At 56.8% G+C, this 55,225-nt stretch carries 57 protein-coding genes and 2 pseudogenes (1 of these 59 cut by a window edge); 29 read left to right on the plus strand and 30 right to left on the minus strand.

Translation table 11 applies throughout. The features are described 5' to 3' along the window. Window positions 1-83 precede the first annotated feature (83 nt). The 11 genes and pseudogenes from AAE045_RS06210 to AAE045_RS06260 form a co-directional block, all read right to left on the minus strand. Window positions 84-863, minus strand: a complete 780-nt coding sequence (locus AAE045_RS06210) for an amino acid ABC transporter ATP-binding protein (RefSeq protein ID WP_455546956.1) — start codon at window positions 861-863, stop codon at window positions 84-86. Then, complete coding sequence (locus AAE045_RS06215; protein WP_455546957.1) at window positions 847-1,773, minus strand: amino acid ABC transporter permease; 927 nt, start codon at window positions 1,771-1,773, stop codon at window positions 847-849. Before AAE045_RS06215 ends, AAE045_RS06210 begins: the two co-directional genes overlap by 17 nt. Before the next feature lie 9 nt (window positions 1,774-1,782). Then, window positions 1,783-2,289, minus strand: coding sequence for a GNAT family N-acetyltransferase (locus AAE045_RS06220; RefSeq protein ID WP_455546958.1), 507 nt, complete (start codon window positions 2,287-2,289; stop codon window positions 1,783-1,785). Window positions 2,290-2,299: 10 nt separating this feature from the next. Then, window positions 2,300-4,569, minus strand: a pseudogene (locus AAE045_RS06225) (NtaA/DmoA family FMN-dependent monooxygenase). Window positions 4,570-4,612: 43 nt separating this feature from the next. Next, window positions 4,613-5,734 carry an amidohydrolase gene (locus tag AAE045_RS06230; RefSeq protein ID WP_455547174.1) on the minus strand — a complete coding sequence of 374 codons (1,122 nt, stop codon included), beginning with the start codon at window positions 5,732-5,734 and terminating at the stop codon, window positions 4,613-4,615. Window positions 5,735-5,759: 25 nt separating this feature from the next. Then, on the minus strand, window positions 5,760-6,791 hold the full coding sequence (locus tag AAE045_RS06235; RefSeq protein ID WP_455546959.1) for an MsnO8 family LLM class oxidoreductase: 1,032 nt from the start codon (window positions 6,789-6,791) through the stop codon (window positions 5,760-5,762). Window positions 6,792-6,934: 143 nt separating this feature from the next. Then, window positions 6,935-8,200: a type II toxin-antitoxin system HipA family toxin gene (locus tag AAE045_RS06240; protein WP_455546960.1), complete on the minus strand. Its 1,266-nt coding sequence runs from the start codon at window positions 8,198-8,200 to the stop codon at window positions 6,935-6,937. 7 nt (window positions 8,201-8,207) lie between these two features. Next, complete coding sequence (locus AAE045_RS06245; RefSeq protein ID WP_455546961.1) at window positions 8,208-8,534, minus strand: helix-turn-helix domain-containing protein; 327 nt, start codon at window positions 8,532-8,534, stop codon at window positions 8,208-8,210. Window positions 8,535-8,718: 184 nt separating this feature from the next. Further along, entirely contained in the window at window positions 8,719-10,389 is a 1,671-nt protein-coding gene (gene tsr, locus AAE045_RS06250) for a methyl-accepting chemotaxis protein (RefSeq protein ID WP_455546962.1), read from the minus strand. A gap of 87 nt (window positions 10,390-10,476) precedes the next feature. After that, a complete protein-coding gene (locus tag AAE045_RS06255) occupies window positions 10,477-10,992 on the minus strand; it encodes a PadR family transcriptional regulator (protein WP_455546963.1) in 516 nt (171 codons plus the stop codon). 10 nt (window positions 10,993-11,002) lie between these two features. Continuing rightward, a complete protein-coding gene (locus AAE045_RS06260; RefSeq protein ID WP_455546964.1) occupies window positions 11,003-11,767 on the minus strand; it encodes a siderophore-interacting protein in 765 nt (254 codons plus the stop codon). 272 nt (window positions 11,768-12,039) lie between these two features. On the opposite strand from AAE045_RS06260, the gene AAE045_RS06265 reads away from it, so the two are divergent. Continuing rightward, window positions 12,040-12,255 (plus strand): YdcH family protein, encoded by a 216-nt coding sequence (locus tag AAE045_RS06265; RefSeq protein ID WP_455428149.1) that lies wholly within the window; start codon window positions 12,040-12,042, stop codon window positions 12,253-12,255. Between the two features lie 271 nt (window positions 12,256-12,526). Then, window positions 12,527-12,685 (plus strand): hypothetical protein, encoded by a 159-nt coding sequence (locus AAE045_RS06270; RefSeq protein ID WP_455546965.1) that lies wholly within the window; start codon window positions 12,527-12,529, stop codon window positions 12,683-12,685. Between the two features lie 94 nt (window positions 12,686-12,779). Here the strand turns inward: AAE045_RS06270 and yqfB are convergent, their stop codons facing one another. Continuing rightward, complete coding sequence (yqfB, locus tag AAE045_RS06275) at window positions 12,780-13,091, minus strand: N(4)-acetylcytidine aminohydrolase (protein WP_455546966.1); 312 nt, start codon at window positions 13,089-13,091, stop codon at window positions 12,780-12,782. Between the two features lie 48 nt (window positions 13,092-13,139). Further along, window positions 13,140-14,342 carry an NAD(P)/FAD-dependent oxidoreductase gene (locus AAE045_RS06280; protein WP_455546967.1) on the minus strand — a complete coding sequence of 401 codons (1,203 nt, stop codon included), beginning with the start codon at window positions 14,340-14,342 and terminating at the stop codon, window positions 13,140-13,142. A gap of 177 nt (window positions 14,343-14,519) precedes the next feature. Here AAE045_RS06280 and AAE045_RS06285 point away from each other — a divergent pair, with 177 nt between their 5' ends. Beyond that, window positions 14,520-15,026 carry an RrF2 family transcriptional regulator gene (locus tag AAE045_RS06285; protein ID WP_455546968.1) on the plus strand — a complete coding sequence of 169 codons (507 nt, stop codon included), beginning with the start codon at window positions 14,520-14,522 and terminating at the stop codon, window positions 15,024-15,026. 223 nt (window positions 15,027-15,249) lie between these two features. On the opposite strand, the gene AAE045_RS06290 is transcribed toward AAE045_RS06285, so the two are convergent. Then, entirely contained in the window at window positions 15,250-15,909 is a 660-nt protein-coding gene (locus AAE045_RS06290) for a GntR family transcriptional regulator (protein WP_455546969.1), read from the minus strand. Between the two features lie 178 nt (window positions 15,910-16,087). Here AAE045_RS06290 and AAE045_RS06295 point away from each other — a divergent pair, with 178 nt between their 5' ends. The 5 genes from AAE045_RS06295 to AAE045_RS06315 are packed head-to-tail and all read left to right on the plus strand — an operon-like array spanning window position 16,088 to window position 21,692. Continuing rightward, window positions 16,088-17,581, plus strand: coding sequence for an ABC transporter substrate-binding protein (locus AAE045_RS06295; protein ID WP_455546970.1), 1,494 nt, complete (start codon window positions 16,088-16,090; stop codon window positions 17,579-17,581). Further along, on the plus strand, window positions 17,578-18,438 hold the full coding sequence (locus tag AAE045_RS06300; protein ID WP_455546971.1) for an ABC transporter permease: 861 nt from the start codon (window positions 17,578-17,580) through the stop codon (window positions 18,436-18,438). Before AAE045_RS06295 ends, AAE045_RS06300 begins: the two co-directional genes overlap by 4 nt. Window position 18,439: 1 nt before the next feature. Continuing rightward, entirely contained in the window at window positions 18,440-19,354 is a 915-nt protein-coding gene (locus AAE045_RS06305; RefSeq protein ID WP_455546972.1) for an ABC transporter permease, read from the plus strand. Next, the gene (locus tag AAE045_RS06310) at window positions 19,351-20,685 is read left to right on the plus strand and encodes a M20/M25/M40 family metallo-hydrolase (protein WP_455546973.1); all 1,335 of its coding nucleotides are present in this window, start codon (window positions 19,351-19,353) and stop codon (window positions 20,683-20,685) included. Before AAE045_RS06305 ends, AAE045_RS06310 begins: the two co-directional genes overlap by 4 nt. 20 nt (window positions 20,686-20,705) lie before the next feature. Further along, window positions 20,706-21,692 (plus strand): ornithine cyclodeaminase family protein, encoded by a 987-nt coding sequence (locus AAE045_RS06315; protein ID WP_455547175.1) that lies wholly within the window; start codon window positions 20,706-20,708, stop codon window positions 21,690-21,692. Here AAE045_RS06315 and AAE045_RS06320 read toward each other — a convergent pair. Then, window positions 21,666-23,303 (minus strand): dipeptide ABC transporter ATP-binding protein, encoded by a 1,638-nt coding sequence (locus AAE045_RS06320; protein ID WP_455546974.1) that lies wholly within the window; start codon window positions 23,301-23,303, stop codon window positions 21,666-21,668. The two genes, AAE045_RS06315 and AAE045_RS06320, sit on opposite strands and share 27 nt — an antisense overlap. Before the next feature lie 193 nt (window positions 23,304-23,496). On the opposite strand from AAE045_RS06320, the gene AAE045_RS06325 reads away from it, so the two are divergent. After that, a complete protein-coding gene (locus AAE045_RS06325) occupies window positions 23,497-24,426 on the plus strand; it encodes a nickel/cobalt transporter (protein WP_455547176.1) in 930 nt (309 codons plus the stop codon). 180 nt (window positions 24,427-24,606) lie between these two features. Here the strand turns inward: AAE045_RS06325 and AAE045_RS06330 are convergent, their stop codons facing one another. After that, the gene (locus AAE045_RS06330) at window positions 24,607-24,780 is read right to left on the minus strand and encodes a GhoT/OrtT family toxin (protein WP_202301840.1); all 174 of its coding nucleotides are present in this window, start codon (window positions 24,778-24,780) and stop codon (window positions 24,607-24,609) included. A 134-nt stretch (window positions 24,781-24,914) separates the two neighbouring features. Beyond that, window positions 24,915-26,339: an aminobutyraldehyde dehydrogenase gene (gene patD / locus AAE045_RS06335; protein ID WP_455546975.1), complete on the minus strand. Its 1,425-nt coding sequence runs from the start codon at window positions 26,337-26,339 to the stop codon at window positions 24,915-24,917. A 242-nt stretch (window positions 26,340-26,581) separates the two neighbouring features. On the opposite strand from patD, the gene AAE045_RS06340 reads away from it, so the two are divergent. Beyond that, window positions 26,582-26,968, plus strand: a complete 387-nt coding sequence (locus AAE045_RS06340; protein ID WP_455546976.1) for a VOC family protein — start codon at window positions 26,582-26,584, stop codon at window positions 26,966-26,968. On the opposite strand, the gene AAE045_RS06345 is transcribed toward AAE045_RS06340, so the two are convergent. From AAE045_RS06345 to AAE045_RS06360, 4 genes are all read right to left on the minus strand, one after another. Beyond that, window positions 26,958-27,323, minus strand: coding sequence for a type II toxin-antitoxin system RelE/ParE family toxin (locus tag AAE045_RS06345; protein ID WP_455546977.1), 366 nt, complete (start codon window positions 27,321-27,323; stop codon window positions 26,958-26,960). The two genes, AAE045_RS06340 and AAE045_RS06345, sit on opposite strands and share 11 nt — an antisense overlap. Continuing rightward, entirely contained in the window at window positions 27,283-27,528 is a 246-nt protein-coding gene (locus AAE045_RS06350; protein WP_271128104.1) for a TA system antitoxin ParD family protein, read from the minus strand. The genes AAE045_RS06345 and AAE045_RS06350 overlap by 41 nt, the downstream gene beginning before the upstream one ends. 125 nt (window positions 27,529-27,653) lie before the next feature. Then, entirely contained in the window at window positions 27,654-28,181 is a 528-nt protein-coding gene (locus AAE045_RS06355) for a GNAT family N-acetyltransferase (RefSeq protein WP_455546978.1), read from the minus strand. Further along, a complete protein-coding gene (locus AAE045_RS06360; RefSeq protein WP_455546979.1) occupies window positions 28,181-29,593 on the minus strand; it encodes an aminotransferase-like domain-containing protein in 1,413 nt (470 codons plus the stop codon). The genes AAE045_RS06355 and AAE045_RS06360 overlap by 1 nt, the downstream gene beginning before the upstream one ends. Window positions 29,594-29,742: 149 nt before the next feature. Between AAE045_RS06360 and AAE045_RS06365 the strand changes: the two genes are divergently transcribed. Genes AAE045_RS06365 through AAE045_RS06375 form a run of 3 tightly spaced genes read left to right on the plus strand, consistent with a single transcriptional unit; the run spans window position 29,743 to window position 32,275 of the window. After that, on the plus strand, window positions 29,743-31,143 hold the full coding sequence (locus tag AAE045_RS06365; RefSeq protein WP_455546980.1) for a cytochrome ubiquinol oxidase subunit I: 1,401 nt from the start codon (window positions 29,743-29,745) through the stop codon (window positions 31,141-31,143). Continuing rightward, on the plus strand, window positions 31,143-32,156 hold the full coding sequence (gene cydB, locus AAE045_RS06370) for a cytochrome d ubiquinol oxidase subunit II (RefSeq protein WP_455546981.1): 1,014 nt from the start codon (window positions 31,143-31,145) through the stop codon (window positions 32,154-32,156). The genes AAE045_RS06365 and cydB overlap by 1 nt, the downstream gene beginning before the upstream one ends. After that, complete coding sequence (locus AAE045_RS06375; RefSeq protein WP_455546982.1) at window positions 32,156-32,275, plus strand: DUF2474 domain-containing protein; 120 nt, start codon at window positions 32,156-32,158, stop codon at window positions 32,273-32,275. The genes cydB and AAE045_RS06375 overlap by 1 nt, the downstream gene beginning before the upstream one ends. Here the strand turns inward: AAE045_RS06375 and AAE045_RS06380 are convergent. Beyond that, window positions 32,270-33,694, minus strand: coding sequence for an MFS transporter (locus AAE045_RS06380; protein WP_455546983.1), 1,425 nt, complete (start codon window positions 33,692-33,694; stop codon window positions 32,270-32,272). The two genes, AAE045_RS06375 and AAE045_RS06380, sit on opposite strands and share 6 nt — an antisense overlap. 109 nt (window positions 33,695-33,803) lie before the next feature. Between AAE045_RS06380 and AAE045_RS06385 the strand changes: the two genes are divergently transcribed. The 3 genes from AAE045_RS06385 to AAE045_RS06395 all read left to right on the plus strand — a co-directional run bounded on the left by AAE045_RS06385 (window position 33,804) and on the right by AAE045_RS06395 (window position 35,541). Beyond that, a complete protein-coding gene (locus tag AAE045_RS06385) occupies window positions 33,804-34,673 on the plus strand; it encodes a helix-turn-helix transcriptional regulator (protein WP_455546984.1) in 870 nt (289 codons plus the stop codon). A gap of 107 nt (window positions 34,674-34,780) precedes the next feature. Continuing rightward, window positions 34,781-35,110, plus strand: coding sequence for an SMR family transporter (locus AAE045_RS06390; RefSeq protein ID WP_202301846.1), 330 nt, complete (start codon window positions 34,781-34,783; stop codon window positions 35,108-35,110). A gap of 185 nt (window positions 35,111-35,295) precedes the next feature. Beyond that, on the plus strand, window positions 35,296-35,541 hold the full coding sequence (locus AAE045_RS06395; RefSeq protein WP_455546985.1) for a DUF2554 family protein: 246 nt from the start codon (window positions 35,296-35,298) through the stop codon (window positions 35,539-35,541). A gap of 42 nt (window positions 35,542-35,583) precedes the next feature. Here AAE045_RS06395 and AAE045_RS06400 read toward each other — a convergent pair whose 3' ends face one another. Together AAE045_RS06400 and AAE045_RS06405 are read right to left on the minus strand one after the other, a co-directional pair. Continuing rightward, window positions 35,584-36,702 carry an S-(hydroxymethyl)glutathione dehydrogenase/class III alcohol dehydrogenase gene (locus AAE045_RS06400; protein WP_271128113.1) on the minus strand — a complete coding sequence of 373 codons (1,119 nt, stop codon included), beginning with the start codon at window positions 36,700-36,702 and terminating at the stop codon, window positions 35,584-35,586. Window positions 36,703-36,733: 31 nt separating this feature from the next. Next, window positions 36,734-37,009, minus strand: coding sequence for a metal/formaldehyde-sensitive transcriptional repressor (locus AAE045_RS06405; protein WP_455428126.1), 276 nt, complete (start codon window positions 37,007-37,009; stop codon window positions 36,734-36,736). A gap of 256 nt (window positions 37,010-37,265) precedes the next feature. On the opposite strand from AAE045_RS06405, the gene AAE045_RS06410 reads away from it, so the two are divergent. Next, window positions 37,266-38,225, plus strand: coding sequence for a glycosyltransferase family 2 protein (locus tag AAE045_RS06410; RefSeq protein WP_455546986.1), 960 nt, complete (start codon window positions 37,266-37,268; stop codon window positions 38,223-38,225). A 24-nt stretch (window positions 38,226-38,249) separates the two neighbouring features. Next, window positions 38,250-38,357: pseudogene (locus tag AAE045_RS06415) on the plus strand (AzlD domain-containing protein); the annotation flags it as partial. Between the two features lie 3 nt (window positions 38,358-38,360). Here the strand turns inward: AAE045_RS06415 and cybB are convergent. Beyond that, window positions 38,361-38,891, minus strand: a complete 531-nt coding sequence (gene cybB / locus AAE045_RS06420; RefSeq protein WP_455546987.1) for a cytochrome b561 — start codon at window positions 38,889-38,891, stop codon at window positions 38,361-38,363. Between the two features lie 191 nt (window positions 38,892-39,082). On the opposite strand from cybB, the gene gap reads away from it, so the two are divergent. The 5 genes from gap (at window position 39,083) to AAE045_RS06445 (ending at window position 44,873) form a co-directional block, all read left to right on the plus strand. Continuing rightward, a complete protein-coding gene (gene gap, locus AAE045_RS06425; protein WP_455546988.1) occupies window positions 39,083-40,084 on the plus strand; it encodes a type I glyceraldehyde-3-phosphate dehydrogenase in 1,002 nt (333 codons plus the stop codon). 112 nt (window positions 40,085-40,196) lie between these two features. Then, complete coding sequence (locus AAE045_RS06430) at window positions 40,197-42,572, plus strand: DMSO/selenate family reductase complex A subunit (protein ID WP_455546989.1); 2,376 nt, start codon at window positions 40,197-40,199, stop codon at window positions 42,570-42,572. Next, window positions 42,569-43,189 carry a DMSO/selenate family reductase complex B subunit gene (locus AAE045_RS06435; RefSeq protein ID WP_455546990.1) on the plus strand — a complete coding sequence of 207 codons (621 nt, stop codon included), beginning with the start codon at window positions 42,569-42,571 and terminating at the stop codon, window positions 43,187-43,189. The genes AAE045_RS06430 and AAE045_RS06435 overlap by 4 nt, the downstream gene beginning before the upstream one ends. Beyond that, window positions 43,186-44,028 carry a dimethyl sulfoxide reductase anchor subunit family protein gene (locus tag AAE045_RS06440; protein ID WP_455546991.1) on the plus strand — a complete coding sequence of 281 codons (843 nt, stop codon included), beginning with the start codon at window positions 43,186-43,188 and terminating at the stop codon, window positions 44,026-44,028. The genes AAE045_RS06435 and AAE045_RS06440 overlap by 4 nt, the downstream gene beginning before the upstream one ends. Further along, window positions 44,028-44,873, plus strand: coding sequence for a 4Fe-4S binding protein (locus AAE045_RS06445; protein WP_455546992.1), 846 nt, complete (start codon window positions 44,028-44,030; stop codon window positions 44,871-44,873). Before AAE045_RS06440 ends, AAE045_RS06445 begins: the two co-directional genes overlap by 1 nt. A 1-nt stretch (window position 44,874) precedes the next feature. On the opposite strand, the gene AAE045_RS06450 is transcribed toward AAE045_RS06445, so the two are convergent. The 5 genes from AAE045_RS06450 to AAE045_RS06470 are packed head-to-tail and all read right to left on the minus strand — an operon-like array spanning window position 44,875 to window position 49,986. Further along, window positions 44,875-45,933, minus strand: a complete 1,059-nt coding sequence (locus AAE045_RS06450) for an ABC transporter ATP-binding protein (RefSeq protein ID WP_455546993.1) — start codon at window positions 45,931-45,933, stop codon at window positions 44,875-44,877. Window positions 45,934-45,944: 11 nt separating this feature from the next. Then, a complete protein-coding gene (locus AAE045_RS06455) occupies window positions 45,945-46,808 on the minus strand; it encodes a carbohydrate ABC transporter permease (protein WP_455546994.1) in 864 nt (287 codons plus the stop codon). After that, window positions 46,786-47,691 (minus strand): carbohydrate ABC transporter permease, encoded by a 906-nt coding sequence (locus AAE045_RS06460; protein WP_455546995.1) that lies wholly within the window; start codon window positions 47,689-47,691, stop codon window positions 46,786-46,788. Before AAE045_RS06460 ends, AAE045_RS06455 begins: the two co-directional genes overlap by 23 nt. Before the next feature lie 9 nt (window positions 47,692-47,700). Continuing rightward, the gene (locus tag AAE045_RS06465) at window positions 47,701-49,032 is read right to left on the minus strand and encodes an ABC transporter substrate-binding protein (protein WP_455546996.1); all 1,332 of its coding nucleotides are present in this window, start codon (window positions 49,030-49,032) and stop codon (window positions 47,701-47,703) included. Between the two features lie 24 nt (window positions 49,033-49,056). Further along, complete coding sequence (locus tag AAE045_RS06470) at window positions 49,057-49,986, minus strand: TauD/TfdA dioxygenase family protein (RefSeq protein ID WP_455546997.1); 930 nt, start codon at window positions 49,984-49,986, stop codon at window positions 49,057-49,059. A gap of 326 nt (window positions 49,987-50,312) precedes the next feature. On the opposite strand from AAE045_RS06470, the gene AAE045_RS06475 reads away from it, so the two are divergent. The 6 genes from AAE045_RS06475 to AAE045_RS06500 all read left to right on the plus strand — a co-directional run. Continuing rightward, entirely contained in the window at window positions 50,313-51,059 is a 747-nt protein-coding gene (locus tag AAE045_RS06475; protein ID WP_202301872.1) for a GntR family transcriptional regulator, read from the plus strand. Between the two features lie 15 nt (window positions 51,060-51,074). After that, window positions 51,075-51,548, plus strand: a complete 474-nt coding sequence (locus tag AAE045_RS06480) for a PTS sugar transporter subunit IIA (protein ID WP_455546998.1) — start codon at window positions 51,075-51,077, stop codon at window positions 51,546-51,548. Then, window positions 51,545-51,832 (plus strand): PTS sugar transporter subunit IIB, encoded by a 288-nt coding sequence (locus tag AAE045_RS06485; RefSeq protein WP_455546999.1) that lies wholly within the window; start codon window positions 51,545-51,547, stop codon window positions 51,830-51,832. The genes AAE045_RS06480 and AAE045_RS06485 overlap by 4 nt, the downstream gene beginning before the upstream one ends. Window positions 51,833-51,911: 79 nt before the next feature. Then, entirely contained in the window at window positions 51,912-53,270 is a 1,359-nt protein-coding gene (locus tag AAE045_RS06490) for a PTS galactitol transporter subunit IIC (RefSeq protein WP_455547000.1), read from the plus strand. Then, window positions 53,263-54,747, plus strand: a complete 1,485-nt coding sequence (locus AAE045_RS06495; RefSeq protein WP_455547001.1) for an FGGY-family carbohydrate kinase — start codon at window positions 53,263-53,265, stop codon at window positions 54,745-54,747. The genes AAE045_RS06490 and AAE045_RS06495 overlap by 8 nt, the downstream gene beginning before the upstream one ends. A gap of 56 nt (window positions 54,748-54,803) precedes the next feature. Continuing rightward, window positions 54,804-55,225 carry the 5' portion of a class II aldolase gene (locus AAE045_RS06500; RefSeq protein ID WP_455547002.1) on the plus strand. It continues 439 nt past the right edge of the window, so only the first 422 of its 861 coding nucleotides appear in the window; the start codon lies at window positions 54,804-54,806; its stop codon lies beyond the right edge, outside the window.

The following is a 55,225-nucleotide window of genomic DNA, read 5'->3' on the forward strand; positions in this document are numbered from 1 at the left end:
GCGATGTCGGATGGCGCTGCCGCTTATCCGACCTACAAAACTTCCAACCATTTCCTTCGTAGGGCGGATAAGCGAATGCGTCCTTACAGCACTTTGGATAAAAACTGCTGCGTCCGGACGTGCTGCGGGCGATTGAGCACCTCGTCGCTGCTGCCCTGTTCGACGATTTTGCCGTCCACCATAAACACCACTTTGTCCGCTACCTCGCGGGCAAAACCTATCTCATGCGTCACCACCACCAGCGTGGTGCCGGAGCGGGCCAGCTTCTTGATGACGTCGAGCACTTCCCCCACCAGCTCAGGATCCAGCGCCGAGGTCGGCTCATCAAACAGCATCACCCGCGGGCGCAGCGCCAGGGCACGGGCGATGGCAATGCGCTGCTGCTGGCCGCCGGACAGATGGCGTGACCAGGCGTCCGCCTTATTGCGCAGGCCGACAACATCCAGCAGCTCGTAGGCCCATTCGATAGCCGCTTTGCGGCTCAGCTGCCCGTGGGCGATGGGGGCCTCAATCAGATTCTCCAGCACCGTGAGATGGGGAAAGAGATTGAAGTTCTGAAACACGTAGCCGACGTTAACCCGCTGGCGGAGGATCTCCTTCTCTTTCAGTTCATAGAGCTTGTCGCCCGCCAGCCGGTAGCCAATGTAGTCGCCGTCTATCTGGATGAACCCCTCATCCACGCGTTCGAGATGATTAATCGCCCGAAGCAAGGTGGATTTCCCCGATCCTGAAGGGCCGAGGATCACCGTCACCGAACCCGGCGGCAGCTCGAGGGAGATGTCGTCCAGCGCTTTATGACGGCCAAAATATTTGCTGACGCCGGTAATGGAAATGTGTCCCGGCTGATTAAGAGCCTGATACATGGGCGGCCTCCTGGGTCTGTAGCGTGGGCTGACGAACGACGGAGCGGGACGCGCTCTGCGGATTAATGGCGGAGCGACGCTCGCTGCGCGCAAGCCAGCGCTCAACAAGATGCTGAATAAGCGACAGGACGCTGGTGATCGCCAGATACCAGACCGCCCCCACCATCAGCAGCGGGATCACTTCCTGAGTACGGTTGTAGATCATCTGGATGGTGTAAAACAGTTCCGGCATCGCCAGCACGTAAACCATCGCGGTCCCCTTAGCGAGGCTGATGATTTCGTTGAAGCCCGAAGGTAAGATCGTGCGCAGCGCCTGGGGCAGGATAATGCGCACGGTGCGCCGCCAGGCGGGCAAGCCGAGCGCCGCAGCCGCTTCATACTGCCCGTGATCGACCCCCAGAAACCCGCCGCGAATAATTTCTGCGGTATAGGCACTCTGCACCAGCGTCAGGCCGACAACCGCCGTCGAGAACTGGCCTAGCACGTTTATCGTCTCAACGCTGCCCCAGCTGATACTGGTGAACGGGATCCCCAGAGTCAGCGTGTCGTACAGGTAGGAAAAGTTATAGAGGATGATCAGCACCACAATCAGAGGCAGCGAGCGGAACAGCCAGATATACCCCCAGGCCAGCGCGTTCAGCAGCCATGACGACGATAGCCGCGCCAGCGCCAGCATGCCGCCTATTATCACGCTCAGCACCGTGCCTATCAGCGTCAGCAGCAGCGTCTGCGCCAGCCCTTCCAGTATCACCGGATCGAAGAACCAGCGGGCAAAGACGCGCCACTCCCAGCGCGGATTAAACGCGACCGACTGAATAACAATCGCCAGCACAAACAGCGCGGCAACGGCCCCGACGATGCGTAACGGATAGCGCGCCGGAACAACTTTAATGGTAGAGGGTGTAGTCATATCGGATCCTCAGGCTGTTTTGCGGCTGTCCAGCGCCAGCGGTTTGCTAAAACGCAGCCGACCGTCGTACGGTTCGACGCTGTACTCTTCGGGATTGCGATGGATATCAAACTGCGGCTCGTAGCCTTGCCCAAGATAGAGCTTCACGGCTTCAGGCTGGCGGAACCCGGTGGTCAGATAAACGCGGCTGTAGCCTGCCAGCAGCGCCCTTCTTTCCAGCTCGCGCACGATGCGGCCTGCCAGCCCCTGCCTGCGTAAACCCGAATGCGTCCAGATGCGCTTCAGCTCGGCGGTATGCTCATCAAACGGCTTGTAGGCACCGGTGGCGATTATCTCCCCGTCGCGCTCCAGCACGATAAACAGCCCCTGCGGAGCGAGATACCACTCCGTCAGCTCCACTTCCGCATCGCGGGAAAAATAGTCGCCGTAGCGCGCCTCATACTCACCGAACAGCCCGCTAATAATGGGCTGCAGCTCCGGCGCCTCCGGCGAGACGTCACGAAATTGTTCTATCATCCTGTTCTCCTTAATCGCCAAGACCGGCGGGATTGATTTCAGACGCCGGGATTTGCTCGACGCTCTCCCCCCAGCGGCTCAGCACCCTGCTGTAATCGCCGTTTTTAATCACGCCGTTCAGCGCGGTTTGCACCGGCTCCACCAGGCCGCCGCCTTTCTTCAGCGTTACCGCGATATGGGCCGCCTTCGGCCAGCCGCCGTCCACGCTGCCCACCAGGCGGGTTTTACCCGTCAGCGCAGCTTTCCACGCGCCAATGACGTTCGGGCCAAAAAAGGCGTCCGCGCGCCCGGACTGCAGCGCCAGCGTCAGGGCGGCGTCATCTTTGGTATACACCGGCGTGAACGACTTCAGCCCCTTCTTCAGGTTCTCTTCGTTCCACGCCAGCAGGATAGATTCCTGATTGGTGCCCGAGCCGACGATAATGCGCAGCCCGGCAATATCTTCCGCTTTCTCAATGGCGCCGATCCGGCTGGAAGATTTGACGTAGAAGCCGAGGGAGTCTTTGCGATAGGTGGCAAAATCAAACTTCTCTTTGCGATCTTTAGTGACGGTAATGTTACTGATCGCCGCGTCGTACTTGCCGGAGGTGACCCCCAGCGGCCAGTCCTCCCAGGACGTGGGCACCACGTTCAGCTCAAGGCCCAGGCTGTCGGCGACCAGACGGGCAATATCCACCTCGCTGCCGAGCAGCGTTTTGTTATCGTCGGCAAATACGGTCAGCGGAGGCGAATTCAGTGCGGCCACCGCCACGGTGAACTTCCCCGGCACGGCAAAGCGATATCCCTTAGGCAGTTCGGCGATAGCCTGTGGATTCCTGGTGGTATTAACCGGCGTTTTGTTGGCCTCAAGGCTTACGCCCGCGCCGTTAATGGTGACTTCCTGTGCCTGTGCGGCATACGAGGACAGCGCCAGAGCGATAGCCAGGATCAGCGTAGATTTCTGCATAGCGGGTTCTCTTATTATTGTTGTTGGCTGTACTGGTTGGCGGGCACGGAAAGCCCCAGGGTTTCGCGCAGCGTCGTCCCCGGATACTCCTTGCGGAACAGCCCTCTGGCCTGAAGCACCGGCACAACCTCATCCACAAAGCGCGGGAAGGTGTCCGGCGTGCCGCCCTGGATAATGAAGCCGTCTGCGCCGTGGCTTTCAAACCAGTGCTGCAGGCCGTCGGCTACCTGCTGCGCCGTGCCGGAGAAGCGCGGGCGCGGTGTGGCTGACTCCAGCGCAACCTGCCGTAAGCTCAGCCTGCGTTCGTGGGCGTTACGTTTGATTTCATCCGTCGTGCTGCGGAAGCTGTTCTGCCCCAGTTCGCCAATATCCGGGAACGGCGCGTCCAGCTCGTACTGGCTGAAATTATGATGTTCGAAGTAGCGCCCAAGGTAGTTCAGCGCGTCCTCAACGGAGACGAGGGCGGCGGTCGTCTGATACTGGTTTTCCACGTCCTGCGCGTCGGAGCCGACAATCACGCTCACGCCCTGGAAGATATGCAGCTCTTCCGCCGTGCGGCCATGCGCCGCGAGCTGGCTTTTCACGTCGCGATAAAAATGTTGCGCCTCTTCCAGCGTTTCGTGGTGGGTGAATATGGCGTCCGCGTGGCGGGCTGCTAATTTCTTTCCGTCTTCGGATGCGCCAGCCTGAAATACGATGGGCCTGGCCTGCGGCGTGCGGCCAATATTCAGCGGGCCAGCCACCTTAAAGAAATCCCCGTGGTGATTAAGCGCATGTAATTTACCGGCATCAAAAAACCTGCCGCTCGCTTTATCACGAATAAAGGCATCTTCTTCCCAGGAATCCCACAGCCCTTTGACGACATCCAGGTATTCATCCGCTATGCGATAACGCAGGGCGTGCTCCGGATGTTTATCTCTAGAGAAGTTTTTAGCCGAGCCTTCCAGCGGGGACGTCACCACGTTCCAGCCCGCGCGGCCCTTGCTCAGATGGTCGAGGCTTGCGAACTGGCGTGCGACGGTGAAGGGCTCGCTGTAGGACGTAGAGAGCGTGCCGACCAACCCTAAATGCGTGGTAATGCTCGCCAGCGCGGATAACAGCGTCAGCGGTTCAAAACGATTAAGAAAATGTGGAATCGATTTTTCATTGATATATAACCCGTCCGCCACGAACAGAAAATCCAGCTTCCCCTCTTCGGCCCTGCGGGCGGTCTCTTTTACAAACTCAAAATTAATACTCGCATCGGCCACGGCGGCGGGATGGCGCCATGCGGACATATTGCCGGACGCGCCGTGTAGTATTGTGCCAAGCCGTAATTGTCTTTCAGCAGACATAACTCATCCTCATGGTCAGACATGATAAAGGTCGTGGGGGTAATTAGTTTTCGATCAGCGCCTGTTCAGCCAGCGAGGCGAAATAGCGCGCGGCTCCTTCTATCAGCGCTTCGTCAGGGTTAAATGCCGGGTGGTGCAGGCCAAATTCGCTGGCGCTGCCGATGCTGACAAACGCGCCGGGTATGGTTTTCAGGTAGACGGCGAAATCCTCCCCGCCCATATGTACGTCCGCCGTTTGCGTGCTGTAGCCGGTGTCCTGCGCCACGCGGGTGGCGAACGCGGCCCATTTTTCATCGTTTACTAACGTTGTCGGCCCGGCATACCACTCCACTTCGATCTGCGCGCCGAACGCGGTGGCGAACCCTTCCGCCAGCTCGCGGATACGCTTCTCCACCTGCCGCTGGATAGGGGGCTGATGCGTGCGCACCGTTCCTTCCAGCTCTACCGACTCCGGCAGCACGTTCCAGGTGTTACCCCCCTGAATCCGCGTCACGCTCACCACAACTGACTCCAGCGTGCTGATATTGCGGCTGGCGATGGATTGCAGGGCCGTGACCAGCTGGCCTGCCAGCAAAATGGCGTCGTTGCCTTCGTGCGGTCGGGCCGCATGTGCGCCTTTGCCCCTCACGCGGATCACAAAGCGATCGACGTTGGCATAAAACGCTCCGCCTCGGGTGGCAAACGTGCCCACCGGCAGGCCGGGTTCGTTATGCATACCAAAAATAGCGCTGACGCCCTCCAGCGCACCGGCTTTGATCACTGCTTTTGCGCCGGTAAAGTTCTCCTCTGCTGGCTGAAAGATGATCCTCACCCTGCCCGGCAGCTGTTTTTCGTGCTCTTTGAGCAGCAGCGCGGCGCCCAGCATTACGCTGCTGTGTACGTCATGCCCGCAGGCGTGCATGACGCCCGGGTTACCGGAGCTGAAATCTACGCCGCTGGATTCTTCGATGGGCAGCGCGTCAATATCCGCCCGCAGCGCGATAACCTTTTCGCCTTTTCCTACCTCCGCCACAACTCCCGTACTTAGCGGATACTGCGGAAGCCGCAGCCCCGCGCCTGCCAGCCAATGACGCAGGCGGGCCGTCGTTTCGACCTCCTGGCCCGAAAGCTCCGGGTGCTGGTGCAGCTCGCGCCGCCAGTTAATAAGCTGCTGTCTGAAGGTCAATGTCACGTCTGTCACCTGTTTCCCCTTATCCGGCTTCATGTACGGCAACAGGTTCTGCATCTGCCGGATACGGCATACCTGCCGCCAGCAGGCGCAGCGAAAGCGTGCGGGCATGCGCTTCGGCAACCGGCGTGTCGATAATAAATTCATCGATAGCGTATTGTTTTTGCAGGGCGGCCAGCCCGGCATGGACCGTTTCAGCGGTGCCCTTCAGCAGCGAGGGTTCACGTCTTACCAGGTTTTTGATCGGGCTTCCGGCCTGGCGTGCAAAAGATTGCGCCTGACCCTCGCTGCCGACCGAGACGCGCTGCCCGTTTTCAAGCTCCACGCCCCAGATTTCCACCTGGCCTGCCAGCTCATCGGCCTCCTGCGCCGTACCGGCGACGATGACCTGCACCGCGACCAGCGTCTCGCGCTGGCTGTGCCTGCGCCAGGTAGTGAGAACCTCATCCAGCAGCGTCCTGTCGCCGTTAAGGTGCGCAGCAAAGACAAAATCCCAGTCCAGCTGGGCGGCCAGCAAGGCGCTTTCACGGCTTGCACCCAACAGAAAGCGGTTTGCTCCCCGCTGCGGAACAGGCGTGGCACGCAGCGCGTTTTCATCGTCATCGGCAGCGGCGGGCAAAGAGAGCCAGTTATCGAGCTGGGCCAGCTGGTCGGCAAAGGTGCCTTTCTCATCCTGATGCAGGCCGGTCTGCAAGGCGCGGGTGGAGAGCGGCAGCCCACCCGGCGCTTTCCCGATGCCAAGGTCGACCCGGCCAGGGGCAATGGAGGCCAGCAGGTTGAAATTTTCTGCGACTTTGTAAGGGCTGTAGTGTTGCAGCATCACCCCGCCGGAGCCGACGCGAATATGGCGCGTCTGCCCGAGGATCCAGGCAATCACCAGCTCCGGCGAAGGGCTGGCCAGCCGGGACGTATTGTGATGCTCGGCGATCCAGAAACGGTGATAACCCCAGTTTTCCGCATGCTGTGCGAGGCTGAGCGTACGCCTTAGCGCCTCCTCAGATGTTTCATTGACGGCAACCGGGCTTTTATCCAGCAGGCTGATTCGATAGGACATATCACGCACTCGATTTACTTAACATGCGTTCATTAATAGAGCGTCGCGCGGCCGCTGAGAAACAATTTATTTACATTTGGATAGTTGGAAAACGGGAAAGGATAACCGGAAAATAAGTGAGGGAATGGGCATTCCCCCGACGTTTACTTTTGCAGAGCGTTCAGATTCTGGTTAATGCGTCCTTCAAAGAACAGGATTTCTTTACGAGGTATGATATCTGCGAACGCATCGGCCACGCGGACAAAAGCTACGGCGATATCTGCCACTTCGTCAATAATGCTCTTCATTGTGTTAGCAGGTATCCCGGCGCTTTCACCTGCTTTTACCATCATCGATCTGGTGATGTTCCTGCCATAGCCCATCACTGCGGTCTGATGCTCGCCGCCCGGACCGTCCTGGAAGGTAAGATCGTAGGCAGGAGAGACTTCCCATTCGTCTTCTGCATTCAGGATGAATGAAAAATTCTTGGCGTGGTCGTCCCTGTTGTTCATCAAAACGTTAAACACCATCCGACGGGCCTGTATCTCTTTTTCAGCTGCGCTCCTTGTTATCAGGCTTGTCGCTTTTAATACCTGGCTGTAGTCGAGGCTGGGCAGACGAAAATCGGCATGCAGCGCCCCGGCCATACTCATTACCGGGATGCGCAGCTCACCCTGCCGGTCGAAACGGTGTACGCCAAAAGCGGCCAGACCATCCGACAGGGGAAAATACTGGCTTTCTGGAAAGGCTATACCTGCTTGTCGCGCCATACGGGCATAGACTTCCTCCATGGCACAGACCCAACTCTCTTCCAGGGCTGAGGGAAATTTTACAAGCCATGCCTCGCTACCGGAAAATGGCGTCGTGCCCATTTCTCCCGAGCCCGGATTGTAATTCACCACAGCCTTGGGTCTGGCCCCGTGCGGGGAACCTCCCAGTCTAACCAGCTCCCGTAAAGCTTCAGAATCCTGTCCGGTAACCTCTTCGCGCACCTGTTGAGCCAGATCCAGCAGGTTATGAATATTGTATTCATCCTGCTGGTTGTCCGGCAGCGACATCAACGGGCGGTAGGTCAGAGCACCCATGGTGTTCTCGCCCAGCAGGGCCAGTCGGTCGAGTACGCTGACCCTTGCCGGTTCCAGCTGGTTACGGCGAAGCAGGCGATCGGTCAGCAAACGTCCCCAGCCGTCCGGCAGTGAATCGGCTACAAATCCAGGCAGCCTGTCCTGGTGCCTTTCGAAGTCGGCATACGTTTCAGTGCTGAGGGGCACCTGTAAGGGAGAAAGCTCAATGCCCCGCTCCAGCGCCTCGGCGGTATACTCAAACAGCCAGTGGCCGCGAACCGTGCCCTCTACCAGGCGGCCAACAATCCACTCTTCCCCCCAGCCACGGTAAACAATCTCAAGACTACGCAGCGGTTGATAGATCATCTGATGGTTACTCCTTAACCTGTTTTTTACTACGGGAGCTGGGCCTGGCACGCAGACGAGAGGGCTGCTGTAATTTCTCTATCTGGGCGATAGTCAGCGGCTGCGGCACAAATAGCGTCTGCAACTCCTTCTCCAGCCGCAGGGCAAACACGACTTTCATAAAGTTTTCCAGCGACCCCAGCCCCTGGTTTTCCAGTTTTTTAAGAGCGGAGACTGAAATTCCGGCATTTTCGGCCAATTTTTTTTGCAGTAGATTTCGCCGAAGACGATGCTCGCGTAGCCGATTGCCGAGCTCGGCAAGTAACTCATTTTCGGTATACAGGATTAGCGCCACCGGTGAACCTTATAGATCAATAGACAGGGATTGGTATTGTTTAGAGTATAGCACGCTGGTGGGTAAGTTAAAAAATAAGAGCTTTATTTAAAGCCCTTAACGCCATTATTTGAAGTTAAGAGACTCAAATAAAGCTCTTAATTTAAAACCCCTCTCCTTGCGGAGAAGGGTTGCGGGGAGCAAATCAGAAGGTTTCCCAGTTCTCATCGGTGGCTGCCGTTTTCACCAGTTTGCGGGGTGCAGCGGAAGCGGCCGGAAGCTTAGGGGTTTTTAGTTCGGCGCCTTCGCCTGCCGCATTGTGGGTGATGCGGAACACGGAAACGGCCTGGGTCAGACGGCTGGCCTGCTCTTCCAGCGCGGCGGCAGCGGCGGCGGACTCTTCCACCAGCGCGGCGTTCTGCTGGGTCACGCGGTCCATTTCGGATACCGCAAGGCCGACCTGGTCGATACCCCGGCTTTGCTCGTCGGAGGCGGAGGCGATTTCGCCCATGATATCGGTCACGCGGGTGACGGCATTCACGATTTCATCCATCGTTTCACCGGCACTTTCTACCAGCGTGGAACCGGTATCCACCTTGCTGACGGAATCCTCAATCAGGCCCTTAATCTCTTTCGCGGCCTGAGCGCTGCGCTGGGCAAGATTACGCACTTCCCCTGCTACCACGGCGAAACCACGCCCCTGCTCGCCTGCGCGGGCAGCTTCAACCGCCGCGTTCAGGGCCAGGATATTGGTCTGGAAGGCAATGCCGTCGATCACGCTGGTAATATCGGCGATCTTCTTGGAGCTGCCGGCGATATCATTCATGGTGCGCACCACGTTATCAACCACTTTTCCGCCGCGCTGGGCCGTTTCCGAGGCGCTCAGAGCAAGCTGGCTCGCCTGGCGTGCGTTTTCGGCGTTCTGCTTAACGGTGGCCGTCAGCTCTTCCATGCTGGCCGCCGTCTCTTCAAGAGAAGCAGCCTGCTCTTCGGTACGGGAAGAGAGATCGTTATTACCAATGGAGATTTCGCTCGCGCCGCTGTAAATGGCGTTGGCGCCGTTACGCACGTCGCTCACCGTGCTGACCAGCTCGGCCTGCATGTTCCGCAGGCTGTCCGCCAGCTGGCCCATCTCGTTGGTGCCTTCCACTTCAATTCTGCGTACCAGATCGCCACCGGCGATATGGCGGATGCTGACGATCAGGCTGGTCAGCGGTGCGATCAGCGTCTTCTGGATGCCCAGCCAGACGATCACAATCACCACCAGCACGGCGAGCAGAATGGCAATCAGCAGCCAGATGGCCAGATTATAGGAGCTGCTGTTGTCCTCTACGGCCAGCTGGTAGAGACGATCGTTCTGTTCGAGATAGCTGACGTACTGCTGCTCGAAGCCGTCCTGATATTTCTGCGTTGGCTGGTCGAAGAACTCGTTTATCTTCCCCGCTCCAAGCAGCTGAATCAGCTCCGCCAGCGCACCGTGGTAGATATCGTAGTTGCGCTTGATTTCAGCGATAGCCTGTTCGCTTTGACGAGGATCGCGCGGCAGGGCTGCATAAGCCGCCCACTGCTCTTCGGCACGCTTCAGGGAGGTGCTGGCGATTTGCATCAGCTCAGGGACGGTAGAGCCGCTGCCGGTGTTGGTGGTATCCATCATGTAGCGGATCCCGGCGCGGTTGAGGGTGTTACGGGTTTGCAGCAGAGCAACCCAGCTGCCGTTCAGCGTGGACTGCTGCTGACGAATGGTTTGCAGGACGGTGAAGTTTTCCTTGTCGTTTTTCAGGGCGTTAAAGAACAGCCCGCCGGAGGTTAATTGCAGAATCCCGAACAATGCCAGCACAATCAGCAGGCTGGTGACAACTTTTATACGATTTAACATGCTTTCCCGATCTCATTCCAAAAGATGCATTGGGTTTCGGCATATTGAAGCAAAACTTTATGCTTAATCGTCTGCTGACTGGTATGACTAGCTGCGTTCGATGTCTTTTGCCGCCCGATCCAGGGTGTCGATAATCTGATAAACCGTCTCCTGGGAGAGGTCGCCCTTGCCGAGACGGGTATTCAGCGCCATTTTAAAGTTGTGGATTGCCCGCTGCATTTCAGGAATGCGGCGGTTATCCCCCAGCACGCCCAGCGACGCCAGGCGCTGAATGACCTGCTCAACTTCCTGCTGTTGCTGTCCGAGAAACGTGCTCCCTTCCTGGGTCAGCGACCAGACTTTCTTGCCTCCTGACTCTGCCGTGGCGCAGATCGCGCCCATCTCTTCAAGCAGCGTCAGGTTTGGATAGATAATGCCCGGGCTGGGGACATATTCCCCTTTCGCCATCGCCTCAATAGTTTTGATTAGCTCATAGCCGTGCGCGCTATTACCGGCAAGGCAGTGCAGGATCAGCAGGCGAATATCCTGAGCATCAAAGAGCTTTTCACGGCGGTGCCGCGCCTTTCCTTCCGGGCCGCCGTGGCCGTCGTTGTGGATCCGCATTTGCTCTCCCTTATTTACTGTGCCAGTAGGCAACGGCGCGAACGTAATCGCCGTCAAGATTGCGGGAGGTTACCAGCTCGTCGCTCATACGCTTCACGTCGGCGCCTTCACCGGTTATCCAGATGAAGTAATCTTCCGCCGGGATAGCCAGCGTTTTTAGTCGTTCAGCAAGGGAAGCCTCGTTAAGCCATTCCACAGCGGCATGGCTGAATTCGTTCAGATACGGCTGGGTGTCGCCGTGATGGCTGTTCACCAGAACCTGAACGGTCACGTTATCGGGCAGCGACTGCAGGCGGCGGCGCACGGCTGGCAGCCCGCTTTCGTCGCAGACGTAGAGCTGATAAGCATAGTCCGTTGGGATCACCAGCGATCCGCGCGGCCCGCCAATCATCAGCGTGTCGCCTGCTTTGGCCTCCGCTGCCCAGCCGCTGGCCACACCGCCGTCATGAATATAGAAGTCGATGGTCAGCTCACCGGCGGCGGCGTCAAAAGCCAGCGGCGTATAGTCGCGGGAAAGCGGGCGCGGTCCGTCTCCCCAGACGATGCCCTCTTCGGTAATTGCAGGCATCTGCAGCTCACCGTTTTCAGCCGGGAAAAAGACCTTGATATGGTCATCGAAACCGTGGGAGGCAAAACCGCTCAGCTGCTCGCTGGTGAACACAATTCGCCAGAAGCAGCCCGCCACGGCCTGCTTGCTTTTCACCACCAGCTTACGAAACTTAAGCTCATTCTTGACGCGTTTTGGTAATTTTTGTTTGTTCTGTTGAGAAGTCATAGCCTGCTCCGTTGGTTCATTAAGATATATCATAGCTATGTTTTAACACGTCAGGACAGATCCTGTCTTTGACAATATGCGGCACTAATTCCGGCGACGTTACAGGGCGATGCAAGCCAGGCCCGCAATGCGCTACCCCGATCGCAAATTGACAAACCCATACGATTCTACGCTTCCCTTTGGCTCCGTCTCGCCTCTACACTGGCGCTGGCAGCTAAGACTTATGCCCGGTAATACTCCATCCACCGACAAACGTCCCAGGGAGGTCAGATATGTTTCCAGAATATCGCGAGCTTATCACCGAGTTAAAATCCGCCAATCCACGCTTCCTCAGCCTGTTCGACAAACACAATAAGCTAGATGATGAAATCCTGCGCAGGGAGGGCCCGCAGGGTAACGGCTACTGCGAGAAGGTCATGCAGTTGAAAAAAGAGAAGCTGCGGCTCAAAGACGAGCTCTATCAGATGCTAAAACAAGCCAGCCGGTAGTTTCTCCTCGGGAAGGGGCTGCCCCCCTTCCTTATCCATTTTCAGACAAAACTGTTTTTATTGATGTTTATTAGTCGCTTGGAGGAAATAACGAGGGTGATTTCCTTATTTAGGAATTTGAAGATATAGAAATGATGCGAACTGATGGTTACTATACGTACGCCAGATTAGTGCCGGTCCCATGAATATATTCTCTTTGGGCACGGCTTTTATCTTTAAATTTCTTATTCCGCTATCTCTTATTGAATAAGATGATGTGCATGTAAGCAGAGTGTTAATGGTGCTGAAGTTTTTTCTTAAACTCGTTTTATTAGCGGCCTTTATTATTTCGCCGTTTTTTGCTCCCCATGCCTCCATGGCGCATATGAGCGAGCAGCAGTCCCAGAGCGGCCAGCTGGCGCAGGCTAGCCATTTCCAGCAGGCAAGGTAACCGCCGGAAGATGGGGCAGCCCGCAATACAGGCTGCCCATTCCTGAGCACGCTGCCAGCTATTAACCGGCGGTGCGTTTCCGGGACTTCGTATTTTATTGTATCAGCGTGAAAGAAATAACGTACAGCTCGTTCAGCCCAGGATATATTTCGCCAATCACCTGCTTTAACTGCGGCAGCGTCATATTTTCCTGGCGGGCATGTTCATCGGTCAGCTCATCCAGTTTTACCGGCAGCACGCTTTTTACCTCAATTGTGCAAAAGTAAACGTTATCCTCGTAGCGCCCTACCCGAAGCCGCTGTCCCGACTGAAAGTGGGATTCAGCCTCATCGCGCAGGGTGATGGTCTTTCGTCCGGCGACAATGTCGGCTTCGAAACGCGCAAAGAAGGTAATATCGTTGTTCATGACGGGCATCCTGAAGAATCTGAAGCAAGACGCCCATCATACCTTTGCTCAGACAAACGCTGCCAGCGGATCTGCGGTTTCAAACGCAATCTTGCGATCCGCCTTCGGCGGGTATATAAGCTCGCTGGTGATCGAAAGCTTAAGCTTCTTCGCTTCCGCACGCGTCAGCTTCACTTCCTGCTCCCACCCTTCGGTATAGACCGCACCCCAGCCGCCCAGATCCAGACAGGTCACGTAGTTTACCTGGCGATAGGTCAGCGGTTCGACGCCCAGCAGAGAAGCCGCGGCGTTATGCCCGACAAAGCGGCCCAGCATGATCGCATGCTGGCAGGTCATCAGCGCCACGTTGCCCTTATCGTCCGTTGCCGCACGGGCAACGTCCCCGGTGGCGAAAATTGCGTCATAGCCCGGAACCTGGAGGAATTCGTTAACGTGCAGGCGGCCCTGAGCGTCACGTTCCGCGGAGATTTGCTGCGTCAGCTCGTTAGCCTGTACGCCCACCGTCCAGATGACCGTATTTGACTCAATGACTTCGCCGTCCGCCAGCACAATACCCTGCCCGTTCACTTCCGCAATCTCCGCGCCCAGACGCCACTCAACGCCCAGCTCGTCGCTGGCTTCACGAATCACTTCGCGCAGCTCTTCGCTCCAGCGGCCGCCAATCACATTTCCACGCTCAATGACAATCACGCGCGGCGTACTGCCTTCACCCAGAATCTGGCGCAGACGGTGCGGCAGCTCGGTGGCAACCTCAATCCCAGTAAAGCCGCCGCCGCAGACGATGACGGTATTACGCGCCCCGGTCTCAGGCTGCTCGCCGAGCTGGCTGATATGTTGTTCAAGACGCAGCGCGCTCTCAAGCTGATCGAGATCGAAGGCGTGCTTTGCAGCCCCTTTTACTAAATCGCGGCGAAGGTGGCTGCCGGTTGCCAGCACCAGGCGATCGTAATGTTCAGGCGTGCTTTCGTTTTTAGCGTTGCGGTACCAGACGCATTGACCTTCGGCATCGATGCGCTGAGCCTCACCCTGCACAAACTTCACGCCGGTGGCCTCAAACAGCGGCAGCAGCGGAGAAACCAGGGTTTCCACCTTCTCTTCATAGAAGCGTGGGCGAACGCGCAGCTCCGGCTGGGGAGCAAGCACCACAATTTCGATATCGCTGCGCTCGTGCATCGCCGCTAAACGAGCGGCGCTGAGCGCGGCCCACATGCCTGCGAAACCGGCGCCGAGAATAAGGATCTTTTGTTTCATTGGATCTTCCTTTACGAAATGAAGCCGACTCCGGCTGGTGACTACGACTATACTTGTCGCAGTTGACTCCGACAAGTTCTTTCGTAGTTAATTTTTATCTCGCTTCAGACATGCCTTTTCATTGCATGCGGGAGAAGATATGCCTACATTACTCGGATTGATCACGGTGGGGGTTTTATGGCTTTTTACAGCGCGGGCGTGGAATACGGCATTCACAGCCTGGTGTGTATGGTGGACAGCAAAGGGAACGGCGTGGAGATGAGCGTGCGTGAAATCGCTGAGCTTCAGGGCGTGCCCTACGACTATCTCGCCAAAATCTTCACCAAACTTTCAAAGGCCGGGCTGGTCGTCAGCAGCGAAGGCAAAGGCGGCGGTTTTACCCTGGCTCGTCTGCCGGAGCAGATAAGCGTGCTGGACATCGTGGGGGCGATAGACGGCCCTAAAGCGATCTTCGACTGCAAAGAAATCCGCCAGCGCATGGCGGTCTTTGATGAGTCCCCGCCCGCCTGGGCCTGTGAGGGTATCTGCGGTATCCGCGCTGTGATGAACACCGCCCAGCAGCGGATGGAAGAAGCCCTGTCGCAGCACACGATTCTGGATCTGGCCCGCCGCGTCTACCGCAAAGCGCCGGATGAGTTTGTGGTAGAGGTGCAGGAGTGGATCCGGGATAAGCGCAGCCAGTGACCTTTTAGTTAAGTAGCGCTTAAATGGATTTAATAATTAATAGTAGCTTAATCAGATAAAGGATAAATAATCTGCTGCTTATTTACCCTGCCACATCGATATGTCATATCTGGCTATATTCATGTACAAAATGGCCTTCTCTGCGCACCAATAATATTCTTCCGGGCGGAATAAAGGCCACTTTTTTGCTACGGATTTCGTCGTTGATGACGGTTGCTCATCGTCAGCGGAAATATTGATTCATCAAAATCGTTGCGCCGTCATCAATAGATTTCAGAATCGCTTTTACGCAGCGATTGACATCTTTTCCCGCCAGTCCTTCCAGTAAATCATCATAATTATGGTGCCCCTGCGCCGTCTCTTCCGACTGCGGGTACAAATAGTTAAAACATGGGCCAATGCGCACCCAGAGCTGCTCGATGAGAACCGACAGCGTCGGCATCTGCGCATACTCGTAGAGCTGAAAACGGAACGTGCGGTTGGCCTGTAACGCCTGTTCTACGCTGGACGAAAGTTTTGCCGTCCGGAAATGATCGTAGAGCTGGTGCAGCCTCTCAAGCTTATCTGCATCCATTAAGCGCACGGCTTCCGTCACCGCCATAACTTCCAGGCTCTTACGGATGGTGGTAATTTCCTGATAGCGGCTCAACGAGATCTCCGGCACAAGAAACGCCTGCGCCGGGGTAGCGTCCAGCGCACCGGAAGAGACCAGACGTAATAATGCTTCCCTGACGGGAGTAATACTGGTGCCCAGCTGCTCAGCAATATCTTTGGTCACAAGCCGGGCGCCGGGCTTCAGTGCCCCGACAATAAGCGCACTTTTTAACCGGGCTTCTACCTGCAGAGTTAAACTCATTCTTTGCGCTTTTTCCAAATCGAACATGTTTATTTCCTATAGCAAAAAAACTATTTTGTATTTGTTTTTGCGAAACTGGTTTGTCATAAAGGGCAACTCTAAGATACAGGATGATTTTGCCCTTATCATTTTAATAATCAGCACGATTTTTATGTTAACTTTCCATCAGTTTATAAACGCCAATAACGTACAGGATTGACTATAAATGAATCGATCGGGCCTGAAATTTACCACGCTGGCTGTCCTTTTAGCTTTATCCTCTTCGGTTAGTTATGCAAGTGAACTCACTATTGCCCAGCCTGCCTCCGCCACGGCTATGGATCCGGGCTTTCTGAAAGAGGCGGCCACGCTGGTCGATAACATCTTCGATACGTTGATCCTGCGCGACAGCGCGATGCAGCTCCAGCCGGGCCTTGCCACCTCCTGGAAAGCGCTCGATGACACCACCTGGCAGTTCGACCTCCGCAAGGGCGTAAACTTCACCAACGGCGAGCCGGTTAACGCGGCGGCGGTGAAGTTCTCCATCGACCGTATTCTCGATCCGGCGAACCACGCGCCGACCATATCTTATATCCGAACCATTAAATCTGTTGAAGTATCTGGCGACTATCAGGTACGTATCCACACGGATGGCCCGGACCCGCTTTTGCCCACCCGCATGAGTCGCTACCCGACATACATCGTCCCGCCTGTCTATCTAAGTAAAGTCGGTGCTGCGGAATTTGCACGAAAACCTGTCGGCAGCGGCGCATATACATTAAAAGAATTTATACCAGATGAGCGGGTTGTGATGCAGGCCAACCCGGATTACTGGCGCGGCAAACCGGCAATCGACACCGTCACCTGGCGCCCCATTCCCGAAGCCACGGCCCGTATTACCGCCCTGCTGACCGGTGAAGTCCAGCTGGTTGACAGCGTGCCGGCCGACCTGGTTACCGCGCTGAAAAACAAGCCCGGCATCCACCTGGAGCAGGTCAAAGGCGGCGGCCTGACGATTTATCTGGGCCTGAAAAATGATGAAAAACCGCTGAATGACGTGCGCGTACGGCAGGCGCTCTCTTTAGCGCTGAACCGTCAGGCCTATACCAGCCAGCTGCTGCACGGATTTGGTACGCCAACCGGTACCATGGCGGGGGCAAAAGATTTCGGCTATCTGAACGTTCCGGCCCCGGCGCAGGACGTCGCCAAAGCCAAAGCGCTGCTGAAGGAAGCCGGTTACCCGGACGGATTTACTCTTAAATTCCAGGCTCCCCGCCGCTATATCGCCAGCGCCGAAGTGGGCCAGGCGATCGTACAGGATCTGGCGGCAATCGGCGTGAAGGCCCAGCTCGAAGTGCCTGAATGGTCGGTTTACACCCAGCAGGTGGCATCAGGCAAGCAGGCAGATATGTACATGCTGGCGTGGGGATCAACACAGACGCTGGACGCCGACGCCGCGCTGTATCCTATTCTCCATTCCGGTGAACCGTACTCTACGGTCAGCTCACCCGAGCTGGATAAGCTTCTTAACGCCAGCCGCAGCACCGTAGACAGCAAAAAGCGCGAACAGCTGCTGCAGCAAATCCAGCAGGAAGTAGCGAAAGAGCAGCCGCTGATCCCGCTGTACCGTGAGGATTCGCTTTACGCAAACGGCGACAGCGTGACGTTTAAAGGCCGTGCCGACGCGCGTATTCCGCTGTTTGACCTGAGAGTGAAATGATCTTCCCGACTAAATCGCTGACCCGCCGTCCCCGGAAGCGCTTTTCCGGCGACGGTATCGTTGGAGGGGCACTGCTGGCGATAGTCATACTCGCCGCGCTGATTTCCCCCTGGCTGCCCCTTCCCGACCCGTTAACCAACAGCCTGGCGGAGATGTTCCAGCCGCCGGGTACTGCTACGGCTGGCGCGACTCACTGGCTGGGGACCGACCAGCTGGGGCGGGATCTGCTTTCCCGCATTCTCTCCGGCACAAGGCTGTCGCTGATGGTTGTCCTGCTGGCAGCGGCGATTGCCGCCGTCATCGGGACGCTGCTGGGGATGGTCGCCGGCTACGTTGGCGGCTGGGTGGATGCCACCATCATGCGCCTGATGGATATTCAGCTCGCCGTGCCGTTTATTCTGCTGATTCTGCTGGTGATGGCGCTGTTTGGCACCACGCTTGAAAACATCATAATTATCATGGGCGTCACAAGCTGGGCGATTTACGCCCGCGTCGCGCGCGCCAAAACGCTGGAAATTCGTGAGCTGGAATATATCGAGGCCGTTCGCGGCATGGGGTTTTCCACCCCGCGGATTCTGCTGCGCCACGTCCTTCCCAACCTGGCCACGCCGCTTATCGTCCTGCTGACGCTCGATATCCCCCGGCTGATTGTTCTGGAAGCCTCAATTGGCTTTCTGGGCATGGGCATTCAGCCGCCAACGCCAACCCTCGGCAACCTGATCGGCGAGGGCCGCTCGTACATGCTGCTGGCCCAGTGGCTGGTGCTTTACCCCGGGCTGGTGATCGCCGCGCTGGTTATCGGCTGCAACCTGCTTGGCGACAGCCTGCTGCGCAAAACCCACACGAGGCTCGACTGATATGCTGCGCTATATTCTCTCGCGCCTCGGGCAGTCCGTGCTGGTCATGTTCGGCGTCTCTTTGCTGATTTTTTATAGCCTGCACCTCACCGGCGACCCGGCTGCGGTCATGATGCCGCCCGGCTCGAGCCAGGCAGAGATTGACCACTTCCGCCAGGCGATGGGCTTCGACAGGCCGCTGCTGTGGCAGTATGGCCACTACCTGAATGCGGTTCTGCACGGCGACCTTGGCCAGTCACTGCGTTACGACCAGCCGGTTACGGAGCTCATCGCCCAGCGCGTACCGGCTACCCTGCTGCTGGCCGTGACTGCGCTGGCATGGAGCACGATTGTTGGCCTGTTGCTCGGGCTGGTCAGCGCCATCTGGCGCAACAGCTTCTGGGATCTGCTGGCGCGTTTGCTTGCCTTCAGCGGCCAGGCGATACCGGTGTTCTGGCTCGGTCTGCTGATGATTTTACTCTTCAGCCTGCAGCTGCGCTGGCTGCCTTCCAGCGGCTACGGCAGCGCCAGCCAGCTGATCATGCCTGCCGTCAGCCTCGGCGCTTATTATATGAGCGCAATTGCCCGCCTGGTCCGCGCAAGCCTGATTGATGTGCTACACCTGGATTATATCCGCACCGCACAGGCCAGGGGGCTGAGCCAGTGGCGCATCCTGATCCGCCACGGACTGCGCAACGCGCTGATACCGGTAGTAACCGTACAGGGCATGTATTTCGCCTCGCTGCTGGGCGGCGCGCTGGTCACCGAAATTATTTTTGCCTGGCCGGGCATCGGACGTCTGGCGGTGCAGGCCATTCAGAATCGCGACTTCCCGCTGGTGCAGGCGATCGTCCTGCTGGCAGCGCTGGTTTTTGTAATGGTTAACTTACTGATTGATTTGCTGTATGTCGTGCTGAACCCGAGGATCAGGTTATGACTCAACTTGACGCTACGCTTGCCCTGCTCCGGCAGCTCACGCCTTTTGAGAGCGTGGCGGGCAATCTGCCCCAACAACAAACCCTGGCTGAGTGGCTGGAAGAGTGGCTGGTCCACGAAGTGGATGCGCGGGTGATTTACCCGGTGCAGCTGCAGCTGGGGGAAGATGCCCCGCCGCTGGTTCATGTCCGCATTGATATCGGCGCGCCCGAAACCGTCGTGCTGTACAACATGTATGATGTCATGCCCGCCACCTCTGAAGGCTGGGACGCCGATCCCTTCGTCGGTGATATTGCACACTGGCCGGATAAGGGCGATGTGTTTATCGCCCGTGGCGCAGAGAATAACAAAGGCCCGCTGGCCGGCATGCTCATGGTCGTCCGGGATCTTTACCATTCAGGCCATCTGCATACCAACATAGAAATCCTGCTTGAGGGCGAAGAAGAGACCGGCAGCGGCCATCTGCGTCGCTATCTTGCCCGTACGCCGTGCCCTGTCGACCCTGCTGCGGCGGTGCTGTTCCCTTCCCTTTGTGAATACGGCGGCGGCGCCCCGCGTCTTTACCTGGGCTTTACCGGCATGAGCGCGGGAAGGCTGAGCGTCAAAGGCGGAAGCTGGGGCGGGCCAACGGCGGCGATTCATGCCAGCAATGCGGCGTGGATCGCAAACCCCGTCTGGCGGCTGGTGCAGGCTCTTGGCACTATTGCCCCCGCTCAGGCCAACGGCGTGCTGCAAACCCAGTCGCTGGATGAAGAGGCAGGCCAGCTGCTGGACGAGCTGGCCCAGACGTTTAACCTGCAGGATGAGCTGCGCTTCAGGCGCAGCGAAAAGCTGGTGGTGGCGGGCGATACGTACAGCAGCCTCGCCTGGCTTCTTGGCAGCGCCGTGCTGAACATCTCTGACATCAGCAGCAGCCCGCAGGGGGGACGCGGGGTGATCCCCTGGCAGGCCAGCGCTGAATTTGCGCTGCGTACCCCGCCCGGCATTGACGCCGGGGCCCTGCTTAACCGTATTCGTCATCAGCTGCAAAATCCGGCGCTGGAAGGCGTTGAGCTGTTGCTGGACGACAGCTATCCCGGACACCGCTTCAGCCTGCACGACGCCGGGGTGCTGGAGCTGATGACCAGCTACCACCAGCAGCAGGCCCGACCGCAAATCTGGCCCTGGGCACCCGGCTGCGCCCCCGCCTACGCCTTTGCCCCCGTCGCCCCCGCCTTCCTGATTGGCGGGCTTGGCGAAGGCGGCAACGCCCACGGCATCAACGAATTCGTGACGCTGCGAGGATTAGCGCGGTATCAGCAGTCAATTCGCGACTGGCTTCTGGCTTTTTAAAGGGAAATATCATGTCCGCACTGCGCTACTTAACGTGTTCCCAGGTTGCCGCACTGGGGGGGAACGATCCGCTCAGCGCATTTGATGACGTTATCGAGACCGTAAAGCTGCTGCACAGCGGCGAGGCCAGCATGCCCGCTGAAACGCATGTGGATCTCACCTCGCCGCAGGGAAAGGTTTATTCCCTGCCTGCAACAGTCGGGGGGCGCTTTAACGCGGCCGGAGTGAAGTGGACGGCCCACAGGCCGCTGGCAAGGGACGGCTATCCGATGGCGATGGCCATGACGCTGTTAAACCGGGCGGACAGCGGCCTGCCCGTAGCGATAATGCAAAGCGGATCCCTGACGGCTACCCGCACAGCGGCAGTCTCCGCTCTGGCGTTACGCTATGCCAGCCCGCAGCCGCCGCGGCGTATTTTATTGCTGGGAGCAGGCGTGCAGGCAGCAGCTCATCTGAAGATGCTTACGGCCCAGTTCCCGGAGCTTGAAAAAGTTTACTGCTGGAACCGCACGCCCTCACATCTTGAGGCCATGCTCGAGCGGGCCGAAACGCTGCCCTGGCAAACAGAGAAGCTAACCAGCATCGAACATGCCCTCGCCCAGCCCTGGGATGCACTTATCACCTGCACCAGCGCCAGCCAGCCGTTCATCGGCCAGCAGTTTATCCAGCCGGGGCGAATGGTGATGCAGATTGGCTACCATGAAGTGAGCTTTGAGGCGATTGCCCGCGCAGACAAAGTGGTGGTGGACGGCTGGGGAGATTATTGCAACACCAGCGCCAAAAGCCTGTTCCAGATGTACCGGGCGGGTGAGTTCGTGAAGGATCGCGTGGCGGCAGATTTAGCTGACCTGGTGGTAGGCAACTGGCGCGCCAGCCCGACGGACAGCGTCTATTTTTCTTCGTTTGGGCTGAACGTGTTTGATATCGCCCTTGCCGCCCGCGTGGCGCAGGAGGCAGAGCGACAGGACGTCGGTACTGCGTTACCGCTGGAGTTCGCTCTTTCGTAGCAGCAGCGCCTGTCTGATATCGGGCGCCGCAGCCAGAAGCTGGCGGGTATACTCGTGGTCCGGACTTTCCAGAAGCCGTGCCGTGTCACCCGTCTCGACTACCTTACCCCGGTACAGCACCACCACGCGGTCACAGACCTGGCGCACGGCGCCCAGATCGTGGCTGATAAACAGCACGGTTAAACCGAGCTTGTGACGCAGGGCTGCAAGCAGCGCCAGAATTTGCCCGCGCACGGAGAGATCCAGCGCCGAAACCGCTTCGTCTGCCACCAGTAAATCCGGCTCCAGCGCTAACGCCCGGGCGATAGCGATACGCTGACGCTGGCCGCCGGAAAACGCCGCGGGCATGCGTGTCGCGAAGGCTGCATCAAGGCCAACCAGCTCAAGCAGCTCCGCTACACGCGCCGGAATTTGCGAAGCAGGCCGCAGTTTATGCACCCGCAGCGGTTCGGCGATCTGCTCGCCGACGGTCATTTTCGGATCGAGACTGGCGTAGGGATCCTGAAAGATAATTTGCGCCCTGCGCCGCATTTGCTGCAGCTCGCGCGAACTCGCACGCGATAAATTTAGCCCGTCGAACATCACCGTGCCGCTGTCCACTGCAAGCATACCGGTCGCCGTGCGGCCCAGCGTGGTTTTACCGGAACCCGACTCCCCAATAAGGCCGACGATTTCCCCCCGGCCAATGTCCAGCGTGGTTGAATGAAGCACCGCAGCCCGCTTTGGGGCAGCAAACGGCAGCGGTGAAGTGACAGGGTAACTTTTAGTGACCTGCGCCAGGTGAACCAGCGGCGTGCTGGCACGGCTGCTCCTGTCGAGCGGCATAATTACGGCTTCAGAGGCGGCGATTAGCCTGCGGGTATAATCCGCCTGCGGGCTGCCCAGCAAAACCGGCACCTCTCCCTGCTCAATAATGTTGCCCTGGTGCATGACGTACGCACGGTCTGCGTAGCGCGCCACCACGCTAAGGTCGTGGGTGATAAATAACACGCCCATTCCCATATCGCGCTGAAGCTCCTGCAGAAGCGCCAGAATCTGCGCCTGAATTGTTACGTCCAGCGCGGTCGTTGGCTCGTCGGCGATCAGCAGCGAGGGCTGGCAGCAGATGGCGCTGGCAATCATTACCCTCTGGCGCATCCCGCCGGACAGCTGGTGGATATACTGCTTTGCACGCGCGGCAGGATCGACAATGCCCACCCGGTCCAGCAAAACCACCGCCTCACGGTGGGCCTGCTTCCAGCCCATATTCCGGTGGCGAACCAGCACTTCGGCAATTTGCTCGCCCACCTTCAGCACCGGATTCATGCTGCTCATCGGCTCCTGAAAAATCATCCCGATTTGCCTGCCGCGCAGGCCTTTTACAAAGGGTTTTCCAGGGGTTGCCACAACATCGTCGTTAAAACAAACCTCTCCGCCCGTTTGCCGGACACCCTCAGGCAGCAGGCCCATTACCGCGAGCGAACTCAGGGTTTTACCCGACCCTGACTCACCGACCAGCGCAACGATTTCGCCCTTTTCAACGGCAAACGAAATGCCCTTTACCAGCGGAGAGTCATCGGACGTTGAAATCGCCAGTGAATTAACGGTTAGCAGAGATGGCTGGCCAGACATAAGCTTCCTGAGGCAGAGAAAACAAGGAGTTCCGAGACTATAAGATCGCGCCGTGGGGAACAAGATGAAATGCTGTTACCTTATTCATTTGTTTTATCGATAGATCGCTACTTATACTTTGCCTGTTTATCACCAGAATGAATCCGCCATGACAGCCAAAGCCCTGAACCGCACACTGAGTCTCTCCGGTGGGATGATCCTGCTGGTGCTGGCCGCGCTTGCCATCATCACCGCCTACCAACACTGGAGCGCCTTTATTCAGTGGTGCCTGAGCGTGCAGATCACCCTGCATCGCTACCTTGTGCTCTATCTGTTGCAGATTAATAACGCCCAGTACAGCGGCGGCATCTGGCTGCTGACCGGCAGCTTTATCTATGGCGTGCTGCATGCCATAGGGCCGGGACATGGAAAATTTATCGTCACCACCTACCTGAGCACCAACAATGAAACGCCTTTCGTCAGCCGTGCGGTGCCGTTTTTAGGCAGCCTGATGCAGGGCCTCACCGCCATTGCCTTTGTTTTTATCCTGTCGGTGTTGCTCAATCTTTCAGGCGGGGATTTAAGCCAGAGCCGCTGGTACGTTGAGAAGCTAAGCGCACTGCTGATCGGTGCGTTCGGGATGTTTATTATCTGGCGTGCGGTTCGCGGCTATCGGCCAGCGAAAATGCAGATAAAAAGCCTGGTGCCTGCCGGTCAGTCAGGCCATCAGCATGATGACCAGTGCGGCTGCGGGCACAACCATGGCGTGGGCTACTGCGGACGGGACGGCAGCTGGATGACGCATCTGGGGGTGATCGTGGCCATCGGCGCAAGACCGTGCAGCGGCGCAATCATGATCCTGCTTTTCTCAAACGCGCTGGGATTTATCACCTGGGGAATAATGGCGGTGATGACGATGGCGCTGGGGACAGCGCTGTCCATCATGACGCTCTCGGTAGCGGTAACTTGGGCGCGTGACGGCATCGGTAAACTCTACCTGACCCGCTCACCGCGGCATCTTCGCATGCTGACGCTGGCCCTGAAGGTCGTCGGCGGGATTTTACTTATTCTCTTCGCCTGCGTGCTGTTTCTGACGGTGATACCGGTGAGCGCTAACGGGGATTATATCGCTGCGGGCTGCTGAATAAAAAAGGCCGGTCATCAAGACCGGCCTTTAGCGTTTCAACTGAAGTTACTTTGTATGAGTCCGTTTCAAACTATTAGTTACCTCCGTTCCGCCGTTACTGACCCCAACATACTCCTTCCCGTAACCCAGAAACAAAACCTGACTCACACTTTTGGCCTGGCGTATTTTTGAGGTTTATCAGAACAGCGAGAACATCAGCGCAACCGGAAAACTCATCGGCCAGGTCGCCCCAACCAGCACGGAACTTAACAATTTGATTCTTTTAGATTCGTGAGACAAAAACCAGGTAATCACCGCAGAGATGCCCGACATTACAGCGTAAAAAACCAACATATGTTGATAAAGCGTCATTCTAATTTTTAATAATTGATAAAGAAATTTGGCAAATTATGCTCTTTTTGTATGACGCAGATCAAGTTTTTGAGATCGCCGGATGACGCTCCGCCTGGTTAAGGCGGAAATACGCAGCAGCATCCCCCCGCTATCTAATGCTTTATCATCACGTGCCGGACAACCGTGTAATCCTCCAGCCCGAACAGCGACATATCCTTGCCGTAGCCCGACAGCTTCTGCCCGCCGTGCGGCATTTCGCTGACCAGCATAAAGTGCGTGTTAACCCAGGTGCAGCCGTACTGTAACCGGGCGCTCATCCGGTGCGCGCGGCCTACATCCTGCGTCCAGACGGACGATGCCAGCCCGTAGTCGGAGTCGTTCGCCCAGCCCAGCACTTCCGCTTCATCGCTGAACGACGTCACGCTCACCACCGGGCCAAAGACCTCTTTCTGCACGATGTCATCTTCCTGCTTCGCCCCGGCGAGCAGCGTTGGCTGGAAGTAGTATCCCGGGCCATCGACCTTCGAGCCACCGGTGACCACCTTCACATGCGGCAAAGCTTTCGCGGCCTCGACGGCTTTGCTCACCCTTTCAAGGTGCGCCTGTGAGCTGAGCGGCCCCAGCTCGGTGGATTCGTCATCCGGTGAGCCATACTTCAGACTGGCAACCGCCTCCCCAAGCTTTTCGACCAGCCTGTCGTAAATGCCCTTTTGCGCGTAAATGCGGCATGCGGCGGTGCAGTCCTGCCCTGCATTGTAGTAGCCAAAGGTACGGACACCTTCCACCACGGCATCCAGATCCGCGTCGTCAAAGACAATCACCGGCGCTTTGCCGCCCAGTTCCATGTGGGTGCGCTTAATTGAAGGCGCAGTATGGCTGATGATGTGCTCCCCCGTCGCGATAGAGCCTGTCAGCGATACCATCCTGACTTTATTGTGGCCGGTCAGCGCGTCTCCCACCGTTTGCCCACGCCCAAAAAGCACGTTCAGCACGCCAGCCGGGAACACCTCTTTTGCCAGCTCTGCAAGTTTAAACGCGGTCAGAGGCGTGATTTCCGAAGGCTTGATGACGACGCAGTTCCCCGCCGCCAGCGCCGGGGCCAGCTTCCAGGCCGCCATCATCAGGGGATAGTTCCACGGCGCAATCGACGCCACCACGCCCACCGGGTCGCGGCGGATCATGGAGGTGTGCCCGCTGAGGTACTCCCCGGCGGCCAGGCCATTCAGGCAGCGGCTCGCACCGGCGAAGAAGCGGAAAACATCCACCACGGCAGGAATCTCATCATTCAGTACGCAGTGGTAAGGCTTACCGCAGTTCTGCGATTCAAGGCGGGCGAAAGCCTCAGCGTTTTGTTCAATAACATCCGCCAGCTTCAGCAGATGCTCCGCTCGTTCTTTAGGGGTTGTCTGGCCCCACGACGTAAACGCCGCGTCTGCCGCCGTCACCGCCTCATTAACCTGCTCAACCGTCGCTTCGGCTATCTCCAGCAGCACTTTTCCGGTGGCTGGATTATAAACCGGCAGCTTCTCGCCCAGCCCATCCACTAACTGACCGCCTATCAACAGCTGGCTTTGCATAGTGATACCCCTGAAGTTATTCCCCATCCAAAAACAATAGCCTGAGCCAATATATCCTGTATGTACCAGGTGAAAAATTTCGTCAGCCTGTGATAGAGCGCGCAGTAAACCCGCACGCAGGATCGCAGGCGCGGGTTAACATAAACCGGTGTTTTTAAAGTGTAGACAGCGGGTCACCGCTGCGCTTCCGGGCAGCCCGCTTATTGCTAATTATCAAAATTTCATATGGATGGAGGTGGTGAATGCAGGTTGCGCATATTGCACTGTGGACCAACGATCTTGACCGGGCGGCGGCCTTCTGGCGCGAGCATTTCAGTGCTTCCGTCGGTGAGGCATACCACTCGAAGCGACGCGAGGGCTTTATTTCACATTTTGTGACGCTGGAAAGCGGCCCGGCGCTGGAGCTGATGACGCTGCCGGGACTTGTGGATAAGCCGCCCCGCGAGGATAACCGCACCGGCTGGGCGCACATTGCGGTGAGTCTGGGAACCGTCGAGGCAGTAGATAAGATGGTCAGCGCGCTGGAGCCTGACGGCGCAGTGGTTCACGCCGCCCGCTGGACCGGGGATGGCTTCTACGAAGCGGTTATTGCCGACCCGGACGGTAATCTGATTGAGATTACCTCCTGACTGCTGGCGGATGACGCAGGCTTATCCGCCCTACAGGCGACCTAACCGTAGGGCGGACAAGTTTTAGCATCTGGTAGAAGTTTTCATGTGCGCCGAGGCTTAACAAGTAAAGCTCCAGGCGCGCATCAACCCAGCTGTATCCCAGCAGCGCGAGCTGGTTGTTCAGATGAAATTTATGGACGCGCAGGTAGGCAAGATCGCCTTTTTTGCGCTCACCTATGTCCGGGTGAGCGATGACTTTCTCAATTTCATCTTCAACCTGCGTCAGCAGCGGGGAAGGCAACTTTGCCAGCGCCTTGCCGAAGCGGGCCGTTTCATAGACTGTCAGGGGTTTGCTTTTTCGTTCTGCGGACATATTTCTGCACTCTGCCATTTTCCATTTCGCTTTGTGCCAGCATCGTCTCTTTAATAAAGCTGAACGGAAGATCCGGGTTATCCTCAACGATTTGCCCAATCTTCGCCCAGTATTCGATCTGCTTCGGCACGCTTCGGCTGCAGGCGTCGGCGTGAATTTTGACATCCGCTACAAACTGGTCATCTAACCGTATGCTAATAGCCATGTTCATGCTCCATCACCTCCTTGTGACCTTCAGTTATAAAGAGTAAAGCGCAATAAATCGCTACGCGCGACAAAATGTCGCACAAGTGCGAGGCGTCTTCCAGAATTAAATTTCGCCGCTGTGATTCAGCTCTTTTTTATCCGATAAACCACGTGCCGCCGCAGCGGATGGCCTGCTTCAAGCGCCGGATGATCGAACTCCTCGCCGCGCACCATGCCGATTTTTTCCATCACGCGCTGTGAAGGGGTATTAACCAGAGCCGTGAAGGAGACTATTTCTGACATCCCGTACTGTTCAAAGCCAATCTCGAGGGCTTTGCGTGCGGCTTCAGGCGCATAGCCTTTACCCCAGAACGGGCTATCCAGCCGCCAGCCGATTTCGATACAGGGGGAAAATGGCAGCGGATAAGACGGCACGTTAAGCCCGACAAAGCCCATAAACGCCCCGCTGCTCTTTTCCTCTATGGCCCAGAGGCCCCAGCCGTTGATTGCCATCTTTTGTTCGATAATATCGACCATGCCGCTGCTCTCAGCTGGCGTCAGCGTTTTAGGGAAATAGCGCATCACGTCAGCGCTGGCGTTCAGGCTGGCAAAGGGCTGCCTGTCGCTTTCTCGCCACGGGCGCAGTATTAGCCGATCGGTGCGGTAGTTCATCAGGTCTCCTTCATTTCATTGATTAAACGTGACAACGTCACAACCGCCTGCTGCTCTCTTTCACCCCACAGCCAGGAGGCATTAAGCCGGAAATAGTTGGCCCAGGCGTTCCCCGTGGTAAACATCTTCCCTGGCGCGATGCTGATTTTGTGGGCGATGGCCCGCTCGCTGAGCACGCTGGCGTCCATTCCCTCCGGAAGCTCCAGCCATAAAAAATAGCCGCTTTCGCTGTGGTGAATTTTCACCTCCGCAGGCATAACCGCGTGCAGCGCCTGCCAGGCATGCTGTTTGCGTTCGGCCAGCACCCGCCGCAGGCGGCGCAGGTGCGTGTCGTAGCGTTTGGTCGCCAGATAGTCCACCAGCGCCAGCTGCATCGGGGTGCTGGTGGATAACGTGCTCATTAGCTGTAACTGCTGGATGCGCCTTGCATGTTTTCCTGCCGCCACCCAGCCAATGCGAAAACCGGCCACCAGGCATTTCGAAAAGGAGGAGCAGTGCAGCGTAATGCCCCGCTCGTCGTAGGCGCGGGCCGGAAGCGGCCTCTCCCGTCCGAAGTACAGTTCGCTGTAAACATCATCTTCTATAAGCGTGACGTTATGCTCCTGCAGCAGCGACACCAGCTGCCGCTTTTTCTCCGGCGTCAGCGTCACGCCAAGCGGGTTCTGGCTGTTGGTCATCAGCCAGCAGGCCTTAACCGGATAGTCGTTCAGCGCCTGTTTCAGCGCCGCCATATCGATGCCGTGCTGCGGATCGGTTGCCACTGAAACCGCCTTTAGCCGTAAACGCTCCAGCGCCTGAAGCGCGCCGTAGAAGCAGGGGTTTTCGACTATCACCCAGTCCCCCGGCCCGGTGACTGCCTGGAGGCTTAAATTCAGCGCCTCCAGCGCCCCCGCGGTGATAACAATTTCGTCAGGCGATACCTGCATCCCCTGCTGGGCGTAACGTCTGGCGATGGCGTGGCGCAGCGCCTCGTTGCCCGGCGGGAGATTTTCTATCACGCTCATTGCCGCAACTGTACGCCCCACCGTCGCCAGGGAACGGTTTAGCTGCTGAAGTGGAAACAGGCGGGGATCGGGAAAAGCGGAGCCAAACGGCACCACCGAGGCGTCGCAGCTGGCCTGGAGAACGTCGAAAATATAGGTGTTGATGTCTACCGTTTCGTCGCTCATCACCTTCGCGGGCGCGGGCGTCGTCCGGGCAACCTGGCGCGGCGCAACGTAATAGCCGGACTGGGGACGGGCCACAATCACGCCCTGGCTTTCCAGCACCTGATAAGCGTGGCCGACGGTCATAAAGCTCATGCCGCTGTTGGTCACCTGCTCGCGCAGGGACGGCAGCCTGTCCCCCGGCAGCCAGACGCCAAGCTCAATCTGGTCTTTAATCTGCTGCGCCAGCTGCTGATATTTCTTCATCTCGATTCCGCTCTCCGCATCTATATCAGTCCGTTAAAAATACGCCATTTTCAAAAACTGTTATAGCTAAATAAGCGCTTTCTGTTTCTGCCATGGCCTGCAGCAACGCACTACCATAGCCTCGTCGTTATTGTGCTGTGAGGTTGTACATGTTCGGTTTAGATGCGTTTCACCTGGCGAGGATCCAGTTTGCTTTTACGGTCTCCTTCCACATTATATTCCCGGCCATCACTATCGGGCTTGCCAGCTACCTGGCGGTGCTTGAAGGGCTATGGCTGAAATCCAGAAATCCTGTTTACCGCTCGCTTTATCATTTCTGGTCGAAGATCTTTGCCGTTAACTTCGGCATGGGGGTGGTCTCCGGGCTGGTGATGGCCTACCAGTTCGGCACTAACTGGAGCGGTTTTTCCCAGTTTGCCGGGAGCATTACCGGCCCGCTGCTGACCTACGAAGTGCTGACCGCCTTCTTCCTGGAGGCCGGTTTTCTTGGCGTGATGCTTTTCGGCTGGCAGCGCGTCGGCCCGGACCTGCATTTCTTCGCCACCTGTATGGTCGCGCTGGGCACAATTATTTCAACGTTCTGGATCCTCGCTTCTAACAGCTGGATGCAGACGCCGCAGGGGTTTGAGATCCACAACGGGCAGGTTGTCCCGGTGGACTGGTTCGCCGTGGTGTTCAATCCTTCCTTCCCTTACCGCCTGCTGCATATGTCCGTCGCAGCGTTTCTTAGCAGCGCGTTTTTTGTTGGCGCTTCTGCGGCCTGGCACCTGCTGCGCGGCAACAAAACGCCGGCCATTAAAACGATGTTTTCTATGGCGCTGTGGATGGCGGTCATCGTCGCTCCGCTTCAGGCGCTGATTGGCGATATGCACGGTCTGAATACGCTGAAGCACCAGCCCGCCAAAATTGCCGCCATTGAAGGCCACTGGGAAAACATTCCCGGCGAGCCAACGCCGCTGCTGCTGTTCGGCTGGCCGGATATGGAACAGGAGCGCACGCGCTACGGGCTGGAAATCCCCGCGCTTGGCAGCCTGATCCTCACGCACAGCCTGGACAAACAGGTCCCCGCCCTGAAAGATTTTCCGAAGGAGGACAGGCCAAACTCGACGATGGTGTTCTGGTCGTTCCGCATCATGGCCGGGCTCGGCATGCTGATGATCCTCCTCGGCGCCATCAGCCTTTGGCTGCGCTACAAAGATCGGCTTTATGAAAGTCGCCCCTTCCTGCATTTCGCGTTATGGATGGGGCCGTCCGGGCTGATAGCTATTCTTGCGGGCTGGGTGACTACCGAAGTGGGACGCCAGCCGTGGGTGGTTTATGGCCTGCTGCGCACCAAAGACGCGGTATCCGCGCACGGTAATCTGCAAATGAGCATCAGCCTGCTGACGTTCTTCGTGGTCTATACGTCGGTATTCGGCGTGGGCTACAGCTACATGGTGCGGCTAATCAAAAAAGGCCCACAGCCCTTTGATGAGCATCCGCCCGCCGCCCGTGGCACCCCTGCCCGCCCGCTCTCTGCGGTGAATGAATCTCTGGAGGAGACACGCTGATGGGTATCGATCTTTCCGTTATCTGGTTTGTGATTATCGTCTTTGCCACGCTGATGTATATCGTCATGGACGGTTTCGATCTGGGCATCGGCATCCTGTTTCCCTTTATCCGCAGCGCTGACGACCGGGACGTGATGGTCAACAGCGTCGCCCCGGTCTGGGACGGCAATGAAACCTGGCTGGTGCTGGGCGGCGCGGCGCTGTTCGGTGCGTTTCCGCTGGCCTACGCGGTGATTGTCGACGCGTTGACCATCCCGCTGACGCTGATGCTGATCGGCTTAATCTTCCGCGGCGTGGCGTTTGAGTTTCGCTTCAAAGCGACGCCGGAACATCGTCCATTCTGGGATAAAGCCTTTCTTGGGGGATCGATCCTGGCGACGTTCTGCCAGGGTGTCGTGGTAGGCGCGGTAATCACGGGCTTCCCCGTGGTGGGCCGGACGTTTGCGGGGACGCAGCTCGACTGGCTGACGCCGTTCAACCTGTTCTGCGGCGCGGGCCTGGTGGTGGCCTATGCCCTGCTCGGCGCAAGCTGGCTGGTGATGAAAAGCGAGGATCCGCTGCAGTTCAAAATGCGCGCGATAGTGAAGCCGCTGCTGCTGGCGCTGCTGAGTATTATCGCTATCGTCAGCGTCTGGACGCCGTTGCTGCATGAGCAGATTGCCTCCCGCTGGTTCAGCCTGCCGAACCTGTTCTGGCTGCTGCCCGTGCCGGTACTGGTTCTGCTTTGCAGCCTGTGGCTGTGGCGCAGCGCCAGCAGCAGTACCAGCCTGCACAGCACGCCGTTTGTCCTTACGCTTGCGCTGGTATTTCTGGGCTTCAGCGGGCTTGGGATCAGCATCTGGCCGTGGATTATCCCGCCGTCCATCACGCTGTGGCAGGCCGCCGCCCCGCCGCAAAGCCAGGGGTTCATGCTGGTTGGCGCGCTGTTTATCATCCCGATCATTCTGGTTTACACCTTCTGGAGCTACTACGTATTCCGGGGCAAAGTGCAGCACGGCGAGGGGTATCACTGATGAACAAGATAAGACAGCTGTTGTGGATGGTGGCGCTCTGGGCAGGCAGCGTGCTGGCGCTCGCCGCCGTGGGCATGGTGTTCCGGCTGCTGATGAACGCAGCCGGATTTAAATCATGACTGGCAGACTATCGGGCTATGGAGCTGCTGCCTGCGCAGCAGCGTAATCACCGCCAGCAGCAGCATGATCGCAACTTCCACCCCCGTGAATCCCATCATCGCCGTGAGATAATTTCCGTGGCTGAGGTCGCGAAACTGCAGGAACAGCGCGCCGAAGATTGCCGGACCAAGCCCAAGGGTGGACTGCTGGAGCGTGCTTAAAATCGCGCTTCCGGCCCCCGCATCGTTCGGGGCGATATCTCTCATCCCCAGCCGGTAAAAGCTGTTGACGATCAGCGCCTGGCCATAGCCAATCAGCGCCGTGGCGGGCGCAACGGCCAGCGCGCCAGCCCGCTGCCCGAAATAGTTTAACGTGGCGATAAGCAGCAGCAGCCCGACAACCTGTATGGCTATCCCGCTCAGCAGAATGGTGCCCATGGCGTGACGGGCGATAAGCCTCGGGGCGAAACAGGCAGAGATGAAATAGGCGACGCCGAGCGCGATAAAGCTGTTGCCGGACTGCCAGGGGGCCATACCCAGCCCGGCCTGCAGCGTCAGCGCCATGCAGAACATAAAGCCCGACCAGCAGGTGTAGAACAGCACCGCAATCAGAAAGCCGAAGCGGATGCTGGTCAGCTTCAGCAGGCGCGGAGGCAGCAGCGGCTGCAGCCCTTTCTGCTGCTGGGCCAGCGCGCCCGCCCGCATCCAGAATCCCAGCGGGATAATCGCCAGCAGCGCAGCCTGCATCGGCCACGGCCAGTGCAGCTCAGGCCCCAGCGCCATCGGAAACAGCAGGCAGCAGAGAATCAGCGCCAGACAAATCGTTCCCTGCCAGTCAATACGCGAGGTGCGCTCGCTGCGGGTTTCCGGCAGGAAACGCTTGCCAATCATCAGTACCAGCAGGCAAATCGGCACGTTGATAAAGAACGCATTGCGCCAGCCCAGCCCGGCGATATCCGCCGACACCAGCCAGCCGCCGCCCATCTGCCCGATAATAAAGGCTATACCGCCGATGCCGCCGTACAGGCTGATGGCTCTGGCATGGGCCGTGCCTTTCAGCGTGACGTGCAGGATGGCCAGAATTTGCGGCACAATCAGCGCCGCGCCCATGCCCTGTAAGGTGCGGGCTGCCAGCAGTTCTTCAACGCTGCGGGCAACGCCGCAAAACAAAGAGGCGATGCCAAACAGGGCCACGCCCCACATCAGCACGCGCCTGCGCCCCAGGTTATCCCCCAGCTTGCTGCCCACCGCCAGGCAGACCGCAAAGGCGACGCCGTACAGCGCGACGATAAGCTCCAGCTGCGTGTGGCTGGTTCCCAGCGAACGGGTGATTGAGTCGAGGGCGACGTTGGTGATCGAAGTATCGATCAGCGGCAGCATCTGGCTGGTCAGCAGCAGGATTAATCCGGCCCGCCCGAGAGAAACAGGGGTGATATTCATCAGGAACTCCATTGCATGGTTCAGGTTACCGGGCTAGCATTCACCAATCCGTAACCGGGTACCAGTTCCTGTTTATACTGGTACTGGCACTACCCTGCAGGAGTTTGCTATGGCCGCCGTAACCGACGTTGAACCGCGCCTCACCACGCTTGAGGACAACCGAAAAATGCTTGCCGCCTTTCTGCGGACCCGCCGGGAAAGTCTTGACCCCCAGCGCCTTGGCCTGCCGCGCAGCGGACGCCGCCGCACGCCCGGGCTGCGGCGGGAAGAGGTCGCCCTGCTGGCGGACGTTGGCGTCACCTGGTATACCTGGCTTGAACAGGGGCGCGAGGTTAATCCCTCCGTCAGCGTCATGACCGCCATCGCCAGCGCGCTACAGTGCAGCCCGGTAGAAACACGCCACCTGTTCATCCTCGCCGGGCTGTCACCTTCTGAAATCCCCGCATCGGCAATCTGTGAAAATCTCAGCCCCGCCTCACGGCGCCTGCTGGACGCGCTGATGCCCAACCCGGCCTGCATGCAGACCCCAAATTTCGATATCCTCGGCTACAACCGCAACTTTTGCCTGCTGATGGGTGTGGATCTGGACAGCGTCCCAGCGGAAGAGCGCAACTGCATTTACCAGTATCTGACCAATGAAACCTGGCGCAGCCGGCTTGGCGATAAAGAATCGCTGATGCCGTTGTTCGTGGGCTACTTTCGAGCGGGCATGACGGAAAACAGGGGCAATCCGCGCTGGGAAGCGTTGCTGGAGCAATTTACCCGCGTCTCCGCAGAGTTTAAGACCCTGTGGCAACAGCGTTATGAAGTGAAAGGAATTGAAAACCATCTCAAAGAGTTTATCCACCCGCAGATTGGCACCGTTCAGATGCAGCAGGCCAACTGGTTTTCTACCCCACGAGACGGCGCACGCCTGCTGGTTTACCTGCCGGTGGATGATGCCGGAGAGCGGGCCCTTGCGGGACTTTCGCAATATTAGGATGCCGGGAAGAAACCGCTTTATCGCGCGGCAGTGCTTGCCCGATAAACCAATTCTCGCTACATTCCCCGGCTCCATGCTGGTCCTGACTGAAACGGATAACTGAAATGACCTATACCTGGCTGATTATTGCCATTGTGGCGGAAGTGATTGCCACCACCTCCCTGAAGCTCTCTGAAGGTTTCAGCCGCCTGTGGCCTAGCGTCGCAACCGTGCTGTTTTACGCCGTGGCTTTTTATTGCCTGTCGCTGACCATGCGCACCATCCCCACGGGCGTGATTTACGCCATCTGGTCCGGCGCGGGTATTGTGTTGATTGGTGCAGTCGGCTGGATTTTCTTAGGCCAAAAGCTGGACTGGCCCGCAGTCGCCGGTATGGCGCTGATTATTATTGGCGTGCTGGTGATAAATCTATTTTCGAAATCTGTCGCGCACTGATTGTCTGCGGTGGATGACGCTAGCGCTTATCCACCCTACAAATACTTAACCTTTCATCAACAAAATCCAATCTCCCTCCTCTTTTACACTGCTGACAATTCTTTAACGCTCTTTTGAATATTCAAATAGTCACTTACCGGAATTATCTATACAGTGTGGCCGTCACGTTAATGAGGTTTGGGAAAATGGTTAATAAACTGCGCGCAAGGCTGGGAATGATTTTGCTGCTGATGAGCGCCGCACTCTTCTCCGGCCAGACGATGGCGGAGTCGCACGGGCATCTGTTTCTGGTGGTAAAAAGTGCAGATATGCTGCTGCGCCATCAGGCCGACAGCGATGAGCTCCGCCAGAGCGCGGAAGAAGCCGCAGCCGATTTTCGTGAGCGTTACCACCACGTCCAGATAAAGAAAGCGCCAACGACCATTGGCTAAAAAAACGGGCGGAGTAGCACCTATGCCATCCGCCGCATGAGTTTACTTCTCGCCGAAATGAATCACGGTACGAATCGATTTCCCTTCGTGCATCAGGTCAAACGCTTCGTTAATCTGCTCCAGCGGCAGGCGGTGGGTAATAAACGGATCGAGATTGATCTTCCCAGCCATCGCGTCTTCTACCATGCCCGGTAACTGCGTACGCCCTTTTACGCCGCCGAATGCGGAGCCACGCCACACGCGGCCGGTCACCAGCTGGAACGGACGAGTTTTGATCTCCTGGCCCGCACCGGCCACGCCGATAATCACGCTTTCGCCCCAGCCTTTGTGGCAGCATTCCAGCGCGGAACGCATCACGTTCACGTTGCCGATGCACTCGAAGCTGAAGTCCACGCCGCCGTCGGTCATCTCAACGATGACGTCCTGAATCGGCTTATCGTAATCTTTTGGGTTGATGCAGTCGGTCGCGCCCATCTCCGTGGCGAGCTTAAACTTCTCCGGATTGGTATCGACGGCCAGGATACGCCCGGCTTTCGCCTGTACGGCCCCCTGAATAACTGCCAGGCCAATACCGCCTAAGCCAAATACCGCTACGGTGTCGCCTTCTTTAACTTTTGCGGTGTTATGAACCGCCCCGATGCCGGTCGTCACGCCGCAGCCCAGCAGGCAGACTTTATCCAGCGGAGCCTGTTCGTTTACTTTCGCCAGTGAGATTTCAGCCACAACGGTGTATTCACTGAAGGTGCTGGTGCCCATATAGTGGTAGATCGGTTCGCCGTTGTATGAGAAACGCGTGGTGCCGTCCGGCATCAGGCCTTTCCCCTGTGTGGCGCGAACGGCCTGGCACAGGTTGGTTTTACCGGATTTACAGAACTTACACTCGCCGCACTCAGCGGTGTAAAGCGGGATAACATGGTCGCCCGGCTTCAGGCTGGTAACGCCCTCGCCCACTTCCACCACGATACCGCCGCCTTCATGGCCCAGTACCGCCGGGAATACGCCTTCCGGATCGTCGCCGGATAAGGTAAAGGCATCGGTATGGCACACGCCGGTATGGGTAATTTTGACCAGCACTTCGCCTTTTTTCGGCGGTGCAACGTCAATTTCTACGATTTCCAGAGGCTTGCCCGGACCGAATGCTACTGCTGCACGTGATTTCATTGTCTTCTTCCGTCGTCAGGTGGGAATGTATTTATTTTAGATAAGAGCGGATCAGATTACCGACTTCCGCCATGCGCACGGCGCGCTGCTCCTCGGACGTTTCGCCCGCGACCAGCTCATCCTTCAGGTGAATTTCCATCATCTCGCCCATCAGGCCGTTAGCGGCACCGCGAACGGCGGCGATCTGCTGCAGAATAGCGATGCAGGGATCGCCGTTTTCCAGCGCGCGCTCAATCGCCTCCGTCTGACCGCGAATGCGGCGCACGCGGGTCAGAATGCGTTTTTTGTCTTCCGGTGAATGGGGCATAGCGGCCTCCTGATACTATAGGGGGGTATGGTACATGCTGTGAGGAATTTATGTAAACATTAAATTTTGTAAGCTGATAATGAATTGAACTGGAGTCTTTACAACCCCTCTCGGTCAAAGAATGTCTTCTAAGCACTAAATAACCCCAGCACAGATTTTTCCTCAAACTATTTTGTTTTATATGATCTCTCAGTTAGCATAATGTAAAGCGCAGCAGACCTTGAGAACATTTGTGGCAACGGAGCAAGATTCAATAATGAGTAAGATAAAGTTAAGCGTTATCGTCCCCTGTTATAATTCGGGCGAGTACATTGCCGAATGCCTTGAATCTGTTCTGCCTCATTTATCAAACACAACAGAACTTATCATAGTAAACGATGGTTCTACGGACGATAGCAAAAACATCATCGAAAATACGATTGATAATTATAAATGCAATAATATTACAGTAATAAATCAGGAGAATACGGGTCTGTCCGGCGCAAGAAACAAAGGAATCAAGGCTGCAACAGGTGAGTATCTCGCATTTTTAGATTCCGATGACTTCATGCACCCTGACTTCTGGAGTGAAATAGTTCCTGTAATTCAGGATTCGACTATTGATATTGTTGAATTCAATGCAGATCAGTTTGAGGGAAGTAGAAACAATGTTATTGAGCATATTGACAGCGCCGTTTTTGATGGCAGAGTCGACATTTCCTCAATCGAAAAATTAACCCCAGCCTTTAAAAAATGCAAGTGGTATCCATGGGCAAGGGTTTATAAAACATCACTTTTTCGTGATTTCAACATCGAATTCCCCGTTGGGCGCCTTTATGAGGACATGAGTACTATCCCGTCCATTTATTTACATGCCAAAGTTATTTATGGCATGGAAAAGTCGCTAATCTGGTATCGATACCACAAAAAAAGCATCACACAAACTTTCAGACAAAAAGATTTAGCTGATTTAGTCTATGCTGCTCAATCAATTGCCCGTTTAGCGGAGGGCAAGGATGAGATTAAAAAAGTGCTATTCCCAACGTCGCAAAGGATTTTCAATTTTATTAAATATACATTAGTTAAAAATAAAGGCGCAAAACTCCCCTTTCCTGAGCAGATGGCTTTGCGCAAGTCGCTGCTCGTTTTTATCGAGTTTTTTAGTGTGTCGCGTAAGGCACAAATAATTATATTGCCTTTATATCTAAATTTAATAGTTCGGTTTAGAAAAAAATAACGCCCTTTTTGCCAGGCATGGCACGGGCTGGCGGCTGCCGTATTTTTAGCCTGGCGCAAAGTGCCGCTGATTATCGTCATTCTGGTGTCTGCCAATATCGCCGCTTCCCTGCGCTACTTCGGCCCGCCATAGAAATTACTTCCGCTTACCCGGCAGCATGCGCACCAGCGTGTTGTCCTTCCAGACGTAGTGATGAAACAGCGCCGCGAAGGCATGAATACCAATCACGAAATAGCCCGTATTGGCAATCAGCTCATGGATTTCCTTCATGGTGAACTGGCGATCTTCATCCAGTTCCGGCGCGTGCGGCATGGGAATACCCAGCACCGACCAGTCGCTGCCTTTATAGTAGACGGTGAGGAAGCCCATGATCGGCAGCACGATAAACATCAGGTAGATGATGGTGTGTACCAGGTGGGAAACGCCGATGATGGCAGGATGGGGTTTTGGCGTGATGGCCGGCGCGCGGTATTTGAGTCTGACCAGCAGGCGTAAAACCATCAGCACCAGCACGCTTAGTCCACAGGTTACGTGGGTGGCGTTGATCGCCGGACGATAGCTGCGCGGGAAGAAGCCTTTCAGCTCCATGGCGCAGTAGGCCGTAACGATCAAAAGAAAAACCAGCCAGTGGAGGGTTATCTGTAACGAGGTGTATTTGCTGCGCATTAAAAAGCCCTGACCCGAATCGCTAATGGCACCACGATAGCGGCTACATCTTAAAAAATCATTAACATCTGACGAAATTAGCCAACAAACCACGCCCGTCGGCCCGGTTTGCGGCCCCCCTCATTATGAGCTATCACTAGTGATGATTACGGTTTTTGCTACTTCCAACTGTAAATAATGAGGATCCAGTCATGAAAAAAATTGGTATTAATGGCTTTGGCCGCATTGGACGCCTGGTGCTGCGCCGTGTTCTGGAAACGAAAAGCGACGTGGAAATCGTTGCTATTAACGACCTCACCTCCCCGAAAGTGCTGGCCTACCTGCTGAAGCACGACTCCAGTTACCGCAACTTTGACGGCAGCGTGGAACATACCGACGATTCGCTGGTGGTCAACGGTAAGAAAATTAAGGTTTACGCCGAGAAAGACGCGAAAAATATCCCCTGGGGTAACGATGGCGTGGAGATCGTCATTGAATGCACCGGGTTCTACACCTCCGAAGAGAAAGCCAGCGCGCACCTGGATGCGGGAGCTAAAAAAGTGCTGATCTCCGCCCCGGCTGGCGACATGAAAACCATCGTCTTTAACGTCAACTGCAACACTATTACGCCGGAAGATAAGATTCTCTCTGTTGCCTCCTGCACTACCAACTGTCTGGCCCCCATGGCGAAAGCCCTGCACGACAACTTTGGTATTAAGCTCGGCACCATGACCACCATTCACGCCTATACCGGCACGCAGTCGCTGGTCGATGGCCCGCGTGGCAAGGATTTACGCGCTTCGCGCGCCGCCGCGCAGAACATCATTCCCCACACTACCGGGGCGGCAAAGGCTATCGGGCTGGTTATTCCGGAACTTCAGGGCAAGCTTAAAGGTCATGCCCAGCGCGTGCCGACGCTGACCGGTTCGGTCACCGAACTGGTATCGATTTTAGAGAAAAAAGTCACGGTCGATGAAATTAACGCCGCGCTGAAAAAGGCCACTGAGGGCAATGAATCGTTCGGCTATACCGATGAAGAGATCGTCTCGTCCGATATCGTTGGCACCAGTTTCGGCTCGGTGTTCGATGCCACGCAGACCGAAGTGACCGAGGTCGGAGACCTGCAGCTGGTGAAGACCGTTGCCTGGTACGACAACGAATACGGGTTCGTCACGCAGCTGGTTCGCGTGCTGGATGCGGTAGCAAAAGAGTAAAACCGCACCTACTCCTAAAGGAGTGTAATTTTATACCCACGAGGCATTGATATAACGCAACAAACTAAAAAGCCGTGCTGTTAGCATGGCTTTCTTTTTTTGAGCCTATGTCATGACCGATAAAGATAAAACGCTATCCGGGATCTCTCGTCGACATTTTGTAAAAGCGAGTTCCGCCCTTGCCGCAACGCCGCTGTTTATTAACCGCAGCGCTTTTGCCGCCAATCCACAGACCAGCCCCGGCACGGTTTCCTCAGCACCCGAAGAGCGCGTAGTCCCGACCTGCAGCACCTTCGACTGCGGCGGGAAATGCGACATTCGCGCACACGTTGCAGATGGCGTGGTAACTCGCATCACCACGCGCCCCGATAACGAGCTGGATGAAGAGATGCCAATCATGCGCGCCTGCGTTCGCGGACGCGGCTATCGCAAATTCGTCTATCACCCTGACCGCCTGAAATACCCGATGAAGCGCGTAGGTAAACGCGGTGAAGGTAAATTCGAGCGTATCAGCTGGGATGAAGCAACCACGCTGATTGCCGACAACCTTAAGCGCATCACGGAAAAATATGGCCCCTCCTCCCGCTACGTGCACGTTGGTACCGCCGTCAGCGGCGGCACCTTCAGCGGCGATGCAATGGTGCGCCGCCTGCTGAACCTCACCGGCGGCCATCTTCAGTATTATCACTCCGTCAGCATGGGTAACACCGCGGCCGCCACGCCTTACACCTACGGAGCCGCCGCCAGCGGCAGCAGCCTGGATACGCTTGCCGATACTAAGCTGGTCATTCTCTGGGGCCACAACACCACCGAAACGATCTTTGGCCACAGCAACCACTATTTTCAGCAGATGAAGCAAAACGGCACGCGGTTTATCGTGGTCGATCCTCGCTACTCGGACACCGCTTCCTCCCTTGCCGATGAATGGATCCCGCTGCGTCCCTCTACGGATAACGCCCTGATGGACGCGATGATGTACGTCATCGTCACCGAAAACCTGCACGATAAAGCGTTTATTGAGCGCCATACCCTCGGCTTCGATGAAAACTCAATGCCTGAAGGCGTGCCGGAAAACGAGTCGCTAATGGCTTATCTTACCGGCGCCAAAGACGGCATCGCGAAAACACCCGAGTGGGCAGAACCGATAACTCACGTTCCGGCACAGACCATTCGCCAACTGGCAAGGGACTACGCGACGACCAAACCTGCCGCGCTGATCCAGGGCTGGGGCCCGCAAAGACATAACTGCGGCGAACGTACCGCTCGCGGCTCAACGCTGCTGGCTACCCTGACCGGAAACGTCGGCGTGAAAGGCGGCTGGGCGGCAGGCTATGGCGGCATCGGCAACCGTAAATTCACCACCGGGCCGGAAATGCCGGACAACCCGGTGAAAGAAAAAATCTCCGTCATGAACTGGGTTCAGGCGGCGGACGATGCCAGCAAAGTCACGCCGCAGGACGGTCTGACCGGGGCGGAGAAGCTCAGCAACAATATTCGTATTTTGTTCTCGCACGCTGGTAACTACCTGGCGAACCAGAACCCGGACATCAACAAGACCATCGGCGTTTTGCAGGATGAATCAAAAATCGAATTCATCGTGGCAACCGATCTGTATCTGACCCCGAGCGCAAAATACGCCGACCTGCTGCTGCCGGAAACCAGCTTTATGGAGCGCTGGAACATCGGCGAAACCTGGGGCACCGGCAACTATCTGGTGCTGTCGGACAAGCTTGTCGAGCCGCCGTTTGAGGCCCGCACCGACTACAACTGGCTGCGTGAAGTCGCCGCTAAGCTTGGCGTTGAGGCGGAATTCAGCCTTGGCCGCGACGAAAAGCAGTGGATTGAACACATCTGGGAAGCCACGCGGCTGTCGATGCCGGATGAAAATCTGCCGACCTTTGCGGAGTTGCAGATCCAGCGTCGTCATCTGTTTAAGAGCAAGCCGTACGTTGCATTCGAAGACAACATTCGTGACCCGGATAACCATCCGTTCGCCACGCCGTCGGGGAAAATCGAGATTTTCTCTAAGCGTCTGTACGACATGCATCACCCGGAAATTCCGGCGCTTTCCCACTACGTTCCGGCCCACGAAGGCCCGGAAGATGCTCTTGCCGCTAAATATCCTCTGCAGCTGATCACCTGGAAAGGCAAAAACCGGGCTAACTCCACGCAGTACGCCAACCCATGGCTGCAGGAAGTGCAGATTCAGAAACTGTGGATTAACCCGCTGGACGCTGAAAAACGCGGCATCGCCCAGGGCGACACGGTGAAGATCCACAACGATCGCGGTATCAGCCTGGTCCCGGCGGAAGTCACCCAGCGCATTTTACCGGGCGTTGTAGCCATGCAGGCCGGGGCCTGGTGGCAGCCGGATGCCAACGGTGTCGACCACGGCGGCTGCGCCAACGTGCTGAGCTCGTCGCGCATCACGGCCCTGGCAAAAGGGAATTCACATCAGACTATGCTGGTTGAGGTAGCAAAAGCATGAGTAAATTTACAGAACTGCCGCCGGTAAGCACGAAGCAACTCGGTTTCTTTATCGACTCTTCCCGCTGCTCGGGCTGCAAGGCGTGCCAGGTGGCCTGCAAGGACAAAAATAACCTTGAGGTGGGCCGCCGCTTCCGTCGCGTTTATGAAGTGAAAGGCGGCGGGTTCACGCCGACCGGCAGCGGCGGGATGCTTAACAACGTCTACGCCTATACGCTTTCTATCTCCTGCAACCACTGCAGCGATCCGATCTGCACTAAAAACTGCCCGACCACGGCGATGCATAAACGTCCCGGCGACGGCATCGTGCTGGTTGATACCAACAAATGCGTCGGCTGCGGCTACTGCGCCTGGTCCTGCCCTTACGGCGCGCCGCAGATGAATAAAGAAACGGGGCAAATGTCGAAGTGCGATTTTTGTGTCGACCTTCAGTCAAAGGGCGAACAGCCAATGTGCGTCGCAACCTGCCCGTTAGGGGCAATTAAATTTGGGCCAATTGACGAGCTTCGCGCGAAGTACGGCAGCGTCTGCGACGTTCAGGGCCTGCCAAACTCGTCCATTACGCATCCTAATCTGGTGATCAAACCGCACCAGGGTGCAGAACAGGGAGGTAAATGATCGTGCAAGAATGGCCGCTGATTGTCTTTACGCTGCTGGTACAGGGCTCCGTTGGCACGACCGTGCTGCTGTCGTTAATTCTGCTGTTTGCCGGTAACTCGCTGGACGGGGCACAACGCCGCCGGTTCCTGCTGGCACCGCTGATTGTCGCCGTTGTGGCTGGGGGCTGTGGGCTGATCGCCTCCACCCTTCACCTTGGCTATCCGCTCAACGCTTTTAACGCGCTTCGTCACTTCAGCAGCTCGTGGCTGAGCAGGGAAATTATCTTTGCCAGCCTCTACCTGGCAGCCGTGGGTATCGCAGCCGTACTGGCGCTGTTCCTGCGCAAAGTTTGTCTGCCGCTGCTGCTGCTCGGTTCCGTTTTGGGCCTGATTGACGTGTACTGTATGGGGTCGATTTATACCCATACCACCATCGCTACCTGGACCCACATCAACACCTGGTTCATGTTCTTCGGTGCGGTGCTGAGCATTGGCGCAACGGCGGGGATCTGGCTCTCTGCCGGACTGGGCGACAAGCTTCGCAGGCAGGTTGCGGCTTCTGCGCTGGCGGTGATGGCGGTCGGCGCCCTGCTGCGCCTGCTGGAGCAGATGAGCTATTTCAGCTACCTGACCCAGGCAAAGCTCAGCCAGGTTGTGACCTTTCCGCATCAGCCGCTCGCTGCTTTTGACCATCTGCGCACCTTGTATATCGCTTCCTGGGTGCTGCTGCTGGTGGGCATTGCGCTGATGGGCCGGTCGGTTAGCGCCTGCAAATGCCGCTCGATGGTAGTGCTGGGAGGCTGCGCGGTGATAGCTGCGGAAGTTCTGCTGCGCGTCGTGTTCTTCACGCTTAGCTGATGGATCTTCTGTCCCTCAAGGCTCGCCCCTCCGTGGGGCGGGCCTGTTTAAGAAGCCAGCTTCGCCGCAGCCGGTGTCAGGCCTGTCAGGATGCCTGCCCGCTCGGGGCAATTAATTTCAGTAAAGGGCTGGCGGAAATTGATGCAGATACCTGCGTTAGCTGCGCGCGATGCCTGTTCGTTTGTCCCACCACCGCTATAACGGATCTGACTCCCCCACAGCGCGCTTATCGGGACGGCGTGCTGATCGCCCCTTTCAGCCATATCCCGCCCACGCCGGAAGAGCTGCTGCTCTGGCATGACGAGTTCCGCATTCGCGCGGTAGAGATGGATGCCGACGAGCACCCCGGCTGGCTGCTGTCCCTTGCCGAGCTCAACCTGCGCCTGGCCCGGCTTGGTAAACCTGCGTGGACGTTAGTTTCGCCGCCGCAAAACAGCGTTAATAGCGGACGCCGCCGCTGGCTGCAAATCAGCCAGGCAACGGCCTGCACCGCTGCGGTGTCACCCGCTGTCGCCCCTGCGGGAACAAACCTGGCTATCGGGCTGGACACCAGCCGCTGCTTTCTTTGCGGCGCGTGCGCCAAAATTTGCCCGCAGCAGGCCATTTCGCTAACGGAAAACGAGCTGACGCTTGACCCGCTCCGCTGCAACGGCTGCAAAGCCTGTGAAAACGTCTGCTTTCCGCAGGCGATAGCCATTCAGCCCTCGCCCTCTGCTTTCCCTGTCCGTCATGCCGTTTTCAGGGCAACGTGCTCTTCATGCCGGCAGCCATTCGCCAGCTGGCGCGAGGACGCAAGCCTATGCCCTATCTGCCAGCGTCACGGTCACGGCATGCGGGAAGCCTGAGCTAGTTAATCCGCACCCCGCTCTGCTCATCAAACAGATGCGTCTGCAGCACGTCCGGCTGTAGGTGCATGGCGCTGCCCGGCGTCGTCTGAACCCTGTCGCGAAACACGGCGATGGCCTTTTGTTTGCCGATATTAAGGGCGATTTGCGTTTCCGCTCCCGTCGGCTCCACCACGTTCACCTCCGCGACTACCCCGCCCTGATTAACCTGGGTGAAGTGCTCCGGGCGCACGCCGTAGAGCACGCGTTTGCCATGGTTTGCCGCCGGGACATTGTTCAGCGGCAGGCGCAGGCCGTCATCGGTAATAAACGATTCGCGATCGAGCGTACCGCTCAGCAGGTTCATGGACGGCGAGCCGATAAACCCGGCGACAAAGGCATTGCGCGGGCGATCGTACAGCTCCAGAGGCGTACCAACCTGCTCGATAATCCCGTCTTTCAGCACTACTATTCTGTCCGCCATGGTCATCGCCTCCACCTGGTCGTGGGTGACGTAGACCATGGTTGCGTTCAGCCGCTGGTGCAGCGCTTTGATTTCGGTACGCATCTCAACGCGCAGTTTTGCATCCAGGTTGGAGAGCGGCTCGTCGAATAAAAAGACGCGCGGGCTGCGCAGAATGGCCCTTCCCATCGCCACGCGCTGCCTTTGCCCACCGGAGAGCTGGCCCGGCTTGCGTTTCAGCAGATTGCTCAGCCCGAGCGTGGCGGCAACTTTCGCTACCCGCTCGTCTATTTCAGCTTTCTTCACGCTCTGCATTTTCAGCGAGAAGCCCAGGTTATCCTCCACCGTCATATGCGGATACAGCGCGTAGTTCTGGAACACCATCGCGATATTACGAGCCTGCGGCGAAATATCGTTGATGACTTCGCCATCGAGCGCTATTTCCCCGTCGGTGATGCTTTCCAGCCCGGCAATCATACGCAGCAGGGTCGATTTTCCGCAGCCGGACGGCCCGACCAGCGCCACGAACTCTCCTTCGCGGATGGTCAGATCCAGCCCTTTAATAATCACGTTATCTTCATAACGCTTGTGGATGTTGCGTAAGGTAATAGTCGCCATATTTCAATCCTTCAGTCTTTCAGGCCGCCAGCGGTCAGGCCGTGGACCAGATAGCGCCGCACCAGCAGCGTAAACGCCACCACCGGCAGCATCACCAGCGTGCCGCTGGCCGCTATCTTGCTCCACTCCCACCCTTCGTACTGGAGAAAGTTAACGATCGCCACTGGCGCCGTGACGGCCTGGGTGCGCGTCAGGATCAGGGCATAAAAGAAGTCGTTCCACGAAAAGATAAAGCAGAGGATGGCGGTTGCGGCCAGCCCCGGCGCCACCAGCGGCAGCGTAATCGTCCAGAAGGTCCGCCAGATGGAACAGCCGTCGAGCCAGGCCGCCTCCTCAAGCGCGGGCGGCACGGCGGCAAAAAAGGTCTGCATCAGCCAGATGACGATCGCCAGGTTAAACGTCAGATAAACTATCGCAAGGCCGAACACCGTGTCCTGCAATCCGAGCCAGCGCCAGGCCAGATAAAACGGGATGGTGAAGGCAATCGGCGGAGCCATGCGGGTCACTAGGATCCACAGCGCCACGTGCCTGCGCCCCGGAAACTGCCAGCGCGTTAATACCCACGCCGCCGGAACCCCTATAATCAACGACAGGCCGGTAGAGAGCGTGCTGACCAGCAGGCTGTTACCAAACGAATGCAGAAAATTGCCCTGCCACAGCGAGCGGAACGCGTCCAGCGTTGGCGTGAACCACAGCGTTAAATCAAAGGCCTCCATGGCCGGACGAAACGCCATGATCACCATCCACAGGAACGGCGCAAGCATCGCCAGCAGAATCAGCCAGGCTGCAAAGGCCCGCCCGCCCGGCAGCCGGAACGGCCTGCCTCTGCGCGCCGGTAAGGCATGAATAGTTTCAAGCGTCAGCTTTTCGCTCATCGCTCCACCCCGCTTTGCCCACGATATAGCTCAACACAAAGACCCCGACGAGGATCACCACGGCGATGGCGCTGCCGTAACCCCAGTACGAGAAGTTAAAGGCCTGAATAAAGCCGTAGTAGTTAGTGACTTCGGTGACCGAGCCCGGCCCGCCGTCGGTTAACACGTAGATCAGCGGAAAGGCTTTGAAGCTGTCGATCAGCCGGAACAGCGCGCAAACCACCAGCACCGGCTTGATATACGGCAGCACGATGTAGCGGAAGATATTACCGGGGCTGGCGCCGTCCAGGCTCGCCGCCTCCAGCGGATCTTTGGGGATCATCTGTAGCGCCGCCAGCACCATCAGCATGGTGAAGGGAAACCACTGCCAGATATCCGCTACGGCAATCGCCCACAGCGCCGTCGCCGGGTTGGCAATCAGCGACGGCAGCGTGATCCCCCACATATCCAGCACCTGGTGCAGCGGGCTGATATCCGGCGTGTAGATGATTTTCCAGATCAGCGCCACGATAATCGGCGGCAGCACCATCGGGATAAGAAACAGCGTCCGGGCGGTGTGCAGCCATTTCGAAGCGCCGTTGAGCAATAAGGCCAGCCCCAGCCCGATGATCACCTGAAATAACACGCTAACCAGCGAGAGCTTTAGCTGCGTGACCACTGAATTTAGAAATCTTGGGTCATCCAGCAGTTGGCGATAGTTAATGAGCGGGTCGCTGAAGGTAAACGTCGCCTGCGGGTTCGTCAGGCTCAGCGGCGTCAGGCTGGTGACAATCAGCGCCACGGCGGGCAACAGCGTGATTATCGCCAGCACGACGATGGACGGCACCAGCCCCGCCAGATACGCCATTTTTTGCTGGCGCTGCCAGTTGGATTTCGCGTGCATAGTCGCTCCTCAGATCTTCGCGCCGGAGCGTTTAAGATCGGCAATCGACGCGGTTTGTGCCTGCTGCATCGCCTGTTTTGCCGAAAGCTGGCCGGAGACAATCAGGGCGATAGCCTTATTGAGCTGCTGGTCGACCTGCGGGAATACGTTCACCGTGCGGTATTTCATGTAGCCGCCCTGGGCCGCGCGGTCTACCGCGCTCAGGGAGAGCTGCGCCAGGTCAACGCCGTTGATGATCTGCCTGCTGCGGAACGCCTGCGAATCGATATCGCTGCGCCTTGTAGGCGAACCGTAGCCCGCCGCCACCGCCCGTTGGGTGTTCTGCTTCGAAAGCGCCCACTGGATAAACGCCCACGCGGCCTCTTTGTTCTTCGAACCTGCCGGAATGCCCAGCGCATGAACCGCCATGCCGGGGAAGCGCCCCGCTGGTCCCTGCACCATCTGGCCGAAGTTCACCGTTTTCAGGGTGCGCGAGGACGCCGGATCGCCAAGCTGGGCCAGATAGGCCTGGCTGGAGTCGGAGAAGTTAACCCGGCCAAGTTTCAGCGCCTGGGTGGACTGGTCGGCGGTATAGGTCAGGCCGCCGTTCGGGCCGAACTCGCGGATCAGACGGGCAAAATAATCCGCGGCGGCAACGGCTTCCGGCGTATCCAGCGTCGGGAACAGATCGTCAGGCGGATTGCGGAATACGTTGCCGCCGAAGGCCTGCAGATAGGGAATAAACGTCCAGCCGTAGTGGTTATCCGTTACGTAACCCGCCACGCGCTGCTTCTTGTTGACCGCCTGTAAAACTTTAAGCAGATCGTCAGTGGTATCCGGGAATTTGAAGCCCGCCTCGGTCACCAGGTCAAAGCGCGAAGAGCCAGCCAGCATCCCTTCTACCACCCACGGAATGCCATAAAGCTTGCCATCGCGGCCCGTTTCCGGCGCCAGGCCGCCCTGCAGGAAGTCATGCACGTCCCACTCGGCGCTGGTCAGGTTCGGGTTGGCGATAAACTCGTCGAGCGGCGTCAGCCAGCCGGAGTTGATCCAGCGGCTGGTGTAGATAAAGGTGACGTTCACCACGTCATAGGCCGAGCCTCGGGTGGACAGCTCCAGGTCCGCCCGCTGGTTGTACACCGGGAAGGACGGCGTGTCGAAGTTGACCTTTGCGCCGGTCAGCGCCTCGAACTCCGGCAGCCACTGGCGCAGCAGGGTTGGATAAGCGGTGCTAAACGTCGAGACATTCAGCGTAACGCCCTCGTATTTTTTCGCGCCGTTCGCCCCGCGGGCGAACGCGGGAACCATGGCGTATACCCCAAAGGCAGCCATCGCCTTCAATAAATCTCGACGTTGCATCATCATTATCCTTTTTATTATCGGCTGTCAGGCTACGGCGCTAACCGGCGACTGCTGGGCAGGATGGGAAACCGTGCGGCTGCGCGTGCCGTCAACGGCAACGGCGGCGTCGCCTTCAATGGTCACGCGGCGCACCAGGCGCGGCTGATTGCCGTAGTCGTTAACCGCATAGTGCTGGGTGGCGCGGTTGTCCCAGATGACCACATCGTCCTGCTGCCAGCGCCAGCGCACGGTATTTTCCAGCTGGATGACGCGGTTTTGCAGCAGCTCGAACAGGCGTGCGGACTCGCGGCTGCTGAAGCCGGACAGGCGCTTAAAGAAGTGGCCCAGCAGCAGAGCTTTTTCGCCGCTAACAGGATGAACGTGAACAACCGGATGCTCGGCTTCGTACACTGCGGAAACAAACACTTTGCGATGGTGATCCAATCGCTGCTGTTCGGCGACAATGCGCTCTGCGCCGTAGTCGTAGTCGTTGCTGTGCACGGCACGCAGGCTTTCGGCAAAGCGCTTCAACTCTTCAGGCAGTTTTTCGTAGGCGGTGGCGGTATTTGCCCAGACGGTATCGCCGCCGTACTCGGGGATTTTTACGCCGCGCAGAATGGAGATTTTCGGGAAGGCTTCCACAAACGTAACGTCGGTATGCCAGGAGTCTGCCCTGCCGCCGCCCTTAGAAGCATCCAGCTCGAAGAGTTTGGTGCCGGTTGGTGCAGGAACGGTCGGATGCGCGACAATTTTGCCGAAGCGCGCGCCAAAGGCCTGGTGGCTTTCATCGGTAAGCTGCGTCTGATTACGGAAAAAGAGAACTTTATATTTCACCAGCGCGGCATCGATCTGGGCAAAGATAGCCGCGTCGATATCCGGCGAAATTTTAATATCCAGGATTTCAGCGCCAATATTACCGGCCACGCGGCGAATGGTCAGATCGGGAAAATCAGTATCAACAGAAACGGTTGTCATAGCGGCAGACCCTTATTGTGAAATGGATCCGCAGTATAGAAACAGAAAATTAACACTTAAAAGAATCGATATTTATATCAATAGACTTTTCGCCTGGCAAAGCTAAGCAGAAATTTAGCTAACCGAAAACTTGCGCTTTCGTTTATTCGCCACTGCTTGTTGAAATGCCCAATACCATGGCGTGATATACATCACAAAAAATTGATCACGAATGCGTTCCCCAAACTGTGACTCCCCCGCATCCCCTCCGCGTGAGAATTCCCTATCATAAACTCGAAGTTGTACATGATTGTCCATAGACAACTCTTAATGTTCAGGTGCGCACCATGAAAACGTTGAGTAAGAGTTCACAGATTCCCCTCTACCAGCAGGTAGTGGAGTGGATCAGGGAAAATATCTATAGCGGCGATCTGGCCGAAGACGACCGCATTCCGTCCGAATTCCAGATCATGGATATGCTGGACGTCAGCCGGGGTACGGTGAAAAAGGCGGTCAACCAGCTGGTTCGTGAGGGTCTGCTGGTACAGGTACAGGGAAAAGGAACCTTCGTTAAGAAAGAGAACCTGGCCTATCCGCTTGGAGAAGGCCTGTTATCTTTCGCTGAGGCGCTGCAAAGCCAGAAGATTAACTTTTCCACCAGCGTGATTACCTCAAGGATTGAACCGGCCAACAGGCTTGTGGCAGAAAAGCTGGGGATCAAGCCCGGACAGGACATCCTGTTTCTTGAGCGCCTGCGTTCCATCGGCGACGAGAAAGTCATGCTCATTGAGAACCGAATTAATATTGAGCTCTGCCCCGGTATTACAGAGGTAGATTTCACAAAGGAAAACTTATTCCCGACGATAGAAAGATTATCGAACAATAAAATTCAGTATTCAGAAAGCCGTTACGCTGCACGACTAATTGGTAACGATCGCGGCCACTATCTCGATATCAGCGAAGATGCGCCGGTTTTACATCTTGAACAGCTGGTATTTTTCAAAAGAGGATCGCCCGTTGAATTTGGCAACGTCTGGTTGAAAGGCAATAAATATTATCTTGGGACAATATTACAGCGCCGGGACGTTAACTAATAAAGAGGATAAAGCATGCAGGGCATTAATTTCCGTCGTCATTATGTGCAGCACACTCCGCCGGGGCTGAGTCAGCATGAACTCATTCGAAAAATTGCGGCACCGCTGATTGGGGATGAAATGGTAGCGGCTGATTTCGCCGACCATGTTATTACCCGAGAGCAGACGTTTCCCACAGGGCTACCGGTGGAGCCGGTGGGTGTTGCTATCCCCCATACCGACCACAAGCACGTGCGTCAGAATGCGATAAGTATCGGCATTCTGCCTGAGACAGTGCTGTTTGAAGATATGGGCGGCGAGCCAGAGCCTGTCCCCGTGCGGGTCATCTTTATGCTGGCGCTGGGAGAAAGTAATAAACAGCTCAACGTCCTGGGCTGGATCATGGATGTCATTCAGGATGAACAATTTATGCAGCAGCTTCTCGTCATGAATGACGAGAAAATCTACCAGTCCATTTTAGACAAAATATCAGCGAGGAGTGAAGTATGAGCCAGATGATCCTGTTTGTTTGCGCCACGGGTATTGCCACATCCACAGCCGTTACCGAAAAGGTCATGGAATATTGTAAAGAGCACGGTTTAAATGTTGATTATTCACAAACTAACGTCGCCTCTTTACCTAATAATACGGATGGCGCCACGCTAATTGTCTCAACGACCAAAGTCCCCTATGAACTCGATATTCCCGTAGTCAACGGCCTGCCGATAATTACCGGTATTGGCGAGGAAAAAGTCCTCGAGAAAATAGTGAGTATTCTCAGGGAAAACGCTTAACCCTATAAATAATAAAACTTCAGAACAGTAATCCAGGCGCTAACGCGAGGTCTGGCTATACCTGAAAAAGAGGTCTGCCATGAATGATTTAGCACACACCCTGTACACCATAGTGCAATACGTGCTGGGCTTTGGCCCGACGGTATTATTGCCGCTGGTGCTGTTTTTTCTGGCTTTGTTTTTCAAAGTCAAACCGGCGAAGGCGCTGCGCTCTTCTTTAATTGTCGGGATTGGCTTCGTGGGTATCTACGCGATTTTCGATATCCTCACCAGTAACGTCGGGCCGGCCGCGCAGGCGATGGTTGAGCGCACCGGCATCAGCCTGCCGGTGGTTGACCTCGGCTGGCCGCCGCTGGCGGCAATTACCTGGGGATCGCCTATTGCTCCCTTCGTGATCCCCCTCACCATACTGATTAACGTCGCGATGCTGGCGCTAAATAAAACGCGCACGGTGGACGTAGACATGTGGAACTACTGGCACTTTGCGCTGGCCGGAACGCTGGTCTACTACAGCACGGGCAGCTTCGTGCTGGGCCTGACCGCGGCGGCAGTGGCGGCAATTGTTGTGCTCAAGCTGGCTGACTGGTCCGCACCGCTGGCCAGTAAATACTTCAGCCTGGAGGGGATTTCCCTGCCCACGCTGTCATCCGTGGTCTTCTTCCCGATTGGCCTGCTGTTCGACAAAATCATCGAGAATATTCCGGGCCTCAACCGCATTCATATCGATCCGGAAAACGTACAGAAAAAGCTCGGCATCTTTGGCGAGCCGATGATGGTCGGCACTATTCTTGGCGTGCTGCTGGGGATTATTGCGGGCTATGACTTCAAGCATATCCTGCTGCTTGGGATCAGCATCGGCGGCGTGATGTTTATCCTGCCGCGTATGGTGCGCATCCTGATGGAGGGGCTGCTTCCGCTATCCGAGGCGATTAAAAAGTACCTTAATGCGAAATACCCGGGCCGCGACGATCTGTATATCGGGCTCGATATCGCCGTGGCGGTCGGTAATCCGGCAATCATCTCTACCGCCCTGATCCTGACGCCCATTTCCGTGTTCATCGCCTTTATTCTGCCGGGTAATCAGGTACTCCCGCTGGGGGATCTGGCTAATCTCGCGGTGATGGCATCGATGATTGTTCTTGCCTGTCGGGGAAACATTTTCCGGGCGGTGATTACGGCCATACCGGTAATTATCGCGGATCTGTGGATCGCCTCCAAAATCGCTCCGTTTATTACGGGAATGGCTAAAGACGTCAATTTCAAGCTCGCCGAAGGGTCGAGCGGCCAGGTCTCCAGCTTCCTCGACGGCGGCAACCCCTTCCGCTACTGGCTGCTGGAAATTTTCAACGGCAACCTGCTGGCCATTGGGCTGGTACCGGTGATGGCGCTGGTGATTTACGGTGTGTTTCGTCTGACAAAAGGAACGGTGTATGCCTGATTACGGCGCAGCGCTCGTCATCGACATTGGCACGACCAATTGCAAAGTCAGCAGTTATGCCTGTCGTGACGTATCAGTACAGGACGTGCGCAAGTTCCCGACGCCTAAGCTGGTGTCGCAGGAAGGGTATGTCGATTTCGATATTGCGGCACTGTGGCAGGCATTAAAAAGCACGATGCAGGAGCTTGTCGCCCTCTCCACCCTGCCGGTTACCCGTATCAGCATTGCCAGCTTTGGTGAGTCTGGGGTATTTGTGGATAACCGCGGTGAAATACTGACGCCAATGCTGGCCTGGTACGACCGGCGCGGCGAAGCTTATCTTGCCAGCTTAAGCGAGGCGGAGTCCCGTAAGCTTTACGAGATTACCGGGCTGCCCGCGCACAGCAACTACTCGGCCTTCAAGATGCGCTGGCTGCTGGATAACTATCCTCTGCGTGGAAAACGCGATATCTGCTGGCTGCATACCCCCGAGGTGCTGTTGTGGTGGCTGACCGGGCAGCAGCGTACCGAAATCACGCTGGCAAGCAGGACACTGTGCCTGGATATCACCACGCAGACCTGGTCGAGGGAAGCCGCGGCAATACTGGATGTCCCGTTTGACGCGCTGGCCCCTCTGCTCAAGCCCGGCGAGCCTGGCGGATGGGTAACGAATCAGCTCAGGGAAGAGCTGGGTATGACCGGGGAAGTCGTCGTATTCCTTGCGGGGCATGACCACATGGTGGGTGCAAGAGCCTTGCAGATGAAACCAGGGGAAGTGCTCAACTCCACCGGCACAAGCGAGGGTATCTTGCTGCTCAACCAGCAGCCAAAGCTCGACGAGAAGGCCCGCCGGGACAAGCTGGCTAACGGCTGCTATTCGGACAGGGAGTTTTATACCCTGTTCGCCTCTCTCCCCGTGGGCGGCTACGCGCTGGAATGGGTACAGCGAACCTTTCGCCTGACGGATGAAGAGATTAAAACGGCGCTGGAAATACTCCGGCAGCGTTACCGGCAGCCGGAATGGTCACCGGATGAAATCCCCGTATTTATTCCACATCTGCGGGGATCGGGGTCGCCCAATAAAAACCGCAACACGCGTGGCCTGCTGTACGGACTTGGCGATACGCTGGACGCAGAAACGCTGCTGGAAAGCGTATTTATCGGGCTGACAATGGAACTGCTTCACTGCCATGCCTGCTTTGATATTCCTGCGGGCACCACCATGAAGGTCATTGGTCCGGCAATCCATAACCCGCTGTGGCTACAGCTCAAAGCGGATGCCCTGCAATGCCCCGTTGAGGCGATAGCCTTCGACGAAACGGTTTCGGTGGGTGCATTACTGATAGCGTGCCCTGACATCCTTCCACCTGAAGCGGTGGTTTCGCAACTGTATCTTCCCGATCCCTCTCGCTTCAGAAAGCTTAAGGAATATCAGCAGCGCTGGCTGGAATATTATCGTTTTAAATTACGACAGGAGGGTATAGGCCCTTATGAATAAATGCTGAAGTTTAAGCAGTTAATCCTTTAAACCTAAATTAACTACCAGGAGTTTATATGCCCTTAGTCAACGGCAGGATCTTACTCGATCGTATTAAAGAGAAAAGTGTGCTCGCAGGCGCATTTAATACCACTAACCTGGAAACAACAATTTCAATTCTGAATGCTATTGAACGGTCGGGATTACCTAATTTTATTCAGATAGCGCCGACCAACGCCCAGCTCTCCGGCTATGACTATATTTTTGAAATAGTAAAACGCCACGCGGACAAAATGGACGTGCCGGTGAGCCTGCATCTGGACCACGGTAAAACGCTGGAGGATGTTAAACAGGCGGTGCGGGCCGGTTTCACGTCGGTGATGATCGACGGTGCCGCGCTGCCCTTCGAAGAGAACATCGCCTTCACCCGTGAAGCGGTTGATTTCTGTAAGTCCTTTGGCGTACCCGTGGAGGCCGAGCTGGGCGCTATTCTGGGCAA

The sequence above is a fragment of the Dryocola clanedunensis genome, from assembly GCF_038405435.1.
Classification (GTDB): domain Bacteria; phylum Pseudomonadota; class Gammaproteobacteria; order Enterobacterales; family Enterobacteriaceae; genus Dryocola; species Dryocola clanedunensis_A.

Excerpts from the sequence above, each read along its gene's own strand:
- AAE045_RS06210 (WP_455546956.1), bottom strand. The coding sequence starts at position 863 with ATGTATCAGGCTCTTAATCAGCCGGGACACATTTCCATTACCGGCGTC.
- AAE045_RS06215 (WP_455546957.1), bottom strand. The coding sequence starts at position 1,773 with ATGACTACACCCTCTACCATTAAAGTTGTTCCGGCGCGCTATCCGTTA.
- AAE045_RS06220 (WP_455546958.1), bottom strand. The coding sequence starts at position 2,289 with ATGATAGAACAATTTCGTGACGTCTCGCCGGAGGCGCCGGAGCTGCAG.
- AAE045_RS06235 (WP_455546959.1), bottom strand. The coding sequence starts at position 6,791 with ATGTCCTATCGAATCAGCCTGCTGGATAAAAGCCCGGTTGCCGTCAAT.
- AAE045_RS06240 (WP_455546960.1), bottom strand. The coding sequence starts at position 8,200 with ATGATCTATCAACCGCTGCGTAGTCTTGAGATTGTTTACCGTGGCTGG.
- tsr (WP_455546962.1), bottom strand. The coding sequence starts at position 10,389 with ATGTTAAATCGTATAAAAGTTGTCACCAGCCTGCTGATTGTGCTGGCA.
- AAE045_RS06255 (WP_455546963.1), bottom strand. The coding sequence starts at position 10,992 with ATGCGGATCCACAACGACGGCCACGGCGGCCCGGAAGGAAAGGCGCGG.
- AAE045_RS06260 (WP_455546964.1), bottom strand. The coding sequence starts at position 11,767 with ATGACTTCTCAACAGAACAAACAAAAATTACCAAAACGCGTCAAGAAT.
- AAE045_RS06265 (WP_455428149.1), top strand. The coding sequence starts at position 12,040 with ATGTTTCCAGAATATCGCGAGCTTATCACCGAGTTAAAATCCGCCAAT.
- yqfB (WP_455546966.1), bottom strand. The coding sequence starts at position 13,091 with ATGAACAACGATATTACCTTCTTTGCGCGTTTCGAAGCCGACATTGTC.
- AAE045_RS06280 (WP_455546967.1), bottom strand. The coding sequence starts at position 14,342 with ATGAAACAAAAGATCCTTATTCTCGGCGCCGGTTTCGCAGGCATGTGG.
- AAE045_RS06285 (WP_455546968.1), top strand. The coding sequence starts at position 14,520 with ATGGCTTTTTACAGCGCGGGCGTGGAATACGGCATTCACAGCCTGGTG.
- AAE045_RS06290 (WP_455546969.1), bottom strand. The coding sequence starts at position 15,909 with ATGTTCGATTTGGAAAAAGCGCAAAGAATGAGTTTAACTCTGCAGGTA.
- AAE045_RS06295 (WP_455546970.1), top strand. The coding sequence starts at position 16,088 with ATGAATCGATCGGGCCTGAAATTTACCACGCTGGCTGTCCTTTTAGCT.
- AAE045_RS06300 (WP_455546971.1), top strand. The coding sequence starts at position 17,578 with ATGATCTTCCCGACTAAATCGCTGACCCGCCGTCCCCGGAAGCGCTTT.
- AAE045_RS06305 (WP_455546972.1), top strand. The coding sequence starts at position 18,440 with ATGCTGCGCTATATTCTCTCGCGCCTCGGGCAGTCCGTGCTGGTCATG.
- AAE045_RS06310 (WP_455546973.1), top strand. The coding sequence starts at position 19,351 with ATGACTCAACTTGACGCTACGCTTGCCCTGCTCCGGCAGCTCACGCCT.
- AAE045_RS06320 (WP_455546974.1), bottom strand. The coding sequence starts at position 23,303 with ATGTCTGGCCAGCCATCTCTGCTAACCGTTAATTCACTGGCGATTTCA.
- AAE045_RS06325 (WP_455547176.1), top strand. The coding sequence starts at position 23,497 with ATGATCCTGCTGGTGCTGGCCGCGCTTGCCATCATCACCGCCTACCAA.
- AAE045_RS06330 (WP_202301840.1), bottom strand. The coding sequence starts at position 24,780 with ATGACGCTTTATCAACATATGTTGGTTTTTTACGCTGTAATGTCGGGC.
- patD (WP_455546975.1), bottom strand. The coding sequence starts at position 26,339 with ATGCAAAGCCAGCTGTTGATAGGCGGTCAGTTAGTGGATGGGCTGGGC.
- AAE045_RS06340 (WP_455546976.1), top strand. The coding sequence starts at position 26,582 with ATGCAGGTTGCGCATATTGCACTGTGGACCAACGATCTTGACCGGGCG.
- AAE045_RS06345 (WP_455546977.1), bottom strand. The coding sequence starts at position 27,323 with ATGTCCGCAGAACGAAAAAGCAAACCCCTGACAGTCTATGAAACGGCC.
- AAE045_RS06350 (WP_271128104.1), bottom strand. The coding sequence starts at position 27,528 with ATGGCTATTAGCATACGGTTAGATGACCAGTTTGTAGCGGATGTCAAA.
- AAE045_RS06355 (WP_455546978.1), bottom strand. The coding sequence starts at position 28,181 with ATGAACTACCGCACCGATCGGCTAATACTGCGCCCGTGGCGAGAAAGC.
- AAE045_RS06360 (WP_455546979.1), bottom strand. The coding sequence starts at position 29,593 with ATGAAGAAATATCAGCAGCTGGCGCAGCAGATTAAAGACCAGATTGAG.
- AAE045_RS06365 (WP_455546980.1), top strand. The coding sequence starts at position 29,743 with ATGTTCGGTTTAGATGCGTTTCACCTGGCGAGGATCCAGTTTGCTTTT.
- cydB (WP_455546981.1), top strand. The coding sequence starts at position 31,143 with ATGGGTATCGATCTTTCCGTTATCTGGTTTGTGATTATCGTCTTTGCC.
- AAE045_RS06375 (WP_455546982.1), top strand. The coding sequence starts at position 32,156 with ATGAACAAGATAAGACAGCTGTTGTGGATGGTGGCGCTCTGGGCAGGC.
- AAE045_RS06380 (WP_455546983.1), bottom strand. The coding sequence starts at position 33,694 with ATGAATATCACCCCTGTTTCTCTCGGGCGGGCCGGATTAATCCTGCTG.
- AAE045_RS06385 (WP_455546984.1), top strand. The coding sequence starts at position 33,804 with ATGGCCGCCGTAACCGACGTTGAACCGCGCCTCACCACGCTTGAGGAC.
- AAE045_RS06390 (WP_202301846.1), top strand. The coding sequence starts at position 34,781 with ATGACCTATACCTGGCTGATTATTGCCATTGTGGCGGAAGTGATTGCC.
- AAE045_RS06395 (WP_455546985.1), top strand. The coding sequence starts at position 35,296 with ATGGTTAATAAACTGCGCGCAAGGCTGGGAATGATTTTGCTGCTGATG.
- AAE045_RS06400 (WP_271128113.1), bottom strand. The coding sequence starts at position 36,702 with ATGAAATCACGTGCAGCAGTAGCATTCGGTCCGGGCAAGCCTCTGGAA.
- AAE045_RS06405 (WP_455428126.1), bottom strand. The coding sequence starts at position 37,009 with ATGCCCCATTCACCGGAAGACAAAAAACGCATTCTGACCCGCGTGCGC.
- AAE045_RS06410 (WP_455546986.1), top strand. The coding sequence starts at position 37,266 with ATGAGTAAGATAAAGTTAAGCGTTATCGTCCCCTGTTATAATTCGGGC.
- cybB (WP_455546987.1), bottom strand. The coding sequence starts at position 38,891 with ATGCGCAGCAAATACACCTCGTTACAGATAACCCTCCACTGGCTGGTT.
- gap (WP_455546988.1), top strand. The coding sequence starts at position 39,083 with ATGAAAAAAATTGGTATTAATGGCTTTGGCCGCATTGGACGCCTGGTG.
- AAE045_RS06430 (WP_455546989.1), top strand. The coding sequence starts at position 40,197 with ATGACCGATAAAGATAAAACGCTATCCGGGATCTCTCGTCGACATTTT.
- AAE045_RS06435 (WP_455546990.1), top strand. The coding sequence starts at position 42,569 with ATGAGTAAATTTACAGAACTGCCGCCGGTAAGCACGAAGCAACTCGGT.
- AAE045_RS06440 (WP_455546991.1), top strand. The coding sequence starts at position 43,186 with ATGATCGTGCAAGAATGGCCGCTGATTGTCTTTACGCTGCTGGTACAG.
- AAE045_RS06445 (WP_455546992.1), top strand. The coding sequence starts at position 44,028 with ATGGATCTTCTGTCCCTCAAGGCTCGCCCCTCCGTGGGGCGGGCCTGT.
- AAE045_RS06450 (WP_455546993.1), bottom strand. The coding sequence starts at position 45,933 with ATGGCGACTATTACCTTACGCAACATCCACAAGCGTTATGAAGATAAC.
- AAE045_RS06455 (WP_455546994.1), bottom strand. The coding sequence starts at position 46,808 with ATGAGCGAAAAGCTGACGCTTGAAACTATTCATGCCTTACCGGCGCGC.
- AAE045_RS06460 (WP_455546995.1), bottom strand. The coding sequence starts at position 47,691 with ATGCACGCGAAATCCAACTGGCAGCGCCAGCAAAAAATGGCGTATCTG.
- AAE045_RS06465 (WP_455546996.1), bottom strand. The coding sequence starts at position 49,032 with ATGATGCAACGTCGAGATTTATTGAAGGCGATGGCTGCCTTTGGGGTA.
- AAE045_RS06470 (WP_455546997.1), bottom strand. The coding sequence starts at position 49,986 with ATGACAACCGTTTCTGTTGATACTGATTTTCCCGATCTGACCATTCGC.
- AAE045_RS06475 (WP_202301872.1), top strand. The coding sequence starts at position 50,313 with ATGAAAACGTTGAGTAAGAGTTCACAGATTCCCCTCTACCAGCAGGTA.
- AAE045_RS06480 (WP_455546998.1), top strand. The coding sequence starts at position 51,075 with ATGCAGGGCATTAATTTCCGTCGTCATTATGTGCAGCACACTCCGCCG.
- AAE045_RS06485 (WP_455546999.1), top strand. The coding sequence starts at position 51,545 with ATGAGCCAGATGATCCTGTTTGTTTGCGCCACGGGTATTGCCACATCC.
- AAE045_RS06490 (WP_455547000.1), top strand. The coding sequence starts at position 51,912 with ATGAATGATTTAGCACACACCCTGTACACCATAGTGCAATACGTGCTG.
- AAE045_RS06495 (WP_455547001.1), top strand. The coding sequence starts at position 53,263 with ATGCCTGATTACGGCGCAGCGCTCGTCATCGACATTGGCACGACCAAT.